The sequence below is a fragment of the Psychrobacter sp. 1U2 genome (assembly GCF_051847575.1).
Genome location: NZ_JBPYDC010000025.1, coordinates 1 through 41,370, shown reverse-complemented (window position 1 = coordinate 41,370; position 41,370 = coordinate 1). Strand labels below are relative to the sequence as shown.

Annotated in this window: 29 protein-coding genes and 1 tRNA gene; 4 read left to right on the top strand and 26 right to left on the bottom strand. The window is 45.3% G+C overall.

Annotated features, from left to right (window positions below):
* Nucleotides 1–767: hypothetical protein (locus ACS8FD_RS11145; RefSeq protein ID WP_439275915.1), on the bottom strand; the 767-nt coding region annotated here is incomplete at its 3' end.
* 180 nt (nucleotides 768–947) lie between these two features.
* Nucleotides 948–1,547 (bottom strand): hemerythrin domain-containing protein, encoded by a 600-nt coding sequence (locus ACS8FD_RS11140; protein WP_439275914.1) that lies wholly within the window; start codon nucleotides 1,545–1,547, stop codon nucleotides 948–950.
* Between the two features lie 223 nt (nucleotides 1,548–1,770).
* Between ACS8FD_RS11140 and ACS8FD_RS11135 the strand changes: the two genes are divergently transcribed.
* Both ACS8FD_RS11135 and ACS8FD_RS11130 read left to right on the top strand, forming a co-directional pair.
* Entirely contained in the window at nucleotides 1,771–3,294 is a 1,524-nt protein-coding gene (locus tag ACS8FD_RS11135) for a cryptochrome/photolyase family protein (RefSeq protein ID WP_439275913.1), read from the top strand.
* Between the two features lie 69 nt (nucleotides 3,295–3,363).
* Nucleotides 3,364–4,194, top strand: coding sequence for a Cof-type HAD-IIB family hydrolase (locus tag ACS8FD_RS11130; protein ID WP_439275912.1), 831 nt, complete (start codon nucleotides 3,364–3,366; stop codon nucleotides 4,192–4,194).
* Between the two features lie 250 nt (nucleotides 4,195–4,444).
* On the opposite strand, the gene ACS8FD_RS11125 is transcribed toward ACS8FD_RS11130, so the two are convergent.
* Complete coding sequence (locus tag ACS8FD_RS11125) at nucleotides 4,445–4,708, bottom strand: hypothetical protein (RefSeq protein WP_439275911.1); 264 nt, start codon at nucleotides 4,706–4,708, stop codon at nucleotides 4,445–4,447.
* Nucleotides 4,709–4,760: 52 nt separating this feature from the next.
* Nucleotides 4,761–5,627 (bottom strand): 3-oxoacyl-ACP reductase, encoded by an 867-nt coding sequence (locus ACS8FD_RS11120; RefSeq protein ID WP_439275910.1) that lies wholly within the window; start codon nucleotides 5,625–5,627, stop codon nucleotides 4,761–4,763.
* 166 nt (nucleotides 5,628–5,793) lie between these two features.
* Between ACS8FD_RS11120 and ACS8FD_RS11115 the strand changes: the two genes are divergently transcribed.
* Nucleotides 5,794–6,939, top strand: a complete 1,146-nt coding sequence (locus tag ACS8FD_RS11115; protein ID WP_439275909.1) for an ABC transporter substrate-binding protein — start codon at nucleotides 5,794–5,796, stop codon at nucleotides 6,937–6,939.
* Nucleotides 6,940–7,028: 89 nt separating this feature from the next.
* Here the strand turns inward: ACS8FD_RS11115 and ACS8FD_RS11110 are convergent, their stop codons facing one another.
* The 11 genes from ACS8FD_RS11110 to ACS8FD_RS11060 form a co-directional block, all read right to left on the bottom strand.
* Nucleotides 7,029–8,273: an FUSC family protein gene (locus ACS8FD_RS11110; RefSeq protein ID WP_439275908.1), complete on the bottom strand. Its 1,245-nt coding sequence runs from the start codon at nucleotides 8,271–8,273 to the stop codon at nucleotides 7,029–7,031.
* Between the two features lie 198 nt (nucleotides 8,274–8,471).
* Nucleotides 8,472–9,893 (bottom strand): glutamate synthase subunit beta, encoded by a 1,422-nt coding sequence (locus ACS8FD_RS11105; protein WP_439275907.1) that lies wholly within the window; start codon nucleotides 9,891–9,893, stop codon nucleotides 8,472–8,474.
* 161 nt (nucleotides 9,894–10,054) lie between these two features.
* On the bottom strand, nucleotides 10,055–14,518 hold the full coding sequence (gene gltB, locus ACS8FD_RS11100; RefSeq protein WP_439275906.1) for a glutamate synthase large subunit: 4,464 nt from the start codon (nucleotides 14,516–14,518) through the stop codon (nucleotides 10,055–10,057).
* A 981-nt stretch (nucleotides 14,519–15,499) separates the two neighbouring features.
* Nucleotides 15,500–16,606: a hypothetical protein gene (locus ACS8FD_RS11095; RefSeq protein WP_439275905.1), complete on the bottom strand. Its 1,107-nt coding sequence runs from the start codon at nucleotides 16,604–16,606 to the stop codon at nucleotides 15,500–15,502.
* A gap of 133 nt (nucleotides 16,607–16,739) precedes the next feature.
* Nucleotides 16,740–17,876 (bottom strand): 3-dehydroquinate synthase, encoded by a 1,137-nt coding sequence (gene aroB, locus ACS8FD_RS11090; RefSeq protein WP_439275904.1) that lies wholly within the window; start codon nucleotides 17,874–17,876, stop codon nucleotides 16,740–16,742.
* A gap of 39 nt (nucleotides 17,877–17,915) precedes the next feature.
* Nucleotides 17,916–18,470, bottom strand: coding sequence for a shikimate kinase AroK (gene aroK / locus ACS8FD_RS11085; protein WP_439275903.1), 555 nt, complete (start codon nucleotides 18,468–18,470; stop codon nucleotides 17,916–17,918).
* A gap of 218 nt (nucleotides 18,471–18,688) precedes the next feature.
* Nucleotides 18,689–21,070: a type IV pilus secretin PilQ gene (pilQ, locus tag ACS8FD_RS11080; RefSeq protein WP_439275902.1), complete on the bottom strand. Its 2,382-nt coding sequence runs from the start codon at nucleotides 21,068–21,070 to the stop codon at nucleotides 18,689–18,691.
* 26 nt (nucleotides 21,071–21,096) lie between these two features.
* Nucleotides 21,097–21,627 (bottom strand): pilus assembly protein PilP, encoded by a 531-nt coding sequence (locus ACS8FD_RS11075; protein WP_439275901.1) that lies wholly within the window; start codon nucleotides 21,625–21,627, stop codon nucleotides 21,097–21,099.
* Nucleotides 21,627–22,370, bottom strand: coding sequence for a type IV pilus inner membrane component PilO (locus ACS8FD_RS11070; protein WP_439275900.1), 744 nt, complete (start codon nucleotides 22,368–22,370; stop codon nucleotides 21,627–21,629). The genes ACS8FD_RS11075 and ACS8FD_RS11070 overlap by 1 nt, the downstream gene beginning before the upstream one ends.
* Nucleotides 22,367–23,038, bottom strand: coding sequence for a PilN domain-containing protein (locus tag ACS8FD_RS11065; RefSeq protein ID WP_439275899.1), 672 nt, complete (start codon nucleotides 23,036–23,038; stop codon nucleotides 22,367–22,369). The genes ACS8FD_RS11070 and ACS8FD_RS11065 overlap by 4 nt, the downstream gene beginning before the upstream one ends.
* Nucleotides 23,038–24,093, bottom strand: a complete 1,056-nt coding sequence (locus tag ACS8FD_RS11060) for a pilus assembly protein PilM (protein WP_439275898.1) — start codon at nucleotides 24,091–24,093, stop codon at nucleotides 23,038–23,040. The genes ACS8FD_RS11065 and ACS8FD_RS11060 overlap by 1 nt, the downstream gene beginning before the upstream one ends.
* 186 nt (nucleotides 24,094–24,279) lie before the next feature.
* Here ACS8FD_RS11060 and ACS8FD_RS11055 point away from each other — a divergent pair, with 186 nt between their 5' ends.
* Nucleotides 24,280–26,985, top strand: coding sequence for a penicillin-binding protein 1A (locus ACS8FD_RS11055; RefSeq protein ID WP_439275897.1), 2,706 nt, complete (start codon nucleotides 24,280–24,282; stop codon nucleotides 26,983–26,985).
* Between the two features lie 118 nt (nucleotides 26,986–27,103).
* Here the strand turns inward: ACS8FD_RS11055 and ACS8FD_RS11050 are convergent, their stop codons facing one another.
* The 11 genes from ACS8FD_RS11050 to ACS8FD_RS11000 form a co-directional block, all read right to left on the bottom strand.
* A complete protein-coding gene (locus ACS8FD_RS11050; protein ID WP_439275896.1) occupies nucleotides 27,104–27,631 on the bottom strand; it encodes a DUF6586 family protein in 528 nt (175 codons plus the stop codon).
* 171 nt (nucleotides 27,632–27,802) lie between these two features.
* A complete protein-coding gene (gene rpoC, locus ACS8FD_RS11045; RefSeq protein WP_439275895.1) occupies nucleotides 27,803–32,023 on the bottom strand; it encodes a DNA-directed RNA polymerase subunit beta' in 4,221 nt (1,406 codons plus the stop codon).
* Nucleotides 32,024–32,184: 161 nt separating this feature from the next.
* The gene (rpoB, locus tag ACS8FD_RS11040) at nucleotides 32,185–36,303 is read right to left on the bottom strand and encodes a DNA-directed RNA polymerase subunit beta (RefSeq protein WP_439275894.1); all 4,119 of its coding nucleotides are present in this window, start codon (nucleotides 36,301–36,303) and stop codon (nucleotides 32,185–32,187) included.
* A 777-nt stretch (nucleotides 36,304–37,080) separates the two neighbouring features.
* Entirely contained in the window at nucleotides 37,081–37,455 is a 375-nt protein-coding gene (gene rplL / locus ACS8FD_RS11035; protein ID WP_207991658.1) for a 50S ribosomal protein L7/L12, read from the bottom strand.
* 122 nt (nucleotides 37,456–37,577) lie between these two features.
* On the bottom strand, nucleotides 37,578–38,105 hold the full coding sequence (rplJ, locus tag ACS8FD_RS11030) for a 50S ribosomal protein L10 (RefSeq protein WP_439275893.1): 528 nt from the start codon (nucleotides 38,103–38,105) through the stop codon (nucleotides 37,578–37,580).
* A 460-nt stretch (nucleotides 38,106–38,565) separates the two neighbouring features.
* Nucleotides 38,566–39,267, bottom strand: coding sequence for a 50S ribosomal protein L1 (gene rplA, locus ACS8FD_RS11025; protein ID WP_439275892.1), 702 nt, complete (start codon nucleotides 39,265–39,267; stop codon nucleotides 38,566–38,568).
* Nucleotides 39,268–39,699: a 50S ribosomal protein L11 gene (gene rplK, locus ACS8FD_RS11020; RefSeq protein ID WP_439241921.1), complete on the bottom strand. Its 432-nt coding sequence runs from the start codon at nucleotides 39,697–39,699 to the stop codon at nucleotides 39,268–39,270.
* A gap of 87 nt (nucleotides 39,700–39,786) precedes the next feature.
* On the bottom strand, nucleotides 39,787–40,317 hold the full coding sequence (gene nusG, locus ACS8FD_RS11015) for a transcription termination/antitermination protein NusG (RefSeq protein WP_439241923.1): 531 nt from the start codon (nucleotides 40,315–40,317) through the stop codon (nucleotides 39,787–39,789).
* Nucleotides 40,318–40,387: 70 nt separating this feature from the next.
* Nucleotides 40,388–40,879, bottom strand: a complete 492-nt coding sequence (gene secE, locus ACS8FD_RS11010; protein ID WP_439275891.1) for a preprotein translocase subunit SecE — start codon at nucleotides 40,877–40,879, stop codon at nucleotides 40,388–40,390.
* 51 nt (nucleotides 40,880–40,930) lie between these two features.
* Nucleotides 40,931–41,006, bottom strand: a tRNA-Trp gene (locus ACS8FD_RS11005).
* A gap of 235 nt (nucleotides 41,007–41,241) precedes the next feature.
* Nucleotides 41,242–41,370, bottom strand: a 129-nt coding sequence (locus ACS8FD_RS11000) for an EF-Tu C-terminal domain-related protein (protein WP_459252119.1), incomplete at its 5' end; no start/stop codon positions are given.

The following is a 41,370-nucleotide window of genomic DNA, read 5'->3' as shown; positions in this document are numbered from 1 at the left end:
CCCCAAATAAAGCTATTAGCTACCCAATAATTACCTTGCTCCTCAACCATGTTAATCATTTTTATGATCATGACTATAAAAACAATATTTCTGACTAGCGATTCTAATCCTGAGAAAATACCTGTGGTCCACCACTCCTTCATCCATTTGAATGACATCTGCTTCACCGATAGAAGCTTCAGCCCATCCTGTCGAACAAAAATACAAGTGGCTAGTAAAATAGCTATATTGACAATGATATTCGTCCAAGCAATACCGATAACACCCATATTTAAATTATACTTAAAAGGCCCAAAAAATACGCTGTCTAATAATATGGACAGCATCATCTGCACCGCTAGCAAGCCATAAATATACTTGTCTCTATTTAAACTAATAATAACGACTGTCATATATTTGACTAGCGTAGCAAACATGATAGCTACGGTTTCTAAACGAATATATTGGATCGTTTCTTCCACGATATGCTTTGACTGCTCCATAAAAATCACAATATTTTGTGAATAAATGAATAAAATCGCAGACAAAACAGCCATGAGACAAAAGATGACGATAAACCCAGTTTGAACTTTATTTTCAAACTCGTTTTTATCAGATAGAGACTTACCGAATAGATAGAATAAAGGTAAAATTAAGGCTTCTTGCGCCACCTCGTAAATCAAACTAAGCCATAGTATTTGACTGGCAATATTTATTCCTGAGTCACTAGGCAAATTACCAAGAAAATTCACTCTAACGGTTTGATAGAGTGATGGTAATACCATCATTGAGATAAGAGCGATTAACAGTCTGACATTGATATTTTTGAACATGAGGCTTTATCGGAAATAAGATATTTGAAGTAGAGTACGTTATGAACACCTTTAATGCCAATAGTTCTAAAAAAAGTGCGTGGAACGCACTCTACAACTACAGTCTAGCTTAATAATTAAAAAAACCAGCCAACCCTAACCCTGTCGTAACCCCAAAATAGGAATCACTAAATCTTCTTCATCAGTCAGATGCTGCTGAAGCAGATCCGTTACTTTAACTAATGTCTCGTGCAGCTCGCGAGCCAACGCTTTATCCTCCACTTCACTTCTCGCCAGCATATCATTTTGAATTTGCAATTTATCTAGCAGGTCATTGAGATACTCATGGTCGTAGCCGAGTATCTCAAAAGCAGGTGCGAGCTTGGGGTACATACTGACAAATTCTGGGAAAAACCCTTCGTCCTCTACCCCATGATGCTGATGTAACTTAAGCACATGCATGTTGATACGCTTGAGAATTTGTGAGCGATATTCCGCCCAATCAAAATCACCACTGATATAAGCCTCGCTAATTTGCGTCAAAATGCGTTGGCGCTTACGGATATTGGTATGCACCTTTAGCCAGCCTGAAGTTTTATAGGCGTAGTCAGCGCTAAACCATTGGTCGGGTGGCAGCTTGTTATACAGAAATAACCAATCCGCCTCCAAGCGGCTATCGGGATGCCTGGGTGCAAGACTAAATAGATCATCGTCGAGCGCTTGCTGGCTTGTGTCATTAGGAGTAGAAGCAGTCATTGAGTTACCTCAAGTTGTATTATCAATTTTTGGCTTAATGCTTGCATATATGGCGGTGCTATTCTTTGATTTATAGAGTAGCCGAAGCAAAACACCTTTCTAGTATCGGCAACAATAAAGTACCTAAAACCATGCGGACGCTGAATAATTAACATAACCTTACCTTACAAGGCGACAATCGCTCCTTTATAATGAACTGACTTTATCAAAGTAAGCTTAACTTATGAGTAAAAGTATTAGTCTTATTTTTCCGCATCAGTTGTTTGCTGATACCTCGCTATGGCAGGAGGAGTGCTACCTCATAGAGGAGGATTTGTACTTTACTCAGTACCCGTTTCATAAACAAAAACTGGTCTTGCACCGCGCGAGCATGAAAGCCTATGAGCACACTTTAAAAGAGGCAGGTAAGACGGTACATTATATCGACTCTGCGCATCAGCATAGCGACTGCCGTCAGCTGATTGCGAGTTTTAAAAGCGATAAAGAAGCTAATGATAATAAAGATACTATAGCGAAAATATACTGTATTGACTTAGTCGATGACTGGCTGCGTATGCACATTCAACAGGCGGTGCAGGGCGCGGATATAGCGTTTGATGTTTCTCCCACCCCAATGTTTTTAAATCCTTTGCCGGTATATTGTGATTTTTTCAAAAATAATCGCCTGTTCCATCATGACTTTTATATGGAGCAGCGCAAGCGCGAGAAGATACTTATTGATGACGAAGAAGAACCGCTTGGTGGTCAATGGTCATTCGATGAAGACAATCGTAAAAAGTACCCGAGTAAAGAAACCCCGCCTACGGTTGAGTTTCCTAAGCTGCGCAAGTATTACGAGGAGGCGATAGCTTACGTTGAAGAAAACTTTAGCGAGCATTACGGCGAGGCCAATGCTGACTTTCGTTATCCGACTACGCATGATGAGGCGGAGCAGTGGCTTGAGAATTTCTTATCGACACGTTTTAAAGACTTCGGGACATACGAGGACGCCATCGTTGCCAGCGAGTCTATTTTGCATCATAGTATCCTGACGCCGATGCTTAATACTGGCCTGCTGACGCCTGAGCAAGTCATCACACGCACGCTTGAGGTCAGTGAAGAGTATGATATTCCGATTAACTCTTTAGAGGGTTTTATCCGGCAGATCATTGGTTGGCGCGAGTTTATGTATGGACTCTATGAGTCTATCGGTCGTAAGCAGCGTACAAGTAACTTTTGGGGTTTTAAACGTAAAATACCACCGAGCTTTTATACTGGCGATACCGGTATTGTGCCGATCGATACCACGATTAAGAAGCTACTTAAAACAGGTTACGCGCATCATATCGAGCGCCTAATGATCTTTGGCAACTTTATGTTGCTGTGTGAGTTTGATCCCGATGAGGTGTATCAGTGGTTTATGGAGCTATTCATCGACGCTTATGATTGGGTCATGGTGCCAAATATTTACGGTATGAGCCAGTTTGCCGATGGTGGTCTGATGGCGACGAAACCCTATATCAGCGGAAGTAATTATATTAATAAAATGAGTGATTATCAGGTCAAGTCCAAAGGTGAGCTAATAGAGTGGGCAGCCGTTTGGGATGGACTGTTTTGGCGCTTTATGCACGTACATCGCGACTTTTTTGAGAAAAATCCGCGCATTGGTATGCTGCTATCAATGTGGGATAAAATGGATAAAGATCAGCAAAAAGAGCATTTAAAGAATGCCAATGAGTTTTTGGCAAAGCTTGATCAAGAGAATTAGCATTACCTGTTTAAAGACGCTCATAAATGAGAATGATAGAAATTAGAGGATAAAAATCAAAGGATACTTATGTTTACCGAATACAAAGCTAGCGGCGCGCAGGCGGCCAGTAAAATCCCAACGCCCAAGATTATCTTTTTTGATATCGATGATACTTTGAGCCGCGCCGGAATGATTGCCATGCACAACCAAACAACCCTTGAGACGCTAGCTGATAGCGATATCAAGCTGGTCATCTCTACAGGCCGCTCAAAAGCCATATTGCCACCTGATATTCTAGCGCTGCTTGAAGCGGATGTGCTAGACGCGATCATTTGTATGAATGGTCAATATAGTTTTGATAATCACCAAAGAATCAGTCACTATCCCCTGACAACTCAGCAAACTGCGAAAATCGTGCAGTTGTGTCAAGAAAGCAAGCTTATTCATAAGTTTGATTCAGCGACGCATATTTCGTGGTCGGATGAAAACGAGCGCCTGCGTGAGTTTAATGCGCGCACGCCAAACTCCATCGTTGACCCCTATTATTATAAGACCAATGAAGTCTATCAGTGCTCAGTATTCTTTAATAATCAAGCTGATAAAATGCAGGAGGTAGACTTTGCCAAGGATGACTTAAAGCTAGTACATTGGCACAATACCGGCGCAGACATTCTGCCAATAGAGGCGTCAAAAGCGCGCGGCATCCTCGATATTTGCGCGTATTACGGCGTCGATGCGAGCGACTGCATGGCCTTCGGTGATGGCATGAACGATATAGAGATGTTTGATCTAGTTGGCTTTGCGGTTGCGATGGGCGACGCGCAGCCTGACTTGATAGCACGCGCAGACTTTGTCACGGGGACTATTGAGGAGCGCGGCATTCAGGCGGTGCTTGAGCGTTTGGATCTGGCGTCTTAAAAAGGCGAGAGCTGTACATGAGTGAGGACGGAAATAGTAAATTACTGCTCTGCCCGTCCGCAAGGTGAGAGCTGTGCTGTGCTCTTGCGCGAGGGACGAGCGCCGAGCGAAACCATTAAAGAAAGATGGCCTGTAAACCGCATATTTCTATCTGTTAAAGTAGGCGATGCTGAGGCCATTTTTAACATTTTTTGTCTTTTTATATTCGGTCAACTAGGCACTCGCGCTACGCTCTGAGCATTATGAACAACTACCCTCGCCCTGCCATTATTCTATAAAGTCCAACGCCCAATTTGTAACAAACGCCGATGACAACCACAAAAACCACAATCGCTAAAAGGTAAGCTAAAAAGTCAGGCACACCCGTCATCCAACCAATCGTAAAGACCGTCCCCAAATAAGCTTCCATGGGCCAATTGATAATCGGCGCAGAAGTACTAGCGTTTAGTAATACAATCAAAGCGACTAGCCCAATTAGGGCAGTTATGATTCCTACGCGTTTTTGGTTGTTCATATCATCTCTCTTATTTTAATATTTTTATTATTATATTTATTAATCTCAAGCTTTAAGGCATGGTCAAGCCGCCATCGACGGCGATGGACTGACCGGTTATAGCGGCGCTCAAATCTGAAGCCATGAGCAGTACTGAGTTGGCAAAGTCGGCAACCGATGTCGCCTGACGCAGCGGCGTAGTAGTGGCGATATAATCAAAGACTTCCTCAGTCGTTAAGCGACTGGCATCAGTGGTTTTTAGTAGCCCACCTGCTAACAAATTGACGCGAATACCGTGCGGCCCAAGCTCGCTGGCAAGATTGCGAGTGAGTCCTACTAACGCAGATTTGGCGGTAGTGTAATCATAATAAGTCACGACGGGGTTGTAGATTAGGTTAGTTGAGATATTGATAATCTTACCCATTTGCTGCGCTTTCATCTGCGGCAGTACCGCTTGAACGGTGTTGACCGCGCCCTTGACGATACCGTCAATCTGCTGGGAGAAATGCGACCACTCGACGGTCTCGATACTGGTATTGTCAGCGCTAGGATCAAATTGATAATGCGGCAAGGCATTATTAACTAAGACGTCAATACGGCCAAAATGTTTAATCACGGCCTGCGCCATCGCCTGCACTTCTTCTAGCTGAGTGACGTCCGCTTGATAAGCAAAAGCTTGGCCACCAGCGGCTTTGATATCGGTAACGACTTGCTCAGCGGCTTTGTCATTGTTTAAATAATTGACACAGACACGAGCGCCAGCAGAAGCCATTTGCTGAGCGATTTGAGCCCCAAGGCCCCGGCTACTACCGGTGACGATCACTACTTTATCAAGAAGAAGTTTGGGTATAGTCGTCTGAGTCATCATTTTATCCTTTGTTATATTATGATAGTTAATATTGCCCGTTTCATCGGTGCTGACATAAATTTTAGCAATCATAGCATACCTAGCATTATTTACAGCGCGCATTAGCCTAGCTACTCTTGGTTTATTATGCTCTATTGGAGCGAGCTGATTTTGACAACGGCCTTTAAATCAGGCTAAATCATAACCATAAAGATATAAATAGGCATTACTGACTGATATTCATTTTAGGAGAGATATTTTGAGCCCATCATTACACGGATTTTCTGCAAATTCTGCCACTCGTCCGGTTAAACGCTCTTTTATAACCGCCGTGCCAAAAGTACTGCTTAGCGCGGCAGTAGGTTTAGCGCTCGCAAGCTGTAGCAACTCTGATAACGCGGCCGTCGAAGGCGCAGCTGATAGCGATGTCACCCTGAATCTGTATAACTGGTCAGAATATATGCCGCAAGAGATCCTTGATGGCTTTGAGGATGAGACCGGTATTTCGGTCAATTACACCACTTTTGACTCTAACGAAGCGATGTATGCCAAGCTCAAATTGCTCGATGATTCAAGCCAGTACGATTTGGCCATTCCGTCGACCTATTACGTCGAAAAAATGGCGAATGAGGGTTTACTACAAGAGCTAGATAAGTCAAAGCTCAGCAACTTTAGCAATCTAGATACCTCCTTTACCAATACTAAAGTCGATCCCGACAATAAATATTCTGTCCCTTATATGTGGGGTAGCACTGGCCTTGCGATTAACGGCGACGCGATTGACCCGGCGACGGTCAATAGCTGGGATGATTTGTGGCGTCCTGAGTACAAGAATCAGGTGATGCTAATGAATGACATGCGCGAAGTATTCGGTATGGCGCTATTAACTCTGGGCTACTCAGGGAACAGTAAAAATCCTGACGAGATTAAGGCGGCTTACGACAAGCTCACCACTATCATGCCCAATGTCAAAACCTTTAATTCAGACGCCACCCGTATTCCTTATATCGAAGGCGAGACCAATCTAGGGATGACTTGGAATGGTGAAGCGGTGATGGCAAACGATGAAGGCTTGACGAGTCTGGTTTATAAATATCCGACTGAGGGCGCTATTCTGTGGATGGATAATTTTGTCATTCCAAAGAACGCCAAAAACGTCGATGCCGCGCATCAGTTTATCGATTATCTCTTGCAACCTGAAAACGCCAAAATCGTTAGCGAAGAGATTGGCTATGCTTCCCCGAACTTAGCAGCGCGCGAGTTGATGGAGGAAAGCGTGCGTAATAATCCAACGATTTATCCGTCTAAAGAAGTACTTGCCAAAGCAGAGTTTCAAGAAGATGTCGGTGATGAAGCACTGCAAGTGTATCAGCAGTATTGGGATATGCTAAAGACGGGTCGTTAAATAACAAAGTTGATCATAAATAATAAAAACGCTAACTTTAATCGTTAGCGTTTTTTTATGCTTTGAGCTTAGGGTCTGTTGAACATTGCTTATAAGTGCAAGTCAGTCTCATGACCTTGCTCTCTCATTCTATGCTGTTCGCGGCGTTGATATCTCAGACCAGAGGCTGAATACCACTGCGAATTGGTGGTTTGTAATAGATCACTAAGCCGCTGTAACTGCGCTTGCAAGGTTTGCGTTAACCAAAAATAGCCTTGCCACTCAAAGGCGAGATGCTGCACGCTTGGATATTCAATCACTTTGATGCGAGTAATCGGGCGAAACACTTCATCGCTAGGACTACGCAGCACGGCGGCCATATGCTGCATGGCATGGGTTAACTCATGCTGATAATGCATCAGCAGAATATGATTGTCCTCATCGATCTCGATATTGGCTAAGCGTGGCGCTGCACTCAACAACAAATCAATAGTACCAATGATATTACGGTGTGAGCGCTGGATGGTCTCAAGGGTTTCTTTATCGATACCCGACTCGCTAGCGGTTGCTGCCATATGGGGGCGCACGGCTAGCAGGCGCTTATTAATCTTTTGTAGCTCTTTAACGAGCGCTTTATTCACAGGGACATCAGGGATAGCGCTCCTAGCCGGATAAGTCGGATGAATAAGATCAGGTAAGCTTGTCACCTCAGCATACTGAAAAGGTCTATCGGTCAAGCTCTCGGCATCGATATGATCGCCGACCCCGGCATAGAGATTACTACAAGATTCTAGATTATTAGCCAATAAAAACCGCCACATTAGCGTCGATTTCAGTGGCAAAATCAGCGTGGCGGCTACTGCAACTCCTGCGCCAATTAAGATATTAAAAGCGCGATATAAGCCGTCTTGTCCGATATTACTCTGATCAGGGCTAGAGACGATCATTAGCATGGTAATACCGGTGAGCAGTCCGATGTAGCCTAGCTGCTTGACCGCGAAGTAGCCAATAATACCGCTAATCACCCCTATCGATAGGTAGTACAGCCATATCCACTCACCGAGGTCTTTACTCAGCCAAATAAAGCCTAAACCGACTACTACCCCAAGTATGGTTCCTAAGATACGCTCTTTGGCCTTGGTATAGATTGCGCCTTGATATTGTAGTAAACCCAATATCACAAACACGGTGATAGTCGTCCACTCACCATGGGGTAAGTTGGTCAAATTATTGAGCAATAAGGCGGTCAAGACCGCCAAACCTAAGCGCATGGCATGCAAAACATCGGCATGCAAGTAGCGGGCATAAGGCTCAACAAATGGCGCACTGATACGCTGCCAAAGGGACGGTTTCACTGAATAACACTCTTATCAATTAAAATAAAAAACGCCTTTTATCCATTACTGGACAAAAGACGTTATGGATATAAGCATGCTAGCACAGAATATAAAAATTAAAACTTGTGGGCGTTCAAAAGTCGTTATTTATCTTATCAATAGCGTTTGACGATCTTATACTATTATCACTTTCATACTATGTTTGATCTTTACTTTTTAGACGTCTAAATAATCTAAAATACCTTCGGCGGCTTCTCGGCCTTCCCATATAGCGGTAACGACTAAGTCAGAGCCGCGCACCATATCGCCGCCGGCAAAGATTTTGGGATTTTGAGTCTGAAACTTATAGGTCTGATCTTCTAGCGCCACCACGCGACCTAAAGCATCCATCGCGACTTGCTGAGTCTCGAACCAATCGGCAGGACTCGGACGAAAACCAAAGGCCATAATGACCGCATCGCACTCGATAATCTCTTCTGAATTAGCTATCGGCTCAGGGCGCTGACGGCCACGATTGTCCGGCGCGCCCAACTGAGTAGTCACTACTTTGACCCCATTGACCTTGCCATTGAGGCCAATAATCTCAGTCGGCTGACGGTTAAACAAAAACTCAACCCCTTCTTCACGCGCATTAATCACTTCACGGCGCGAGCCTGGCATGTTCTCTTCATCACGGCGATAAGCACAAACCACGCGCTCCGCCCCTTGACGGATACTCGTACGGTTACAGTCCATCGCGGTATCGCCGCCACCGAGCACCACCACTTTTTTACCTTTTAAATCGATGTATTCGGTCGGGTCTTTTTCCCAATCATTACAGCGATTGACATTGGCAATCAAAAAATCAAGCGCGTCATAAACGCCCTCTAACTCTTCACCCGCGAAGCCTCCGCGCATATAAGTATAAGTGCCCATCCCCATAAATACGGCGTCATAGTCGTCCATCAGCTCATCGATAGTGACATCGGTGCCGATTTCTGTATTTAGACGAAACTCAATGCCCATATCTTCAAAAATGGTACGACGATTGCGCATGACGTCTTTTTCCATTTTGAACTCAGGAATACCGAAAGTCAGCAGCCCGCCGATCTCAGGACGCTTATCAAAGACAATAGGCTTGACGCCATTTCTGACTAAAATATCAGCGCAGCCTAACCCTGCTGGCCCTGCGCCAATAATCGCGACTTTTTTATCCGTCCAGACCACATTGGACATATCGGGACGCCAGCCTAAGGCAAAAGCGGTATCGTTAATATACTTCTCAACATTGCCGATAGTCACCGCGCCAAAGCCGTCGTTCAAGGTACAAGCGCCTTCACACAGACGATCCTGCGGACAGACGCGGCCGCAAACTTCGGGCAAAGTGTTGGTACGATGACATAATTCAGCCGCTTGAAAAATCTGCCCTTCGGTTGCCAGCTTTAGCCAATTGGGAATGTAATTATGCACCGGACATTTCCATTCGCAATAAGGGTTGCCGCATTCAAGACAACGATGCGCTTGGTTAGCCACCAATTCGGTGTCTTGCGGCGTGTAAATCTCTACAAACTCAGTCGCGCGAGTGACGATGTCTTTTTTTAGCGGTTCAAGTCTAGGAACATCCAAAAACTGAAAGCTATTTTCTAAACGTTTTGCCATAATCATAATCTCTTTGATAGTGGGTAGTGATAAACGATAAAGACCAGCTTCTCAATACAGAATCGTGTCTTTAGGAGCTCGCAGCATCACTGACCTGCTTAAAGCATCTGCACTTATAGAGCGCAGCGGTCCTGAAGCGTTTTTGAAGCGCTCCTGAAACGTTACTGTGGATCTGCCATCGTAGTATTGAGTAAATTGGCAATACTAGCTGCTTTGGGCTTAACCAAATAAAACTTGCGCACGTAATAATCAAAATCCGCCAAGAGTGTCTGACCCCAAGCGCTGCCGGTTTTAGTCACGTGGCTCTCAATCACTTGCTTCAAATAGATGCGATGCGCTTCGGTCTGCTCGCTAGAGATACGGTTCAGATCGATTAGCTCGTGGTTACAGCGATCAAAGAAGTCGCCTTCCATATCGAGTATGTAAGCAAATCCGCCCGTCATACCCGCGCCAAAGTTTAGGCCCGTTTTTCCAAGTACAGTGATAATACCACCGGTCATGTATTCGCAGCAGTGATCGCCTGTGCCTTCTACGACGGCATGAACCCCTGAGTTACGCACGCCGAAGCGCTCACCTGCCGTGCCTGCCACGTATAACTTACCGCCCGTCGCGCCATAAAGACAAGTATTACCAATGATAGCGGTATCCTTAGCGGCAAAGTTAGAATCTTTTGGTGGATAGATGACAATCTCGCCGCCTGCCATACCTTTACCGACATAATCGTTGGCATCGCCCTCAAGCTCGATATGCAGGCCGCCAGCGTTCCATACGCCCAAACTCTGACCTGCCGTACCGGTGAGATGAAGCTTGATAGGCATATCATTCATGCCAAGGTTGCCCCAATGCTGGGCAATCTCACCGGATATTCGCGCGCCGATAGAGCGATCGCAGTTGCCGACGTAATAGCTGTAGTCACCGCCTAAGCCTTGGCGAATAGTGAGCATCATATCGCTAATCATCTGCTCAGCGAGTAAGCCTTTGTCAAACGGCTCATTGCGCTCAACTTGGCAAGTTTGCGCTTTGCCACTGCTTGCAGGATGGCTAAATAGCAGGGGCGTCAGATCCAAGTGGCGCTGCTTATCTGTATTACCTTCTAATATCTCAAGCAGATCGGTGCGTCCGACTAGCTCCTCCATACTGCGCACACCGAGCACCGCGAGCCATTCGCGTGTTTCAGTGGCGACAAATTTAAAGAAGTTAATGAGCATCTCCGCCTCGCCAATGTAATGCTCATCGCGTAGTTTGGCTTTTTGGGTGGCAACCCCTGTCGGACAGTTATTTAAGTGACAGATACGTAGATATTTACAGCCGACCGCGATCATCGGCGTGGTACCAAATCCGAAGCTCTCTGCACCTAAGATAGCGGCTTTTACCACATCAAGACCCGTCTTGAGACCACCATCGGTTTGGATACGTACTTTGTCACGTAGGCCGTTGACGCGTAGCGATTGATGGGTTTCGGCCAGACCCAGCTCCCACGGTGAGCCGGCGTGATGAATAGACGATAAGGGCGATGCCGCCGTACCACCATCATAGCCTGAGATGGTAATCAAATCGGCATAAGCTTTGGCAACGCCAGTAGCGATCGTACCGACTCCCGGACGCGAGACTAGTTTGACCGATACTAGCGCATCAGGGTTGACTTGCTTGAGATCAAAGATCAGCTGGGCTAAATCTTCGATAGAATAAATATCATGATGCGGTGGCGGTGAAATCAGCGTCACCCCTGGCACCGAATAACGCAAACGCGCAATCAAAGCATTGACCTTACCACCTGGCAGCTGACCGCCCTCACCAGGCTTAGCACCCTGAGCGACTTTGATTTGCATCACTTCTGCTGAGCGCAAATACGCAGGGGTCACGCCAAAACGCCCTGAGGCCACTTGTTTAATCTTAGAGTTACGCAAAGTGCCGTAACGCACAGGGTCTTCGCCGCCCTCTCCCGAGTTTGAGCGCCCGCCAATCGTGTTCATCGCCATCGCTATCGACTCATGCGCCTCAGGAGATAAGGCGCCTAGCGACATACCCGCAGAATCAAAGCGCGATAGGATATTTTTCATATCTTCGACTTCATTGACATCGATAGCGTTATCAGTCTTTAGCGCTAATAAATCCCGCAAAGTAGCGACAGGACGGCTGTTCACTAAATCAGCATAATTGCGATAATTGTCATAATCACCGGTACGTACCGCGGTATGTAAGCTGTTAATCACATCAGGATTGAAGGCATGATACTCTTTGTTAAAGACGAATTTAAGCAAACCGCCTTGATCGAGCGGCGCACGGCGTTTGAAAGCATTTGCGGCTAATTGTGCTTGATCAGCGGCTAAATCAGCAAAGGTCGCGCCTTTGATTCGGCTTTGCACCCCTTTAAAGCAGAGATCAACCACTTCTTCAGACAGACCGACCGCTTCAAATAACTGCGCGCCGCGATATGATACTACTGTTGAAATACCCATTTTCGATAAAATCTTCAATAAGCCTTTATCTAAGCCTTTACGGAAATTAACTCGCGCTTGAATTGGATCGCCTAATAGCTCACCTGTTGCGACCAAGTCACCAATAACATCATAAGCCAAGTATGGATAAACGCAGGTCGCACCAAAACCAATCAATACCGCGACTTGATGTGAATCACGCGCTAGACCCGTCTCGATGATCAGATTGGCATCGGTACGAATACCCTCAGCGATCAGATAATGATGCACCGCGCCCGTCACCATAATGGCATTGGCAGGGACTTTATCGGCATCAATGTTTTTATCTGATAACACAATCAGCGAATGACCACTACGAATAGCCGTAGCGACTTGCTGGCAAATAGACAGAATCGCGTCATCTAGTGACTGCTCACGCGAATAATTTAAATCAATACGTGCCATTTTAAAGGCATCGTCGTCTAAGGCTTCGATCTGCTGCATCTTGCTAGCAGATAGTACGGGTGAGGATAAGATAATCCGGTGCGCGTCTTTTGCTGAAGGCGCAAACACATTGGTCTGCGCGCCCAAACAAGTCTGTAGCGACATGACAATGGATTCACGTAGCGGATCAATTGGCGGGTTAGTCACCTGCGCGAACTGCTGACGGAAGAAATCCCCAACATGACGTATCTGCTGTGATAGCACGGCCATCGGCGTATCGTCGCCCATAGAGCCGACGGGCTCTTGACCGTTTTCGGCATTGGGGCGAATGATTTCAGTACGCTCTTCATTGGTAATGTGATACATCTTTTGTAGCGCTTTTAGGCTATCACCGCGGCAAGCCTCGCTCGCTATTTGTTCCTCAAGGCGTTCATCATCGCGTATGCGCGTGGCCTGTTCACGTAGCCACTTACGATAAGGATGCGCTTTTTTGAGCAGGGTCGCTATAGTATTCGTATCCATGATTTGTCCGGTCATGGTATCGATCACTAGCATTTGTCCTGGACCGACGCGGCCTTTAGCAAGTACGTCTTTTGGTGCATAATCCCAAACGCCAATCTCAGAAGCAACAGTGATATAGCCGTTCTTGGTCGTCACCCAACGTGATGGACGCAGGCCATTACGATCCAGCATACAGACCGCGTAACGTCCATCTTGAATAACAAGGCCTGCCGGCCCATCCCACGCCTCCATATGCTGAGAGTAAAACTCATAAAACGCGCGTAGATCCATGTCCATACTATCGACATTTTGCCAAGCAGGCGGTACTAATATTGACATCGAATGGAACAAGTTCATCCCACCTGAGACAAGTACCTCAAGCATATTATCAAGGCTTGAAGAGTCCGAACCTGTGCTATTCACTAACGGGGTCAGCTCGCTTAAGTTTGGCAATTTATCTGATTTAAGCTTAGGCGTACGCGCCTCAGACCAGTTGCGGTTACCGGTAATGGTATTGAGCTCGCCATTGTGGGCAAGATAACGAAACGGCTGCGCTAAAGGCCAACGCGGCAAAGTATTGGTCGAAAAACGCTGATGAAACACTACAATGTGTGAAGCTAAACGCTCATCTTGCAAATCCAAAAAGAAAGCGGGCAAATCAGACGGCATGACCAAACCTTTATAGATAATGGTCTGGCAATTCAATGAGCAGACATAAAATAGCTCGTCATCGGTTAGGCGCTGCTCGGCTTTTTTGCGCGCAACGAACAGCTTACGGTTGAAATCATCTGCGGCCAAATCCTCAGCAGCGTTGACAAATACTTGCTTAAAATCAGGCAAAGTCTCACGACCAATGTCACCGACGATACTTAGATCTAAAGGCACCTCGCGCCAGCCAGCGACTTCTAATCCTTGAGCCATAATCTCTTCATTTAACACTTGCTGGCTATAGGCCGCTTTGTCGCTATCTAAATGAGTAAACACCATACCCACTGCAAAATTCTCATTGATAGACAGCTTTTGCTCAGTGGCAATGGTTTGGAAAAACGCTTTTGGCGTCGCAAGCAATAAGCCGCAACCATCACCGGTTTTGCCATCTGCTGCTACGCCGCCGCGATGGGTCATACAACTGAGACTATGAATAGCAGTTTTGACTAAATCGTGACTGGCTTGTCCCTCAATATGAGCAATCAAACCAAAACCACAGTTATCAGAGAAATCATCTGGAGTCGCTAGATGGCTATGCGAGGAGATCATTGACATGGTTTATCCTTTTGGGTGAACGGGCGACTGGTATCCAATGCGAACACGAAACGCAGCACTACAAATAAAAACACAATTAAAATAAAGTCTACCAAACGTTGTACTAATATATTCATTTAAGCGGATTAATAAAGCCCGCGATGAACGGTCTAAACCGCGAAAGATGCTCAAAAATCGTTTAAGCAAGCTTTTGTTAGGGCGTCAATTCAACGCTCGTCTTCGTCGACGACTTATCCCTAAGTAGTAAGTTGATTATTTATTGCAATAGCAAATAACCAGAGGGTTAAAGCTATGATTGAACTATGACAACCATTTGAGGTGACAGCTACTAACGCTCGTACAACTTTCACAACAACTAGCTCATAGTAACTGACGTAGTAGCCGACTAAGCGGTGGCCATGTAATGACGATTTTTAAACTTATTGTTTTTGAAACTTTGTATAACAAACTATCAAAACCAATTATAAAGCTGACGATGTTTATAAAACGAATATCTTATTTTCACCTAATGAAATACTGTGTAAGCAAGCATTTGATGTGTAGCATGAGTCACAGGTTTACGATAATCGTACAATTCAGCGCAGGTACTAATCATAGATAATATTTAAGCAAAAATCTAGTTATTTATTTGACCTATCCCGCTTACACCTATAATTAATTTTTTGTATTTAAAAGAAACGGCTGTGTTATTTAGGGTCTGTTGACCATTCACAAATGAGCACTGCTTATAGCTACCAATTTATCAAAGCTTTGCTCTAGTCTAAGTAAAAATTGCAGGTAATGCTCATTACATTGGCTAGGTTTTTACAACGAATAGAGCGATTTTAGCATCAGATCTAATATTAAAAGAAGGAGACAGGACTATTTTTTGCCGCCTCTAAAGCTAAAAATAGACGCTTAGAAGACTCGTCTTACTATTTTTATCTTCGAATTGCCTAAAAATAGTCTCTGTCAGTGCTAAGGTCGAGTGTTCAACAGACCCTAATTACTCCTTTCCTGAATGAGCTCTTTCATGCTGTCGCTATTATTATTTGCCGCGCCATTTGCATTGGTATTATTAGTAGAGTTAGTAGCGGCATTATTGTTAGTTTTCGCAGGAGTGCTCGTATTATTACTGGTAGGCGGTTTAGGCGTCGTTACCGCTGGTGGTTTCTTGATTTCAGAGTCTGTTTTACGGGTGTTATTTGTTTTTTGGGTGGTATTTTCATTATCAGAGTCGAATGAGCGCTCTTCATTGACAGACAAAGTCGCTGAAGTGTCATCGGACTGACGAATACTCTCTACCTGACTATCTGCAGTTGAATCATTTTGGTCATTTGCCATATTACGCTCAGCTCTCTCCCTGATAGTATCAGCAGAGATATTGTTATCCATAGCGGCGTCATTACTTTCGGTAGCTTTTGGTTGTTGACGTACGGGTACTTCACGCTGGGTACGTTTTAGCTTAACGGAACGAGCGCGTCTGGTGCTGAGATCTTTGATCGGTCCTGGTCGCTCGTAGTTATCGATGATACTGACGTAGCGATTGATCTCTTCTGGCAGCACTCGTACGTCAGCTGGCAGGCCGAAGTCTATAAGCTTAGCTGCGCCTACCGCTTCTTGCGGGCTACTCATAATGCCATAAGTCAACATATAGCGTACCTGCTTATTTTCATCAAGATAACGGAAATAAGCAAACTTGTCACGATCTTCACGGCCTTCTAAATAGCTGACGATGACGTCGTTTTCGGCCACATTCATCACCTGTACCGTCCATTTACCTTTGTTCGCTGATAGATAACGCTTGTCCTTGAATTCAGCAGGATAATTGCGTAAGTCGCGAACGGTTGCCTCAAAATCAATGGGCTGAACATCCGTATCAAGTTCGTGCAAAGACTCGATGGATAACGGCTGCTTGAGTTCATCGACGGTGACTTGCGGCGTTGACAGCGGTGCATTCTCAATTTGAGCGCCGATAGCCGATGTCTGACTAAACATCCAAACCAATGCGGTCACTACTCCAAGTAACAAAGCCATCATCAGCCATAGAAGCGCTTGGCGGCGATAGGATCGGCTCGCAGAAGGTGTCGATGCATGCGATTCTGCCATGAAAAATTTCCTTGGTAATATAAGTTGTCAATATAAATATCGGCACTAACCGTGAATAGGTGAAAAAGGTAGTAGATCAAAAAGACCATAAAAAGTCATAGATATCAGCAATCTATACTAATAGTATACCGCTTTATGGATTGGATTGGGACAAAACCTCTGTCAATAGCCTCTCATCGAAATCATCGGTCAATACCGCCTCGCCTAGCGACTTGAGTAAAATCAGCCGAATCTTGCCGCCTTTGACTTTTTTATCGTGACCCATAAGGTTTAAAGCAGTTTCTACTGAGATAGCAGGCGGAGTGATAGGGAGGTTGGCAAGGGTCAGGATATGTTTTATCCGATCAGTATCTTGCTGAGTCAGCCAGCCAAGCTTTTGTGACATCATAGCCGCTTGTACCATGCCAGCGGCCACCGCTTCCCCGTGTAGCCATTCGCCATAGCCCTCATGGGTTTCGATCACATGACCGAAGGTATGGCCAAAGTTCAACAGCGCTCGCACGCCTGACTCTCTTTCATCTTGCGCCACCACTTGCGCTTTGTAGTCGCAGCAGCGTTTAACCGCTATACCAAGTACCTCAAGATCAAGCGCCATCATCGCCGGCAGATTCTGCTCAAGCCAAGTCAAAAACTCGTTATCCATAATCAGCGCGTATTTGATGACCTCCGCGATACCTGCCGAGAGCTCACGCGCCGGCAAGGTTTGTAGCGTATTCATATCAGCAAGTACCATCTGCGGCTGCCAAAAAGCGCCGATCATGTTTTTGCCTTGCGGGTGATTAATACCGGTCTTACCGCCAACGCTTGAATCTACTTGTGCTAGCAAAGTAGTCGGAATCTGAATGAAATTCACCCCGCGCATAAAGCTTGCTGCAGCAAAACCTGTCATATCGCCAATTACGCCGCCGCCAAGCGCAATCAAAGTGACGTCACGATTGAAATGCTGGGCCATCAGTGCATCATAGATCTGATTGATATACTGCTGATTTTTATACTGTTCACCATCGGGTAGCACGCAAACGGCTACCTGAAAGCTTGACGACAACTGCTGCTGCAAAGGCTGCAAATATAGAGGCGCGATGGTTTCATTGGTGACGATTAACACTTGCTTGCCCGTAATATAAGGCGCAACGCGTTCCGCCATACTGCTTACCATATTACTCGTACTAGTGGCATCTTCACTATCATCGCGGCTGGCGGTGATAATAATGGGATAATCATGGCTTTGGGTTTGTACGGTCAAACCTTCATCGAGAAGTGGTGTTGCCATAAAGGCTTCCTATGTTAAAAGCTAAACACTGTTTTTTATTTAATATTGCTTATTGTCGCCCTCTGTCGCGGTAATAAATCGCTCTAGCTGTTGCAAAAGCTGATTGACCATGTGCCGAGGATAGGTATGCCCGGTTGGCAAAATAACGTGGGCAACTTGTCGATACAACGGATCACGGATTTGATACAAATTTTGTAGGATTTGTTTGGGATTAGGCTGTTGTAATAGCGGCCGCGACTTATCTTTGGCCGTTCGTGCCATTTGCACCTCGACTGGGGCATTAAGATAAACCACGATACCGCGCTGATGCAGAAACTCTCGGTTATCGCTACTCATGACCGCACCGCCGCCCGTGGCTAATACGATTTGCGGCTTTTGGGTGAGCTCATCAATGGCGCGGGTTTCACGCTCACGAAAGCCAGCTTCGCCTTCTTTGGCAAATATCCAAGCGATATCCGCGCCGGTTTGTGACTCAATGTACCAGTCGCTATCGACAAACTCACGCCCTAGCTGTTTGGCAAGCAGACGGCCAATAGTGGTCTTTCCCGCACCCATCGGCCCGACTATAAATACCGACGGTAATTCCTCCAACATAACACTTACTCAGCTAAATTAACTATCATACAACGTCATCGATAATCTGGCTAGTAACCAACCTTGATTATTAACAGCAAAAATCTTACTGGGGCGTGTTGAGCCTTGTTAAGACATAAAAAAAGCAAGCGCTTAGGCTTGCTTTTTCTCGATTTAAGGTAGGATAGCTCATAAAGATTAAGTACATTTTGCTGTCTATTGAGACAGAATTAATCCTCTTAATCCAAACGACTAATACCGTCATTAATCAATTTCGGTGTCACAAAAATGAGCAGCTCTTCTTTATTATTGCTGCGCACATCGCGGCGGAAGGCGCGGCCAATATAAGGTAGATCGCCTAAGAACGGTACTTTATCTACCCCATTATTAGTACGGTTTCTGAACACGCCGCCTAGTACAATGGTCTGTCCATCTTCGACGATGACATTGGTTGAAATCGAATCTTCATTGATAGCGACATCGCCATTGATAATCGTTGGCGTCCCGTTGGTAATAAGAAGCTGTAAGCCAATTTTACCATCTGGGGTAATGTTCGGCGTGGCCTCTAAACTCAGCGCCGCTTCTCTAAAGCTAGTAGACGTAGCGCCACTAGCCGCCGCTTCTTGATAAGGAATCTGCGTGCCAGAGGAGACTTTGGCAGTTTGCTTATCAGCGGTCAAAATCTTCGGTGTGGAGATGACCTCACCGCGATTGTCGGCTTGCAATGCGGACAGCTCCAAATCTAGCATCACATCCGATAAGCTAAGCAGACCAAAAGCGATACTGCCAGCCGCCGGATTAGTCACCCCTAAATCGACACTCAAATTATCAGGACTACTAATATCATAGCTAGGATAAGAGACGGTCTGGCCGTTAATCGTCGTGGTCTCGACATCGAAATCTTTTAAGTCCGCTAAAGTCTGATTGCTACCGCCAACGAGTAAACTACGATTGGTTGCCGCACCGCTAGATAAAATACCCCAACGCACGCCAATCTCTTTACTAAAGCTATCGGTTGCACTGACAATACGCGCTTCAATCATCACTTGCCGTACCGGAATATCGATTTTGGTAATTAGCTCGCGAATATTCTCAATACTGTCGGCGACGTCTTTGACAATCAAAGTGTTAGTACGCTCATCGATAGTGACGGTACCACGATCAGACAGCAAAGTATTATTGTCTTGGATATTATTCGTCGTACCGATACCTGAACCGCGACTGTTTGAGGGACCGCTGCCATCGGAGATCAGGTTTAAGACATCTTCAGCTCTGGCATAGCTTAGACGAATATACTCCGTGCGTAACGGTAAGAATGAATCAACCGCTTGCTGCGCAGCAAGCTCGCGGGCTTCTTGCTCAGCAAGCTCAGTCGCCGGCGCGATTAAGATAACGTTACCGTTCTCACGCTTGCCTAGATTTTTGCTTCTTAAGATAATATCTAAAGCTTGATCCCAAGGCACATTGATGAGGCGTAAGGTGATATTACCAACGACAGAATCACTAGCGACAATATTCATCTCGGTAAACTGCGCTAAGATATCAAGGACACTACGAATCTCAACGTCTTGAAACTCCATGGAGAGCGCTTCGCCAGTATAGACTTTTTCTTCTAGCGTTGGCTCACGTAGCAGTTCAGGCTCAGTGATGCTGATATTTAGCTGAGTGCCCGATTGATAAGCTTGATATTCGTAGTCGCCACTCATATTGATAGTGATGATACCGGTCTGACCTTGGTTTTTGGTATCGACACTAGCGACTAAGCCGCTATTGATATTGAGACGGCGCAGCAGGTTTCTAGGTACCGTACTGCCCGTCAAGCGCACGACTAGTTTATTGCCTTGACGCTGCACATCAACCGGAATGGCTTCATTAGCTAAAGTGATACTGACATTGCCGCCACCAGCGTTGCCAGCCGCAAAGTTCAAGGCCGTCAAACCATCATAGCTATATTGTCGACTCACTTGCGAAGAAGCAAGATTTGGGTCTAGCAAAGGGTTGACTCTGACCACCATAGTATCAGCAGGTACTTGCGGTTTTGTCGGTGTTTGCCGTACCACTACCGGCGCAGCTACGACGTTATCAGTCGCTACGGCAGTGGTCGCCACTACCGGGCTATTGATAGGAGTAGTGGTAATAATTGCTGATTGGTTATTGAGCACATCGGCGACAGGGTCGTTAGTAATGACTTGGCGCGCAGGATCATTGATCGTCAATAGCAGATCGTTGCCTTCGATTGCCGTAGTATAATCACCGCTTTTTTTCAATCCGACAATAAGGCGCGTCGTACTGTCATTACTCAAAGTGGTAATATCATTGACTATGCCCACATTATAATCGTTGAACCGACTCGCCAAACCGTTTTGGACTTGTTCAAAGTCTAAGACTAAACGGCTAGGGTTATCGAGCTGATAAGCTGCAGGTACGTTTGGAGTTTCATTAAAACCCAAACGCAGCTGCGTCACTGCTGGAGCCGTCTGTACAACAGACACCTCATTGATGCGCTGCACCGCATAAGCATTGCTCATGATGGCAGTGATGCTCAGAGCTAATACAGGAGCGGCGAAAGTAGAGGAAACACGACTACTTATCGTCATTGCCTTATTGTTACGTACGGTCATTACTTATTCCTCAAAAATCTACCATCTTAATTTATAGGAGAGACCAGCGACTGTGGTCTTTCAATAAACCCTGCGCGGCTGTCTGGTACAATTTCAATTAGATTAATCTGCGTTGGCGTAATCTCAACAATGCGGCCATCATTAAGTCCAAGATAATCACCCACTTTAACGCTAGCAACTGACCCATCTGGGCGCTGAACCAAAGCATACTCTTGCCCTTCAGGCGAGACCACAACACCGCGAAAAGTCAGCTGAGCGATCTCATATTGCTCTAAAGGTTCTTTGATACGGTTAATATCAGGACGTATACCGTCGATAGCAGTGGTCGGTCCTTGTATGTTCACTAAGCTAGGTGGCAAAAAAGGACTACGTAGACTGCTTGCGCTATAGACAAAGTCTTCTACTAGCGAAACCTTAGGCGTGGGTTCAATATCTTGCGCCTGCGATGCTCGTATGTCTTGCATGGCTTGCTCAGCCAAACCAATTCTATCGGCACAGCCGCTGAGCAAAAGCGTCGTTACGGCTAAGAAGATAAGGTTAGGTAGCGGTTTTGTCATCAGTTACCTCCAGCGTCAGCAGGCACGGCCGCATCAGCAACCTCCCCGTCAGGCGTCACTTCTTTTGAGCGATAGGTCTTAGTCTGTAACACCAAATTCAGCTCCGGAATGGCCTCTAAAGTGGGCTGCGGATTACTCACCTCAAAGTTATGCATAGTAATGATACGCGGCAGAGCAGCAAGACCACTGATAAAGCTGCCAAACTGATGATACTCGCCTAAAGCGGCAATACGAATAGGCTGCTCAATAAAAAACTCATTTTCAATTTCAGGCTCAACTGAGATATCTTGGAAGCGAATATTACTGCCTACTCCGGTCATATTGATACCTTCTACCAATTCAGAGACTCGGGTCTCTTTAGGCAGTTGATCAAGCAAAGTATTGAACTCTATATCCATTTGCGCCACTTGCGCTTTGTAAGTGTCCAAATGCCGCGCGCGTGATTCTTTTTGGCGATAGGTATCAAGTAAGGTTTGCTGCTCACTCTCGCTGGCTTTAATCTCATCGATTTTGCTACTAATCGGTAGCGCCCAAGCCATGGCGGCAATAAAGACGACAATGAGTAATAGCACTGTTACTTTAACCGGTAGCGGCCAACTGCCAGAGTTTTGGGTATCTAGTGACTCAAAGCTGCGACGAAAATCATTGAAGTCGAATGATTTTTTTGGCGGGCTCAGCGGGCCTTGTGCCTTGATTGCGCTTTTTTTGGTTTTTATGAGACTTTTATTGCGAATAGGGTTCATAAAGTGTCTCCAGAGCCGGCGACATTAGCGACTATCTCTGGCGATTGGGTAGGCTCAGTTAATGAAGACTGCACTTGCGTGGTCACCACAAACTGCACGTAACTGTCCTCAGGGTATATTGGCCGAGGCTGCTCGCCATTGGTTGGTGCTTGGTTCAAGGTGATTGGGGACTCATAAGCACTAATATTTTGCTGAATATTACGTACGGCCGAGTTTTCCATCCATGGACTGTCGTCCAAGTTACGAATCAAGCTTGAGACCACGTTCGGGTTATCCGCTAAGCCAGTAAAGGTAAGTAGATCGTCCTCACGCTTGAGATTGTTGAGATAGAGCGCTGGGGGCATAGCTTTCGCCACATCATCCCATAGACGTACTGGAATCGGCCGCCTTCCCTGCAGATCTTGGATGACTTGCATGCGCGAAATAATATCTTCTCGGCGCTGCTCAAGCGTATCTATCTCCGCTAGTACCGTGTCCAAGCGATTGTTTTCTTGCGTGATGCGATCATTGGCGTCACGCTGCTCTTCTAGCTCGTTATTAAAATAGCTCCAAGTCGCAAAAGCGGACAACAGTGCCAGTAACGTCACCGCAGCAACTAGCGTCAAAAACTCTTTGTTTCGGCGGGCGCGTTCCTCAGAACGCCAAGGTAGTAAGTTAATGCGAGCCATTAGTTAAAGCTCCTAAGCGCAAGCCCACAAGCCGCCATTAGGCTTGGAGCATCTATAGCCAACTGCTCGCTGTCAATATAAGGGCTGATAGTCATATTAATAAACGGATTGGCGACCGTGACTCCGATACTTAGTTTTTGTTGGATCATTCCGGCAAGACCGGGTATGGAACTACTGCCGCCGGCGAGCACAATATGATCAATGCGGTCATATTGACTCGAGGAGAAATAAAACTGTAGCGAGCGAGTGATTTGTTGCACCGTACTTTCCATAAACGGCGTGAGCACTTCAGGATAATAATCATCAGGCAACATACGCTCATGCTTATTGACCATCGCCTCTTCATAAGACAACCCGTAGCGCTCTTGGATAGCTTCTGTCAGTTGCAACCCACCAAATAGCTGCTCGCGGCTATAGATAAATTTATGGTTCTTAGCGATATATAAGGTAGTCTGATGATGGCCAATATCGATGACAGCGACCAATTCTGGCATGCTTGGTAAGTTATCTGCCATTATCTGAAAAGCCCGCTCGATGGCGTGCGACTCAATGTCCATGACTTTGGTTTTTAGGCCACCAAAGGCTAAGGCGTCAACCCGTTGATCTACGTTCTCAGAGCGCGAAGCCGCTAGTAAAACCTGCACCATAGTGTCATCAACGATAGAAGGCCCTAGCACCTCAAAATCAAGATTGACCTCATCTAAAGGATAAGGAATGTATTGATCTGCATCGAGACGAATTTGTGCTTCACGTTCAACATCGCTTAAAGTAGCATCCATGTCGATAATCTTAGTTATCACCGACGAGCCTGATACCGCCGTTGCTGCATCATTGCCTGCAACTCGGTTCCGACGTGCCAGACTTGCAATCGTATCGCCAGCCGCTTCAGTATCTACGATCAGCTTATCAACGACTATCCCTGGAGGTAGTCTTTCAATACCATAAGACTTGAGATGATAAACGCCTTGTTGCCGAGTTATGTCAACTAGTTTTACTGAAGTTGCACAAATATCTACTCCGATTAAACTTTGATGCTTAGAAGAAAGTAGCTTCACAGACCCTACACCTTATATAGAATATAGATTACAAAGGTTTTGTAATAATGGAATACAATACGTTACTTAATAGACATATTCAAGCGATTAAAAATTTTTCTCAGAGAATTACACATTTCATGCGAACCTAGCTTTGGGTTCAAGGTATAATGACTGCTGTTAATCCTCTTAATTGATAAGCTTATTATGCCCAAAAAAAATGCCACCGTCCGTCTTATTCATTACCTGGTGGGGCTTTTTATTGCCTTTTTAGCACTAGTGATTATCTTAGCGCTCGCTGTTCCTATCGGGTTCTATGGCATGGCAATGTACTTATCACCTACCCTGCCTAGCATCCAAGAAATCAAAAAAGCAAATCTGGAGATGCCCTTACAGATCTATAGCCGTGATGATAAACTCATCGGTCAGTATGGCAATCGCTTATCTTTGCCAGTGACTTTCGAGGAGATTCCTGAAGGACTCACTAACGCCTTTTTGGCGGCTGAAGACGCTTCGTTCTTTCAGCATAGTGGTATTAGTATTAAGGGTTTAGGGCGAGCAGTTACTGAAGTAGTGACTGACGATGAAGGACAGACAGGTGGCTCGACGATTACTATGCAGGTGGCTAAAAATTATTTTTTAACGCCTGAGCGCACCTTAAATCGCAAATTAACTGAGCTGTTTGTCGCCAGAAAGATGGAAGACGAGCTTACTAAAAATGAGATTCTCACTTTATATGTTAATAAGATTTATTTGGGTGAAGGCGCTTATGGTATCCGTGCCGCTGCCAAAAAGTATTATAGCAAGTCACTTGAGAGCTTAACTGTTGCAGAAATGGCGATGCTAGCTGGCCTCCCAAAAGCCCCTTCTAAATACAACCCAGTCGCTAATCCTGAGCGCGCCCTTATTCGCCGTAACTGGATTATTAAGCGTATGCATGAGCTTGGCTATATCGATCAAGCTCAATATGATGAAGCAATTAACTCGCCGGTCGGCTTAAATTTATATCAAGAAAAACTCGACGTCAACATGCCCTATTTGGCAGAGATGGCGCGCTATGCTTTGGTTAATCGCTATGGAGACCAAGTAGTCAATGGCGGTTGGCGGGTACGCTTGACGGTCAATAGCCAAGCGCAGCAAGATGCAGAAGCGGCCATACTCAAAGGTCTTATTGCTTATGACCATCGTCACGGCTGGCGCGGCGCTGAGGCGAACGATGAGCCGCTTGAAAACTTCAACCGTTATGGCAGTATGTATCCGGCGAAAGTCACGACTGTCAATTCACGTAGCTTTGAAGCGCTTATGCAATCAGGCGAGACGGTCACCGTAAACTGGTCTGGCATGAGTTGGGCAAAGAAATTCATCTCAGCCGATCGCTTCGGTAATTTGCCTAGTAACGCCTCACAAATCGTCAGCGAAAAGGATATCGTTCGCTTAATAAAAACGGATAATGACAATTGGCAATTGGCACAAATCCCAGATGTCCAAGGTAGCTTAGTTTCACTAGACCCAGAAACGGGCGCGCTAAACGCTTTAGTAGGTGGTTTCGACTTTAAGTACAGTAAATTCAATCGCGCTCTGCAAGGATGGCGTCAGCCGGGCTCAACGATTAAGCCGCTGATTTACACTTCTGCCTTAGAGAAAGGCTATCGCCCAGACAGTATTGTTTCTGATCGTCCTATTCAAGTCGGCGATTGGCAACCAAAAAATTCCGATGAGCGTTTCTTAGGGGATATCACTTTACGCCGCGGGCTTTATTTATCTCGCAACTTAGTGTCTATTCGCTTACTACAAGCAGTAGGTACCTCAGATACTCGTGACTTATTAGATCAGTTCGGTCTCGATAAAGAGAAACTACCGACGACGCTGTCATTAGCGCTAGGTACTGGTCAAGCTACACCCTTACAAATGGCAACCGCTTACGCGACCTTTGCTAATGGTGGTCATCGTGTACAGCCTTACTTTATCGAACAGATTTATAACTATGATAATGAGTTGTTGTTCCAAGCCAATCCGCAGCAAGCTTGTGCGCTTTGTTTCAATGAGCAGCTCGAAGCTCGTAATCAAAAACTAATTGAAGATGCCCAAACGCGCGCTGAGCAAGAAGCAAATGGCGAGCAAACTGACGAGACCATAAACGAAGAAGACACTAACGAAGAAGACGCTGTAGAGAATGACCAAGAGGCTCAGAGTAACGAGCTTACTGATACCAGTAATGATGACGCTAATAATTCTGATGTTATTATTTATGATGCTAATCCGCTGACAGATCGCCTACAAGCTCCTGTAGTGCAGTATGTAACGGCTACCCAAGCGCCGCGCATCCTCAAACCAAGAGTGGCTTATGATATGGCCGATATCTTACGAGATGTGGTTCAACGCGGTACTGCTGTTCGCGCTCGAGCACTCGGGCGCGAAGACATTGGCGGCAAGACTGGTACGACTAACGAAGCCAAAGATGCTTGGTTTGCAGGCTTTCATCCTACTAACGCTACTGTTGTTTGGATGGGCTTTGATCAGCCATCCACCCTTGGTCGCCGTGAGTATGGCGGAGTCGCTGCCCTACCCGTATGGATGGACTTTATGAAGGCGCAATTAGAAGATGTTCCTTTTGAGTGGGTATCCCTCGATAACAAGTCCAAATCTAAGAAGCAAAGCCAGCGTATTATTGAGATGAATGATAATGGCGTGGTCAGCACTAATGCTAGCGATGAGGACGATTCGGAAACTACTGCCAACCAGCCGGTCAAGACTAGAACTCAGCAGCGGAAGCCTCCTGAACCTGAAGAAGAGCCTGAAGCGCAGTCAACATCGTCTCGTAGCAACAGTAGTGCTACCAATAGCAATGATAGCGTGCCACAAAACCCATTAACCGTAACGCCAGCGCAGCGTATGCCAGCCATGCCAGAATAAGGGCACTATAGTATAGTTATAAAGCTGCATTTTAGACAAGTTTATTGAAGCATTAAAAAGGCGGTTCACTTTAGTGGACCGCCTTTTTACTTAATGGGCCAGACCTTTCAATACTTGCTTAAAACTCGACCATCCCGCCCCGCAGTTGTTCAATCAAAGTCAGAAGCTGACTGCGCCATTCTCGAATAGTCGCTTCATCAGGCAGCCATTGGTTCGACAACGTCACCACATTGACGATCAAATCCTGCGATTGTTTTGAGTTCTCAGCAGGATTATCACTTATTTGTTGATCCGCTAATACCGCGTAAAGACAACGTTGATAAGCTCGCTCTATATTGGCTAAAAACCCTTGCTCTAAAAGTTGCTGCAAGCGCATAACCTCAGGTGAGACTTGCGTGCGTTCGCTGAGCGCCTGTTCGATAGCCAGTAGCGTTGGCTCATTCATCTCTAAACTATAGAACTGCGCGAGCTCCTGCATAAAAGCCAAAAAGCTACCATATAAATGGAAAATAGCGGTTTCACAGTGCGCTTGGTAGAGCTGTTTATCGCTACTGCTATCCGCTGCTTGACAAGCCAAACGGCAAAAATAAAGCTTTTGGTTGGTACGATCAGCATGATACTTGGCAACGCGAGTTTTACCGGCCATAAGCGGGTTGTCCTTTTATTAAGAATAAGTCATTCAAAAACTGCTTTGGTTTTAAGTGTACTATTTTTTTGTTAAACATGACCAGATTTTATGCATAAAAAAGCCAGCACTCGGCTGGCTTTCTTATTTTTAAATTAGACTGAGCTCAACCTTAAGCTCAGGATATAAATCTTAGTTGTCTTGATTCAACTCTTGCGCGAAGGCCTCATCAAAGCTTGTAAAGTCTTTACTATCACTGCTAGCAGTGCCCATATCAAAAGCGGCATTTAGATCTTTGTCTTGCAGCTTTTGTTCCGCTTTGTCTTTACGCGCGTTGTGATAAGCAAGACCAGTACCAGCAGGAATCAGACGACCTACTACTACGTTTTCTTTTAGGCCACGTAGTTCATCTACTTTACCCGTTACCGCAGCCGCAGTTAAGACACGCGTGGTTTCCTGGAACGAAGCCGCTGAGATAAAGCTTTCAGTTGCAAGGCTTGCTTTAGTAATACCTAACAATTGACGCTCATACTGTACCGGGAATTTATTCTCCGCTTCCAGTTTAGCATTCAAGGCTATGATATCAGCGTACTCGACCTGATCACCTTTGAAGTGACTAGAGTCGCCAGCATCTGTAATCTCAACTTTACGCAGCATCTGACGAATAATTACTTCGATGTGCTTGTCGTTGATCTTCACGCCTTGCAAGCGATAAACGTCTTGCACTTCGTTAACGATATAGTCTGCAAGCGCCGTTTGACCTTTCAGACGTAAGATGTCATGCGGGTTTTGCGGGCCATCAGCAATGATCTCGCCGCGAGCAACGGTCTCGTTTTCAAAGACGTTAATTTGACGCCATTTCGGGATCAGCTCTTCATGAGTCTCACCATCTTCATTAGTGATGATAAAGCGGTTCTTACCTTTAGTTTCTTTACCAAAGCTCACCACACCTGTCATTTCAGCCATGATCGCGTGATCTTTCGGACGACGCGCTTCGAATAGATCCGCAACGCGTGGTAGACCACCGGTAATATCTTTGGTACCAGAAGACGCTTGTGGTACACGGCCTAAGATCGAACCTGCCGCTACTTTTTCACCATCGCTGACGCGAATGATCGTTTCAGCAGGTAAGAAGTAAACCACTTCTTTACCCGCATCAGTATTCAAGATAATAGCGGGACGTAAGTCTTTAGCATTACTTGAACGATCACGCGTAGCTAGGATCTCAAACGAGCTCATACCTGTGGCATCATCGACTTTAACCGTTGCGGTACTACCATCAACGATATCACTAAAGCGTGCCGTACCTGCGAATTCTGTGATAATAGGATGCGTATGCGGGTCCCATTTAGCAATCGTTTGACCGCCATCGACTTGATCGCCGTCTTTAACTAGGACGCTTGAACCATAAGGTACCTTATAACGCTCACGCTCACGGCCAAGCTCATCAGTTAAAGCAATTTCAGCAGAACGAGAAACGATAACTAAATGACCATCGGTATGCTCAACCGTTTTCATATTGTCAAAATGCGCTTGACCGGCATTACGAACTGAGATGCTGTTATCCACTGATGCTGAACTTGCTGCCCCGCCTACGTGGAACGTACGCATCGTCAGCTGAGTACCTGGCTCACCGATAGACTGCGCTGCCATGACACCGACAGACTCACCGATATTGACCTTGTGGCCACGAGCCAAATCACGACCATAACACTGCGAACAAACGCCATGTTCAATCTCACAAGTGATGACTGAGCGTACCCAAATATCATCAATAGCGTTTTCGTCTAAGATATTTACCCAATGCTCGTCGATCAAAGTACCTTCAGGAATCAGGACTTTTGAGTCATCATCATTATACGTCACGTCGCGCGCGGTCACACGGCCAAGGACCAAGTCACCAAGCTTTTCGATGATCTCGCCACCTTGAATGTGCGGAGTCATCAAGAGGCCTTGCTCTGTTCCACAATCATCACTAGTGATGACTAAATCTTGCGCGACATCGACAAGACGACGAGTCAGATAACCTGAGTTCGCAGTCTTCAGGGCAGTATCGGCTAGACCTTTACGCGCACCATGCGTTGAGATGAAGTACTGTAGTACGGTCAGGCCTTCACGGAAGTTAGCTTTAATCGGCGTCTCAATAATTGAGCCATCCGGTTTTGCCATTAGGCCACGCATACCAGCGAGCTGACGAATCTGCGCCGCACTACCACGAGCACCAGAATCTGACATAATAAAGATCGAGTTAAAAGATTTTTGCTCTTCTTCTTCGCCTTTAGCATTCATAATCTTGTCAGTCGCTAGGTTATCCATCATCGCTTTAGCAACTTTGTCGTTAGTACGCGACCAGATATCGACAACTTTGTTATAACGCTCACCTGCAGTGACAAACCCTTGCTCGAACTGATCTTCGATTTCGCGAACTTCAGCGTCTGCCGTTTCGATGATTTGTTTTTTGCTTGGCGGAATTACCATGTCGTCAAGACCGATAGACACGCCTGATAAGGTCGCTTGCGCAAAGCCTAAGTACATCAATTGGTCAGCGAACATAACGCTGTCTTTGACGCCCATTTTACGATAGCAAGAGTTGATTAAACCTGAGATATTTTTCTTAGTCATCTCTTGGTTGCACTCTGCAAACGCCATACCTTTTGGCATGATGTTCCAAATCAATAGGCGACCAGCAACGGTCTCTTTCAGACTTGTCGATTCTGTGGTGTTACCTTCTTCATCAGTCTGCGCCTCAGTGACGCGCACTTTGATCAAAGCATTGACGTGCAAATCATTTGAGCCAATAGCACGTAAGGCTTCGTTAACCGTCGCGAACACCATGCCTTCGCCTTTGGCATTGATTGATGAGCGACTGATATAATATAGACCTAAGACAACGTCTTGTGACGGTACGATAATCGGATCACCGTTAGCAGGTGATAAGATGTTATTCGTTGACATCATCAAGGCGCGTGACTCTAGCTGAGCCTCAAGCGTCAATGGCACGTGGACGGCCATTTGGTCACCATCAAAGTCAGCGTTAAACGCCGTACAAACGAGTGGATGCAGCTGAATCGCTTTACCTTCGATAAGCACAGGCTCGAACGCTTGTAGGCCCAATCTATGCAAAGTTGGTGCACGGTTAAGCAGCACTGGGTGCTCACGAATAACCATCGCTAGCATATCCCACACTTGCGGCTCTTCACGCTCGACCATCTTTTTGGCTGCTTTAATCGTGGTTGCCATACCATGTGATAATAGCTTGGCATAAGTAAACGGCTTAAATAATTCAAGCGCCATTTTCTTAGGTAGACCACACTGATGCAGGCGCAGAGTCGGACCAACAACGATAACTGAACGACCAGAATAGTCGACACGCTTACCAAGTAAGTTCTGACGGAAACGGCCCTGCTTACCTTTGATCATATCGGCCAAAGATTTCAATGGGCGCTTATTACTGCCGGTGATCGCACGACCACGACGACCGTTATCTAATAACGCATCCACTGACTCTTGTAGCATACGCTTTTCGTTACGCACGATAATATCAGGTGCGCTTAGTTCTAGCAGACGCTTTAGACGATTATTACGGTTGATAACACGGCGATAAAGATCGTTAAGATCGGATGTCGCAAAACGGCCACCTTCTAGCGGTACTAACGGACGCAAATCTGGTGGTAGTACTGGTAAGATATTCATTACCATCCACTCAGGTTTATTATTAGAATCACGGAACGCTTCTAATAACTTCAGACGCTTAGACATTTTCTTAAGCTTGGTCTCAGAGCCCGTTTGCGGAATCGCTTCACGTAACTCATCGATCTCGATATCGATATCGATGTCTTTGAGCAAATCTTGAACCGCCTCAGCGCCCATTTTGGCGGTAAACTCGTCACCGAACTCTTCTAGCGCGCGGTAGTAGTCTTCGTCATCAAGCAATTGATACTTCTCAAGGCTTGTGAGGCCAGGTTCGGTCACGATATAGCTCTCAAAATAGAGCACACGCTCGATGTCACGTAGCGTCATGTCTAATAAAAGACCAATGCGGCTTGGTAATGATTTTAGGAACCAAATATGCGCAACAGGGCTAGCAAGATCGATATGACCCATACGGTCACGGCGAACTTTGGCAGTCGTCACTTCTACGCCGCATTTTTCGCAGATGACGCCTTGGAACTTACGGCGCTTATATTTACCACATAAGCATTCAAAGTCTTTTACTGGGCCAAAAATTTTGGCACAAAACAGACCGTCACGCTCAGGCTTAAAAGTGCGATAGTTAATGGTTTCTGGCTTTTTAACTTCACCATGTGACCAAGATTTGATTACATCAGGCGAGGCTAAAGTAATTTGAATACTATCAAACTCACGATTACCGCTAGCGGTAGGGCTTTGCATGATATCGAGTAAATCTTTCAAGTTGCTTCTCCGTTATCTTTATAATCCTATAAGCTGTATCTAAAGATACAAACCGCTCGAAGGACTGAAGGCAATGAATTGGGATGAGATAAAAGACTAAAAGCAGCTGTACTAATCATACTTCACTGCTTTTAGCCTAACGCTTAAGCGTCAATAAGGGCTTAATTGTTTTCTTTTAACTCAATATTGATACCCAGTGATTTGATTTCTTTGGTCAGTACGTTGAACGATTCAGGCATACCTGGATCCATGTACTGCTCACCATCGACGATGTTTTTGTACATACGCGTACGGCCTTCGACATCATCCGACTTCACCGTTAGCATCTCTTGCAAGGTGTAAGTCGCGCCATATGCTTCTAGCGCCCATACTTCCATCTCACCGAAGCGCTGACCACCAAACTGCGCTTTACCGCCTAGTGGTTGCTGGGTAACGAGTGAGTAAGAACCGGTAGAACGCGCGTGCATTTTGTCATCGACTAAGTGGTTAAGCTTGAGCATATACATATAACCGACGGTTACTTTACGGTCAAACTGCTGACCGGTACGACCATCATATAAAGTCTGCTGACCATCGCGATCGAGTCCTGCAAGCTCAAGTAAGTCTTTCACTTGATACTCATGCGCACCATCGAATACCGCCGTACCCATCGGCACACCGCCGCGTAAGTTGCTCGCTAGCGCCATGATGTCATCATCGCTTAAGCTGTCGAGATCAACGCTCTCACCGCCTACTTTATTGTAGATTTGGTCTAAGAAATCACGTAGATCTTTCATCGCGGCTTGTGCTTTAAGCATATTATCGATCTTCTCACCCAAGCCTTTAGCTGCCATGCCTAAGTGAGTCTCTAAAACCTGACCGATGTTCATACGCGAAGGAACACCTAGTGGGTTCAAGACGATATCGACAGTGTTGCCATGCTCATCGTAAGGCATATCTTCGACCGGCATAATGCGCGATACCACACCTTTGTTACCATGACGACCGGCCATTTTATCACCAGGCTGAATACGACGTTTTACCGCGAGATAAACCTTGACGATTTTTTGGACGCCGTGCTGCAGATCATCACCGGCAGTCAATTTGCGTTTTTTCTCTGCAAACTTACTATCGATATCTTTTTGCTTATCGACTAAGTACTCAGCGATTTGCGTTAGACGCTCAGCGATGTCTTCTTCTACAGGCTGAATGTCTAGCAAAGTCTCAAGGCTCATCTCTTTCATGTCGACCGCTTTCATCACGGTACCGGCTTTTAGACCAGCACCACCACTGACTTTTTGACCGTCAAGCAAGTTACCGATACGACCACGCGCCGCTTCTTCAAAGATACGTAGCTCTTCTTTTAAATCTTTACGGTAGCTATCGAGCTGTGACTTTTCAATCGCACGGGCACGCGCATCTTTTTCAACGCCATCACGGGTAAAGACTTGTACGTCAATGACCGTGCCTTTGCTTGACGTTGGGACACGTAGTGAAGTGTCTTTTACGTCAGCAGCTTTTTCACCGAAGATGGCCCGCAGCAGTTTCTCTTCTGGCGTCAGTTGCGTCTCACCTTTTGGCGTGACTTTACCGACTAAGATATCGCCTGCATCCACTTCAGCACCGATATAAACGATACCCGCTTCATCTAAGCTAGATAGCGCCGCTTCACCAACGTTTGGAATATCAGCAGTAATTTCCTCAGTACCTAACTTAGTATCACGAGCCACACAAGTCAGCTCTTGAATATGAATAGTAGTAAAACGATCTTCCTTCACTACTTTCTCAGATAACAAAATCGAATCTTCGAAGTTATAACCATTCCACGGCATAAAGGCGATACGAATGTTCTGACCTAACGCTAGCTCGCCTAAATCCGTTGATGGACCATCGGCTAAGATATCACCAAAAGCAATTTCATCACCTTGGTTTACAATGATGCGTTGGTTGATACAAGTGTTCTGGTTTGAACGGGTGTACTTGATTAAGTTATAGATATCGATACCCGCTTCACCAGCGGTCATCTCATCTTCATTGACACGCACAACGATACGTGATGCATCAACATCTTCGATCACACCGCCACGCTTAGCGATCACACAGACGCCCGAATCACGAGCAACGTGACGCTCCATACCCGTACCGACTAATGGCTTGTCAGCGCGTAAGGTCGGAACCGCCTGACGCTGCATGTTCGAGCCCATAAGTGCGCGGTTAGCATCATCATGCTCTAGGAATGGAATAAGACCAGCGGCTACTGACACTACCTGACTTGGTGACACATCCATATGCGTCACTTTGTCTGCTGGCATACGCACAAACTCGCCATAGCTACGGACACTGATCATCTCCTCGCTAAGCTCACCTTTATCATTCATTGGCGAGTCAGCCTGGGCAATGACCGTACCGACTTCTTCAATCGCAGATAGGTATTCGATAACGTCAGTCACTTTACCATCGACCACTTGGCGATAAGGCGTCTCTAAGAAACCGAAGCTGTTGGTCTTCGCAAACGTCGCTAAGGAGTTAATCAGACCAATGTTTGGACCTTCTGGCGTCTCAATAGGGCAGACACGGCCATAATGCGTATCGTGTACGTCACGTACCTCAAAGCCTGCACGCTCACGCGTCAAACCACCTGGCCCAAGAGCTGAGACACGGCGCTTATGCGTCACTTCCGATAGCGGGTTGTTTTGATCCATAAACTGTGACAACTGGCTAGAACCAAAGAACTCTTTGACCGCTGCTGCAACAGGTTTTGAGTTAATCAAATCTTGTGGCGATAAGTTATCAGACTCTGCTGATGATAGACGCTCTTTAACCGCACGCTCGACACGTACTAAACCGACGCGGAATTGGTTTTCTGCCATCTCACCTACTGAGCGAATACGACGGTTACCTAAATGGTCAATGTCGTCGACTTCACCGCGACCATTACGGATCTCAACCAGCTCTTTGAGCACATTGACGATGTCGTCATTGGTTAAGACACTGCGCTCGCGCTGCACGTCTGGATCATCAGTATTATCAAAGTCTAAGCCTAAACGGCGGTTGAACTTCATACGGCCAACGTTAGATAAGTCATAACGATCGGCGTTGAAGAACATGCTTTCGAACAGTTTTTCTGCCGTCTCAACCGTTGGCGGCTCGCCTGGACGCATGACCTTATAGATTTCAATCAAGGCTTCTTCACGGCTACCGGTAGAATCAGCACGTAGCGTATCAGCAATATAGCTACCCTGATCGATATCATTAGTGAACAGGATGCTGAACTCTTTAATCGCATCGCTAGCTTCAAACGAGCTCAGTTTCACTAGTAACTCATGATCGATAGGCGTGTTAGCATGAGCAACGACTTCATCATTAACAATGATATCTTCGGCCAAAATACGCTCATAGAGGTATTCATCAGGCACGGCAATCTTCGTCATACCCGCCTCTTCGATCTGACGAATACGGCGCGCGTTGATACGCTTACCCTGCTCAACGATAACGTCACCATTAGGGGCAACGATATCGAACTGTGCCATTTCACCGCGCAGGCGATCAGCAACGATATCAATCTCGAACTGCTCTTCGCCTTTATAAACGGCAACTTTATCAAAGAATAAATCTAAGATTTCAGAGGTCGTTAGGCCTAGAGCACGCAGAATAATAGACGCTAGCAGTTTACGGCGGCGGTCAATACGAGCGAATACTAGATCTTTAGCATCAAACTCAAAGTCTAACCACGAACCACGATAAGGAATGATACGAGCGTTATAAAGCACTTTACCACTAGAGTGCGACTTACCTTTGTCATGATCAAAGAATACACCTGGTGAACGATGTAATTGCGACACGATAACCCGCTCAGTACCATTGATGATAAAGGTACCGTTGTCGGTCATGAGTGGAATCTCACCCATATAAACACTTTGCTCACGGATATCTTTAATCGCCGCTTTGCTGTTTTTGTCTTTATGATCTTTATCTTTGATAATTAAGCGGATTTTGACACGCATAGGCGCAGCAAACGTCGAGCCACGTAAGATACACTCACGCTCATCAAACTCAGGCTCTCCTAAATAATATTCGACAAATTGCAACTCAGCATTACCCGAGTGACTCTCAATCGGAAAAATAGAAGAGTAAGCGGCTTGTAGACCAGTATTCTCACGAGCTTTAGGCTTTTTATGCTCTTGCAAAAATTGCTCATAGGAATCTACTTGAATAGACAATAAATAGGGAATGTCCATCACAGTGGGCAATTCAGCAAAACTTTTGCGAATACGCTTTTTTTCAGTATAAGAATATGCCATCGAGAGTCCTTACAGTAAACGTGGAAACAAATGAAAATCGTGGCTAGCGTGCACCAATACTTGGTGATACCATGCAAACTTAGCGACGTATACGATAATACAACCACTTTAAAGGCGATATACGAATCATAAATCCCCTTAAAGCTAAAACTTCAAACTATCATCGCCATGCAATAATATACATTTTGAAGACAAACACTTTCTACATCTTTTCTAAATAAATGGGTTATTAACATGAACAGGGATATGACTATATACCTATTCAGTGAGCAACTTTTCTATCCAATACTTAACACTTAGTGTTTGATAAAACCAATGGTTTGGATAGCATTTTATAAGATCTTCAGTCATTCACAGCTGTCAAATAAAACGGGTTATTGATAACAGTTAAAAGTACGTAGCCGTTAAAAATAAGAGTATCAATCTGTCTGAGTCGCTCTATAAATGCGATAATTAATAATCAGCAACACTATAAATCGGATAAATGGTAATAGGTATTGAGTTAAGTGGTGTTTGTTAAAAACAGTTGTTGAGAAAGCATACAGACACAGAAAAACGCCAAACGTCTAAGGACATTTAGCCTAAAGTAATAAACTATTCAAAACTACTGTGTTTGCTTGCATTTATATCGTGTGTCCTTTTGATGAGTATCCACCACTGGTGATCGGTCGTTAGGCAGACACAAAAGGTCAAGCTAGTAATTATAATAAAAAAGAGCTAGCAATGCAAGGCATTACTAGCTCTTTTTGTGCAGTATTAAACTAAACTAAGCTAAGCTTATTTTAGTTCAACAGTAGCGCCAGCTTCTTCAAGCTTCTTCTTCAGCTCTTCAGCTTCGTCTTTAGATGCGCCTTCTTTGATTGGTGCTGGAGCACTTTCAACCAAGTCTTTCGCTTCTTTTAGACCAAGGCCAGTCGCTTCACGAACGGCTTTAATGACGGCAACTTTCTTCTCGCCAAAGCTAGCAAGAACAACGTCAAACTCGTCTTTTTCTTCAGCAGCAGCGCCGCCTTCAGCAGCAGCAGCAGGTGCAGCAGCAGCTACAGCAGCAGTTACGCCGAATTTTTCTTCCATGTCGCTGATTAGCTCAACGATATCCATTACTGACATTTCAGCGATTGCGTTTAACACATCTTCTTTAGATAGTGCCATGAGAACTCTCCGTTATCTGATAAAAATAATTGGTTTAATAGCGTATTGATTGACTGTCCACGGTGTTAGAAACTGAGACAATAAGCCAATCAAGGCTGTAAAATTTACGTTAAAACAAGCGATTAAGCAGCTTCTTTTGCGTCTTTGATTGCTGCTACCGTGCGAACGAACTTGCCAGGAACTGCGTTCATAGTCTGGACAAGCTTGGTCACTGGTGCATTCATAGTTGCCATCAAGATAGAGATTGCTTCGTCGCGAGTTGGTAGCTTCGATACACGCTCTAGCTCTTCTGGACCATAAACTTCACCACCGACTGATACTATTTTGGTCTCTAAAGCTTTGTTCTCTTTGCTGAAGTCGAAAACGACTCTAGCGGCAGATCCCAAGTCTTCCATAGAGAAAGCCAAAAGTAATGGACCAGTCATACGGTCTGACATGCTCTCAAACTTAGTGCCTTCAAAAGCGCGTTTTGCAAGAGTATTTTTAACTACTTTTAAAACGACACCTTTTTCACGGGCTTGTTCGCGCAGCTCGGTAAGCTTTGCAACACCAATACCGTGATATTCGGCAGCTACTGCTGAGTAAGCATTAGCAGCAACTTCAGACACTTCAGCTACAACTTGTTGTTTTTGCTCTAGCGTTAATGCCATAAGTTGACTCCTTTAATCTTATCAGTCGACTTATAATCTAAATCATAAGCGAAGACTGACTTGATACGACACGTTATTAATAAACTAAAAAAGTGTACTAACAACGACTAATTACGGCACCATTATCAGACTGACATCAAGTAATAGCCTAGCGCTTATATTAATTACTAATAAAAGTACTAACCTATCGGCTCTTATCAACAACTGGGTGGGTCACCGTCTGCGTAGGACAATTAAGACTTTCATCTGTTATCGATTAACAAAAGCAGCTCGCAGTTGATAATAATATCTAAACTTATTATCACTATGAACCGCTCTCTACCTACGGTCTTAGACAGCGTAGCGTTCACTACGCTGACCTAATTCTTAAAATTCTTTATTACTTAAATGCTTTACTACTTGATATTTGCGTTTATTAGCACGTATGTGCAAACACCAAGCGGCTATAGCTATATATATCTTACTTAGCCATGCGGTATGGTACAGGATCAATCGTTAAGCCTGGGCCCATAGTGCTCGACAAGGTGATTTTCTTGATGAAAATACCTTTAGACGTAGCAGGCTTAGCACGCTTAAGGTCAGACAACAACGCGCGAGCGTTTTCGATGACTTGCTCGGCTGTAAAGCCGACTTGACCGATAGTCGTGTGGATAATACCCGCTTTGTCAACGCGATACTGCGCTTGACCGGCTTTAGTATTAGCAACGGCTTCAGCAACGTTAGGCGTGACTGTACCGACTTTTGGGTTAGGCATTAAACCGCGTGGGCCTAAAATAGTACCTAACTGACCGACAACGCGCATAGCGTCTGGAGCGGCGATAACGACGTCAAAGTCCATGTTACCGGCTTTGATTTGATCCGCTAGATCATCCATACCAACGATGTCAGCACCAGCTTCTTTAGCGGCTTCAGCAGCAGCGCCTTGAGCGAATACCGCAACACGTTTGGTTTTACCCGTACCTGCTGGTAAGTTAGTAGCACCGCGAACGACTTGGTCAGATTTACGTGGGTCAACGCCCAAGTTTACTGCGATGTCGATAGACTCTTTGAATTTTAGCGCTGGCAAATCATTTAAGATTTGTACCGCTTCTTCAATAGTGTACTGTTTTTCGTTATCGATACGGCTGTTGATTTCTTTTTGGCGTTTGGTTAGCTTACTCATTTACACACCCTCCACGGTAATACCCATTGAACGAGCGGTACCAGCGATGGTACGGACAGCAGCGTCAAGATCAGCAGCAGTTAAGTCTGCATCTTTAGTCTTAACGATTTCTTCTAACTGCTCGCGGTTCACTTTACCGACTTTAGCGGTGTTTGGTGTACCAGAACCTTTAGCGATACCAGCGGCCTTGCGTAGCAAATACGCAGCTGGTGGCGACTTCATGATAAAGGTAAAAGACTTATCGCTATATACGGTGATTTCTGTAGGAATCGGCAAGCCTGGCTCTTGGTTAGAGGTCGCTGCGTTGAATTCTTTACAGAACGCCATGATGTTCACACCTTTTTGACCCAAAGCTGGACCAATTGGTGGTGAAGGGTTGGCTTTACCTGCTGGGACTTGTAGTTTGATGTAACCATCAATCTTCTTAGCCATGATTTTCTCCTAATTGGGTGATAACGCCAGCTTGCTAGTAACTATAATCAGCTATTAACAAACAACAGCTCCCCAGTTGATGTCTGTTTAGTCTAGTTTTTCAACTTTACTAAACTCAAGCTCGACCTGAGTCGGTCGATTAAATACGTTTACAGTAAGCTGTAATTTAGATTTTTCGTAATCTACTTTTTCGACTAGGCCTTTAAAGTCTGTGAACGGGCCATCGATAACCAGTAGCTCTTCACCTGGCTCAAATAGTGTCTTTGGACGTGGCGCTGTTTCTGTCTGATTCAAACGATTCAAAATGCGATCGGCTTCAACTTGGGTGATAGGCGCTGGCGTTTCAGGTGTACCGCCAACGAAGCCCATAATACGCGGACAATCTTTGACAATGTGCCAAGTATTATCGTTCATCTCCATCTGGATCAATACGTATCCTGGGAAGAACTTACGCTCACTTTTGCGCTTTTTACCGTCTTTCATCTCAACCACTTCTTCTGTAGGGACTAATACATCACCAAAAGAATCGGCAAATTCACTACGATTAATACGATCAGTTAATGAACGTTGTACTTGCTTTTCATATCCTGAAAACGCTTGGACAATATACCAACGCATATGACGCTCCTGATCTTGGTAGTAGGTTGTGGTAAATAAAATATGGTTTCACTAGAGCTAATACGCTCTTTTAACCAATAAAAATACCGACAAACCAGTTAAAAAAGTTATCTAACATCCAAACTAGAAAACCAACAATCGCTATCACGACGAGGGTTTGCCAAGTATATTTAAAAGTCTCGTCTTTACCGGGCCAAGTGACACGGCGCAGCTCAACGGCTGCATCCTTCAATAATATCTTAAAGGCGCGCCCTTGATTCGTTAGCGCTAGACAAACTAAAGCAAAAACAGCCAGCGCCACAATAATAGCAATACGAACCCAAACATCATTGGCCGCTTGCCAATAACCTGGTAGGTATTGATTAGAGAAAGTCGCCGCTATTAGAGCAACTATAGCTAGTAGCCATAGCACCATATCTTTAGCTGAACCAGTTTTAGCAACTTCTACCGCAGTGGTATTTTTAGTTGCTGAGACATGCTTTCCTTTAGTCAGCATTCCGCTAGCCGTCGCATTAGAGGCATCAGATAACTTAGAATCGAGGTTATCCTGATTGTTGCTCATAAAGAACTCGCTTAGGAGATGGTAACGTCAGACAAAGATAGGATAAGAAGATGGCAGGCGATGTAGGACTCGAACCTACAACCCTCGGTTTTGGAGACCGATGCTCTACCAATTGAGCCAATCGCCTATGGGTGTTAAGGCTGACAATTATACAAGATTTATAGTTAAATGCAAGTTTTAAGGCGGAATTTATTAAATAATTCTTTTAAATCGAAATTTATGGGTAAAACCTTACCCTACCGCCTATAAAGAAAGCCGTCCTCATAAGAGAACGGCTTTTGATTTTGCTAATACCTAGTTAGATTAAGTTATGAAAATTACAACCTAAACCTTATAGGTAAAGCTCAGCTAGTTACTAAATATTAGTTACTGACGTTAGCAACCACACCAGCCCCTACCGTACGGCCGCCTTCGCGAATAGCGAAACGTAGGCCTTTGTCCATAGCGATCGGGTGGATAAGCTCAACACTCATCTCAACGTTGTCGCCAGG

What these genes read in the sequence shown, in the direction of transcription:
- rplK (WP_439241921.1), bottom strand. Translation starts at nt 39,699, where the DNA reads ATGGCTAAGAAGATTGATGGTTACATCAAACTACAAGTCCCAGCAGGT.
- ACS8FD_RS11125 (WP_439275911.1), bottom strand. Translation starts at nt 4,708, where the DNA reads ATGAACAACCAAAAACGCGTAGGAATCATAACTGCCCTAATTGGGCTA.
- nusG (WP_439241923.1), bottom strand. Translation starts at nt 40,317, where the DNA reads ATGCGTTGGTATATTGTCCAAGCGTTTTCAGGATATGAAAAGCAAGTA.
- ACS8FD_RS11105 (WP_439275907.1), bottom strand. Translation starts at nt 9,893, where the DNA reads ATGGCAAAACGTTTAGAAAATAGCTTTCAGTTTTTGGATGTTCCTAGA.
- ACS8FD_RS11050 (WP_439275896.1), bottom strand. Translation starts at nt 27,631, where the DNA reads ATGGCCGGTAAAACTCGCGTTGCCAAGTATCATGCTGATCGTACCAAC.
- ACS8FD_RS11130 (WP_439275912.1), top strand. Translation starts at nt 3,364, where the DNA reads ATGTTTACCGAATACAAAGCTAGCGGCGCGCAGGCGGCCAGTAAAATC.
- rplJ (WP_439275893.1), bottom strand. Translation starts at nt 38,105, where the DNA reads ATGGCATTAACGCTAGAGCAAAAACAACAAGTTGTAGCTGAAGTGTCT.
- aroB (WP_439275904.1), bottom strand. Translation starts at nt 17,876, where the DNA reads ATGGCAACACCACTTCTCGATGAAGGTTTGACCGTACAAACCCAAAGC.
- ACS8FD_RS11055 (WP_439275897.1), top strand. Translation starts at nt 24,280, where the DNA reads ATGCCCAAAAAAAATGCCACCGTCCGTCTTATTCATTACCTGGTGGGG.
- gltB (WP_439275906.1), bottom strand. Translation starts at nt 14,518, where the DNA reads ATGTCAATGATCTCCTCGCATAGCCATCTAGCGACTCCAGATGATTTC.
- pilQ (WP_439275902.1), bottom strand. Translation starts at nt 21,070, where the DNA reads ATGACCGTACGTAACAATAAGGCAATGACGATAAGTAGTCGTGTTTCC.
- ACS8FD_RS11135 (WP_439275913.1), top strand. Translation starts at nt 1,771, where the DNA reads ATGAGTAAAAGTATTAGTCTTATTTTTCCGCATCAGTTGTTTGCTGAT.
- rplL (WP_207991658.1), bottom strand. Translation starts at nt 37,455, where the DNA reads ATGGCACTATCTAAAGAAGATGTGTTAAACGCAATCGCTGAAATGTCA.
- rplA (WP_439275892.1), bottom strand. Translation starts at nt 39,267, where the DNA reads ATGAGTAAGCTAACCAAACGCCAAAAAGAAATCAACAGCCGTATCGAT.
- ACS8FD_RS11065 (WP_439275899.1), bottom strand. Translation starts at nt 23,038, where the DNA reads ATGGCTCGCATTAACTTACTACCTTGGCGTTCTGAGGAACGCGCCCGC.
- ACS8FD_RS11095 (WP_439275905.1), bottom strand. Translation starts at nt 16,606, where the DNA reads ATGGCAGAATCGCATGCATCGACACCTTCTGCGAGCCGATCCTATCGC.
- ACS8FD_RS11120 (WP_439275910.1), bottom strand. Translation starts at nt 5,627, where the DNA reads ATGATTGCTAAAATTTATGTCAGCACCGATGAAACGGGCAATATTAAC.
- ACS8FD_RS11075 (WP_439275901.1), bottom strand. Translation starts at nt 21,627, where the DNA reads ATGACAAAACCGCTACCTAACCTTATCTTCTTAGCCGTAACGACGCTT.
- secE (WP_439275891.1), bottom strand. Translation starts at nt 40,879, where the DNA reads ATGAGCAACAATCAGGATAACCTCGATTCTAAGTTATCTGATGCCTCT.
- ACS8FD_RS11140 (WP_439275914.1), bottom strand. Translation starts at nt 1,547, where the DNA reads ATGACTGCTTCTACTCCTAATGACACAAGCCAGCAAGCGCTCGACGAT.
- rpoB (WP_439275894.1), bottom strand. Translation starts at nt 36,303, where the DNA reads ATGGCATATTCTTATACTGAAAAAAAGCGTATTCGCAAAAGTTTTGCT.
- aroK (WP_439275903.1), bottom strand. Translation starts at nt 18,470, where the DNA reads ATGTTGGAGGAATTACCGTCGGTATTTATAGTCGGGCCGATGGGTGCG.
- ACS8FD_RS11070 (WP_439275900.1), bottom strand. Translation starts at nt 22,370, where the DNA reads ATGAACCCTATTCGCAATAAAAGTCTCATAAAAACCAAAAAAAGCGCA.